Annotated in this window: 52 protein-coding genes, 1 pseudogene and 1 riboswitch (2 of these 54 cut by a window edge); of the genes and pseudogenes, 20 read left to right on the top strand and 33 right to left on the bottom strand. The window is 55.7% G+C overall.

What is annotated here, in order from left to right:
• On the bottom strand, positions 1–690 hold the 5' portion of the coding sequence (locus AC2FI9_RS05205; protein WP_496766279.1) for a molybdopterin-dependent oxidoreductase. It extends 2,061 nt beyond the left edge of the window; only the first 690 of its 2,751 coding nucleotides appear in the window; the start codon lies at positions 688–690; its stop codon lies beyond the left edge, outside the window.
• Positions 683–1,516 carry an FAD binding domain-containing protein gene (locus AC2FI9_RS05210; protein ID WP_496766281.1) on the bottom strand — a complete coding sequence of 278 codons (834 nt, stop codon included), beginning with the start codon at positions 1,514–1,516 and terminating at the stop codon, positions 683–685. Before AC2FI9_RS05210 ends, AC2FI9_RS05205 begins: the two co-directional genes overlap by 8 nt.
• A 378-nt stretch (positions 1,517–1,894) precedes the next feature.
• On the opposite strand from AC2FI9_RS05210, the gene AC2FI9_RS05215 reads away from it, so the two are divergent.
• The 5 genes from AC2FI9_RS05215 (at position 1,895) to AC2FI9_RS05235 (ending at position 6,922) form a co-directional block, all read left to right on the top strand.
• Positions 1,895–3,139 (top strand): branched-chain amino acid ABC transporter substrate-binding protein, encoded by a 1,245-nt coding sequence (locus AC2FI9_RS05215; protein ID WP_496766283.1) that lies wholly within the window; start codon positions 1,895–1,897, stop codon positions 3,137–3,139.
• Between the two features lie 81 nt (positions 3,140–3,220).
• The gene (locus AC2FI9_RS05220) at positions 3,221–4,177 is read left to right on the top strand and encodes a branched-chain amino acid ABC transporter permease (protein WP_496724831.1); all 957 of its coding nucleotides are present in this window, start codon (positions 3,221–3,223) and stop codon (positions 4,175–4,177) included.
• The gene (locus AC2FI9_RS05225; RefSeq protein WP_496724829.1) at positions 4,174–5,460 is read left to right on the top strand and encodes a branched-chain amino acid ABC transporter permease; all 1,287 of its coding nucleotides are present in this window, start codon (positions 4,174–4,176) and stop codon (positions 5,458–5,460) included. Before AC2FI9_RS05220 ends, AC2FI9_RS05225 begins: the two co-directional genes overlap by 4 nt.
• Positions 5,457–6,221, top strand: coding sequence for an ABC transporter ATP-binding protein (locus AC2FI9_RS05230; RefSeq protein WP_496766285.1), 765 nt, complete (start codon positions 5,457–5,459; stop codon positions 6,219–6,221). The genes AC2FI9_RS05225 and AC2FI9_RS05230 overlap by 4 nt, the downstream gene beginning before the upstream one ends.
• Positions 6,221–6,922 (top strand): ABC transporter ATP-binding protein, encoded by a 702-nt coding sequence (locus AC2FI9_RS05235; RefSeq protein WP_496724825.1) that lies wholly within the window; start codon positions 6,221–6,223, stop codon positions 6,920–6,922. The genes AC2FI9_RS05230 and AC2FI9_RS05235 overlap by 1 nt, the downstream gene beginning before the upstream one ends.
• 112 nt (positions 6,923–7,034) lie before the next feature.
• Here AC2FI9_RS05235 and AC2FI9_RS05240 read toward each other — a convergent pair whose 3' ends face one another.
• The gene (locus AC2FI9_RS05240) at positions 7,035–8,474 is read right to left on the bottom strand and encodes a coniferyl aldehyde dehydrogenase (protein WP_496766287.1); all 1,440 of its coding nucleotides are present in this window, start codon (positions 8,472–8,474) and stop codon (positions 7,035–7,037) included.
• A gap of 186 nt (positions 8,475–8,660) precedes the next feature.
• On the opposite strand from AC2FI9_RS05240, the gene AC2FI9_RS05245 reads away from it, so the two are divergent.
• Both AC2FI9_RS05245 and AC2FI9_RS05250 read left to right on the top strand, forming a co-directional pair.
• Positions 8,661–9,158 carry a flavin reductase family protein gene (locus AC2FI9_RS05245; RefSeq protein ID WP_109311127.1) on the top strand — a complete coding sequence of 166 codons (498 nt, stop codon included), beginning with the start codon at positions 8,661–8,663 and terminating at the stop codon, positions 9,156–9,158.
• A 108-nt stretch (positions 9,159–9,266) separates the two neighbouring features.
• Positions 9,267–10,817, top strand: a complete 1,551-nt coding sequence (locus AC2FI9_RS05250; RefSeq protein WP_496766289.1) for a class I adenylate-forming enzyme family protein — start codon at positions 9,267–9,269, stop codon at positions 10,815–10,817.
• A gap of 174 nt (positions 10,818–10,991) precedes the next feature.
• On the opposite strand, the gene AC2FI9_RS05255 is transcribed toward AC2FI9_RS05250, so the two are convergent.
• Positions 10,992–12,179, bottom strand: coding sequence for an aromatic ring-hydroxylating oxygenase subunit alpha (locus tag AC2FI9_RS05255; RefSeq protein WP_496766292.1), 1,188 nt, complete (start codon positions 12,177–12,179; stop codon positions 10,992–10,994).
• A 193-nt stretch (positions 12,180–12,372) separates the two neighbouring features.
• On the opposite strand from AC2FI9_RS05255, the gene AC2FI9_RS05260 reads away from it, so the two are divergent.
• Positions 12,373–12,951: a TetR/AcrR family transcriptional regulator gene (locus tag AC2FI9_RS05260; protein WP_496766294.1), complete on the top strand. Its 579-nt coding sequence runs from the start codon at positions 12,373–12,375 to the stop codon at positions 12,949–12,951.
• Positions 12,952–12,979: 28 nt separating this feature from the next.
• Here AC2FI9_RS05260 and AC2FI9_RS05265 read toward each other — a convergent pair whose 3' ends face one another.
• Together AC2FI9_RS05265 and AC2FI9_RS05270 are read right to left on the bottom strand one after the other, a co-directional pair.
• Entirely contained in the window at positions 12,980–13,891 is a 912-nt protein-coding gene (locus tag AC2FI9_RS05265; RefSeq protein WP_496766296.1) for a LysR family transcriptional regulator, read from the bottom strand.
• A 108-nt stretch (positions 13,892–13,999) separates the two neighbouring features.
• Entirely contained in the window at positions 14,000–15,178 is a 1,179-nt protein-coding gene (locus AC2FI9_RS05270) for a patatin-like phospholipase family protein (RefSeq protein ID WP_496766298.1), read from the bottom strand.
• A gap of 326 nt (positions 15,179–15,504) precedes the next feature.
• Between AC2FI9_RS05270 and AC2FI9_RS05275 the strand changes: the two genes are divergently transcribed.
• From AC2FI9_RS05275 to AC2FI9_RS05285, 3 genes are all read left to right on the top strand, one after another.
• On the top strand, positions 15,505–16,656 hold the full coding sequence (locus AC2FI9_RS05275; protein WP_496766301.1) for an aromatic ring-hydroxylating oxygenase subunit alpha: 1,152 nt from the start codon (positions 15,505–15,507) through the stop codon (positions 16,654–16,656).
• Positions 16,653–17,528: an ABC transporter six-transmembrane domain-containing protein gene (locus tag AC2FI9_RS05280; protein ID WP_496766303.1), complete on the top strand. Its 876-nt coding sequence runs from the start codon at positions 16,653–16,655 to the stop codon at positions 17,526–17,528. Before AC2FI9_RS05275 ends, AC2FI9_RS05280 begins: the two co-directional genes overlap by 4 nt.
• Positions 17,529–17,611: 83 nt before the next feature.
• Positions 17,612–18,673: a 2Fe-2S iron-sulfur cluster-binding protein gene (locus AC2FI9_RS05285; RefSeq protein ID WP_496766305.1), complete on the top strand. Its 1,062-nt coding sequence runs from the start codon at positions 17,612–17,614 to the stop codon at positions 18,671–18,673.
• Positions 18,674–18,699: 26 nt separating this feature from the next.
• Here the strand turns inward: AC2FI9_RS05285 and AC2FI9_RS05290 are convergent, their stop codons facing one another.
• The 7 genes from AC2FI9_RS05290 to AC2FI9_RS05320 form a co-directional block, all read right to left on the bottom strand.
• Positions 18,700–19,236, bottom strand: a complete 537-nt coding sequence (locus AC2FI9_RS05290; protein ID WP_496739095.1) for a TetR/AcrR family transcriptional regulator — start codon at positions 19,234–19,236, stop codon at positions 18,700–18,702.
• Between the two features lie 252 nt (positions 19,237–19,488).
• Positions 19,489–20,871 carry a DUF1501 domain-containing protein gene (locus tag AC2FI9_RS05295; protein WP_496766307.1) on the bottom strand — a complete coding sequence of 461 codons (1,383 nt, stop codon included), beginning with the start codon at positions 20,869–20,871 and terminating at the stop codon, positions 19,489–19,491.
• Between the two features lie 4 nt (positions 20,872–20,875).
• Positions 20,876–22,648 carry a DUF1800 family protein gene (locus AC2FI9_RS05300; protein WP_496766310.1) on the bottom strand — a complete coding sequence of 591 codons (1,773 nt, stop codon included), beginning with the start codon at positions 22,646–22,648 and terminating at the stop codon, positions 20,876–20,878.
• A gap of 166 nt (positions 22,649–22,814) precedes the next feature.
• Entirely contained in the window at positions 22,815–23,246 is a 432-nt protein-coding gene (locus AC2FI9_RS05305) for a DUF2141 domain-containing protein (RefSeq protein ID WP_496766312.1), read from the bottom strand.
• Positions 23,247–23,264: 18 nt separating this feature from the next.
• A complete protein-coding gene (locus AC2FI9_RS05310) occupies positions 23,265–23,537 on the bottom strand; it encodes a hypothetical protein (RefSeq protein ID WP_496766314.1) in 273 nt (90 codons plus the stop codon).
• A 170-nt stretch (positions 23,538–23,707) separates the two neighbouring features.
• On the bottom strand, positions 23,708–25,126 hold the full coding sequence (locus AC2FI9_RS05315) for an MFS transporter (protein ID WP_496766316.1): 1,419 nt from the start codon (positions 25,124–25,126) through the stop codon (positions 23,708–23,710).
• Positions 25,127–25,334: 208 nt separating this feature from the next.
• Positions 25,335–26,399, bottom strand: coding sequence for a hypothetical protein (locus AC2FI9_RS05320; protein WP_496766318.1), 1,065 nt, complete (start codon positions 26,397–26,399; stop codon positions 25,335–25,337).
• A gap of 748 nt (positions 26,400–27,147) precedes the next feature.
• Between AC2FI9_RS05320 and AC2FI9_RS05325 the strand changes: the two genes are divergently transcribed.
• A complete protein-coding gene (locus tag AC2FI9_RS05325; RefSeq protein ID WP_496766321.1) occupies positions 27,148–27,756 on the top strand; it encodes a TetR/AcrR family transcriptional regulator in 609 nt (202 codons plus the stop codon).
• A gap of 318 nt (positions 27,757–28,074) precedes the next feature.
• Here the strand turns inward: AC2FI9_RS05325 and AC2FI9_RS05330 are convergent, their stop codons facing one another.
• From AC2FI9_RS05330 to AC2FI9_RS05390, 13 genes are all read right to left on the bottom strand, one after another.
• Positions 28,075–30,462: a fatty acid cis/trans isomerase gene (locus AC2FI9_RS05330; RefSeq protein ID WP_496766323.1), complete on the bottom strand. Its 2,388-nt coding sequence runs from the start codon at positions 30,460–30,462 to the stop codon at positions 28,075–28,077.
• A 193-nt stretch (positions 30,463–30,655) separates the two neighbouring features.
• Positions 30,656–30,913, bottom strand: coding sequence for a hypothetical protein (locus AC2FI9_RS05335; RefSeq protein ID WP_108859619.1), 258 nt, complete (start codon positions 30,911–30,913; stop codon positions 30,656–30,658).
• 14 nt (positions 30,914–30,927) lie between these two features.
• Positions 30,928–31,629 (bottom strand): NapC/NirT family cytochrome c, encoded by a 702-nt coding sequence (locus AC2FI9_RS05340; RefSeq protein WP_058272027.1) that lies wholly within the window; start codon positions 31,627–31,629, stop codon positions 30,928–30,930.
• 29 nt (positions 31,630–31,658) lie between these two features.
• Positions 31,659–32,096, bottom strand: a complete 438-nt coding sequence (locus AC2FI9_RS05345; RefSeq protein ID WP_282119339.1) for a nitrate reductase cytochrome c-type subunit — start codon at positions 32,094–32,096, stop codon at positions 31,659–31,661.
• Between the two features lie 12 nt (positions 32,097–32,108).
• Positions 32,109–33,026: a quinol dehydrogenase ferredoxin subunit NapH gene (napH, locus tag AC2FI9_RS05350; RefSeq protein ID WP_496766325.1), complete on the bottom strand. Its 918-nt coding sequence runs from the start codon at positions 33,024–33,026 to the stop codon at positions 32,109–32,111.
• A complete protein-coding gene (napG, locus tag AC2FI9_RS05355) occupies positions 33,023–33,841 on the bottom strand; it encodes a ferredoxin-type protein NapG (RefSeq protein WP_496766327.1) in 819 nt (272 codons plus the stop codon). The genes napH and napG overlap by 4 nt, the downstream gene beginning before the upstream one ends.
• Before the next feature lie 27 nt (positions 33,842–33,868).
• The gene (napA, locus tag AC2FI9_RS05360; protein ID WP_496766329.1) at positions 33,869–36,361 is read right to left on the bottom strand and encodes a nitrate reductase catalytic subunit NapA; all 2,493 of its coding nucleotides are present in this window, start codon (positions 36,359–36,361) and stop codon (positions 33,869–33,871) included.
• Positions 36,358–36,651: a chaperone NapD gene (locus AC2FI9_RS05365; RefSeq protein WP_108859623.1), complete on the bottom strand. Its 294-nt coding sequence runs from the start codon at positions 36,649–36,651 to the stop codon at positions 36,358–36,360. Before AC2FI9_RS05365 ends, napA begins: the two co-directional genes overlap by 4 nt.
• Positions 36,648–37,211, bottom strand: a complete 564-nt coding sequence (locus AC2FI9_RS05370) for a ferredoxin-type protein NapF (RefSeq protein ID WP_496766331.1) — start codon at positions 37,209–37,211, stop codon at positions 36,648–36,650. The genes AC2FI9_RS05365 and AC2FI9_RS05370 overlap by 4 nt, the downstream gene beginning before the upstream one ends.
• A 101-nt stretch (positions 37,212–37,312) precedes the next feature.
• Entirely contained in the window at positions 37,313–38,326 is a 1,014-nt protein-coding gene (locus AC2FI9_RS05375) for a FecCD family ABC transporter permease (RefSeq protein ID WP_282119344.1), read from the bottom strand.
• Between the two features lies 1 nt (position 38,327).
• Positions 38,328–39,278, bottom strand: a complete 951-nt coding sequence (locus AC2FI9_RS05380) for an ABC transporter substrate-binding protein (protein ID WP_496766334.1) — start codon at positions 39,276–39,278, stop codon at positions 38,328–38,330.
• Positions 39,279–39,288: 10 nt separating this feature from the next.
• Entirely contained in the window at positions 39,289–40,074 is a 786-nt protein-coding gene (locus AC2FI9_RS05385; protein WP_496766336.1) for an ABC transporter ATP-binding protein, read from the bottom strand.
• Positions 40,071–40,427, bottom strand: a complete 357-nt coding sequence (locus tag AC2FI9_RS05390; RefSeq protein ID WP_496766338.1) for a DUF1636 family protein — start codon at positions 40,425–40,427, stop codon at positions 40,071–40,073. The genes AC2FI9_RS05385 and AC2FI9_RS05390 overlap by 4 nt, the downstream gene beginning before the upstream one ends.
• Positions 40,428–40,528: 101 nt before the next feature.
• Positions 40,529–40,734, bottom strand: a riboswitch (cobalamin riboswitch).
• Between the two features lie 192 nt (positions 40,735–40,926).
• Here AC2FI9_RS05390 and AC2FI9_RS05395 point away from each other — a divergent pair.
• Together AC2FI9_RS05395 and AC2FI9_RS05400 are read left to right on the top strand one after the other, a co-directional pair.
• Positions 40,927–42,321 carry a bifunctional enoyl-CoA hydratase/phosphate acetyltransferase gene (locus tag AC2FI9_RS05395; protein WP_496766340.1) on the top strand — a complete coding sequence of 465 codons (1,395 nt, stop codon included), beginning with the start codon at positions 40,927–40,929 and terminating at the stop codon, positions 42,319–42,321.
• Complete coding sequence (locus AC2FI9_RS05400) at positions 42,314–43,483, top strand: acetate/propionate family kinase (protein WP_496766342.1); 1,170 nt, start codon at positions 42,314–42,316, stop codon at positions 43,481–43,483. Before AC2FI9_RS05395 ends, AC2FI9_RS05400 begins: the two co-directional genes overlap by 8 nt.
• A 6-nt stretch (positions 43,484–43,489) precedes the next feature.
• Here AC2FI9_RS05400 and AC2FI9_RS05405 read toward each other — a convergent pair whose 3' ends face one another.
• From AC2FI9_RS05405 to AC2FI9_RS05435, 7 genes and pseudogenes are all read right to left on the bottom strand, one after another.
• Complete coding sequence (locus AC2FI9_RS05405) at positions 43,490–43,960, bottom strand: phage holin family protein (protein WP_496766344.1); 471 nt, start codon at positions 43,958–43,960, stop codon at positions 43,490–43,492.
• A gap of 10 nt (positions 43,961–43,970) precedes the next feature.
• A complete protein-coding gene (locus tag AC2FI9_RS05410) occupies positions 43,971–44,246 on the bottom strand; it encodes a hypothetical protein (protein WP_058272015.1) in 276 nt (91 codons plus the stop codon).
• Between the two features lie 166 nt (positions 44,247–44,412).
• On the bottom strand, positions 44,413–45,078 hold the full coding sequence (locus AC2FI9_RS05415; protein ID WP_496766347.1) for a D-lyxose/D-mannose family sugar isomerase: 666 nt from the start codon (positions 45,076–45,078) through the stop codon (positions 44,413–44,415).
• A 17-nt stretch (positions 45,079–45,095) separates the two neighbouring features.
• Positions 45,096–46,022, bottom strand: a complete 927-nt coding sequence (locus AC2FI9_RS05420; protein ID WP_496739074.1) for a carbohydrate kinase family protein — start codon at positions 46,020–46,022, stop codon at positions 45,096–45,098.
• A 37-nt stretch (positions 46,023–46,059) separates the two neighbouring features.
• The gene (locus AC2FI9_RS05425) at positions 46,060–47,061 is read right to left on the bottom strand and encodes a glucokinase (RefSeq protein WP_496766540.1); all 1,002 of its coding nucleotides are present in this window, start codon (positions 47,059–47,061) and stop codon (positions 46,060–46,062) included.
• Positions 47,062–47,079: 18 nt separating this feature from the next.
• Positions 47,080–48,384, bottom strand: a pseudogene (locus AC2FI9_RS05430) (GH1 family beta-glucosidase); the annotation flags it as partial.
• A 3-nt stretch (positions 48,385–48,387) separates the two neighbouring features.
• Positions 48,388–49,419, bottom strand: coding sequence for a LacI family DNA-binding transcriptional regulator (locus tag AC2FI9_RS05435; RefSeq protein WP_496724758.1), 1,032 nt, complete (start codon positions 49,417–49,419; stop codon positions 48,388–48,390).
• Between the two features lie 216 nt (positions 49,420–49,635).
• Here AC2FI9_RS05435 and AC2FI9_RS05440 point away from each other — a divergent pair, with 216 nt between their 5' ends.
• The 6 genes from AC2FI9_RS05440 to AC2FI9_RS05465 form a co-directional block, all read left to right on the top strand.
• Positions 49,636–50,904: an ABC transporter substrate-binding protein gene (locus tag AC2FI9_RS05440; protein ID WP_496766349.1), complete on the top strand. Its 1,269-nt coding sequence runs from the start codon at positions 49,636–49,638 to the stop codon at positions 50,902–50,904.
• Between the two features lie 66 nt (positions 50,905–50,970).
• Positions 50,971–51,978, top strand: a complete 1,008-nt coding sequence (locus AC2FI9_RS05445; protein WP_170418733.1) for a carbohydrate ABC transporter permease — start codon at positions 50,971–50,973, stop codon at positions 51,976–51,978.
• A 4-nt stretch (positions 51,979–51,982) separates the two neighbouring features.
• Positions 51,983–53,131, top strand: a complete 1,149-nt coding sequence (locus AC2FI9_RS05450; protein ID WP_496766351.1) for a carbohydrate ABC transporter permease — start codon at positions 51,983–51,985, stop codon at positions 53,129–53,131.
• Positions 53,132–53,140: 9 nt separating this feature from the next.
• Entirely contained in the window at positions 53,141–54,796 is a 1,656-nt protein-coding gene (locus AC2FI9_RS05455; protein WP_496766353.1) for an alpha-amylase family glycosyl hydrolase, read from the top strand.
• Between the two features lie 3 nt (positions 54,797–54,799).
• Positions 54,800–55,882 (top strand): ABC transporter ATP-binding protein, encoded by a 1,083-nt coding sequence (locus AC2FI9_RS05460; protein ID WP_496766355.1) that lies wholly within the window; start codon positions 54,800–54,802, stop codon positions 55,880–55,882.
• Positions 55,883–56,339: 457 nt separating this feature from the next.
• Positions 56,340–56,800, top strand: partial view of an extracellular solute-binding protein gene (locus AC2FI9_RS05465; protein ID WP_496766357.1) — the 5' end (the start) only. The gene runs 664 nt beyond the window's last position; the window shows 461 of its 1,125 coding nt (coding positions 1–461); it begins with the start codon at positions 56,340–56,342; its stop codon lies beyond the right edge, outside the window.

Raw genomic sequence — 56,800 nt, forward strand, 5'->3', positions numbered from 1 at the left:
GACTGCTTCGATCCCAGGGGTCTCGTTGGCCCAAGCGTCCAGATCGCCAAGCGTAAACCCGGCGCGGTGGTGAGGGGAACGGATGACATGGATTTCCAACGTACCTGCCGGGGCAACATCATCGCCAAAAAGCTCTGTGCCTGTGACCTTGTTGTGCCCATCCACGCGCCAGATAGCGTCGCCCGCATGTCCCAGTGTTGCTTCTGGCAAAGTAGGCGCACCAGCGGCAACAACGGCATCGATAATCTTGCGATACCCGGTACAGCGGCACAAAACGCCACCAAGGGCATCCTGGACCTGTTCATTGTTTGGCTCAGGTGTCTCGCGCAGCAAAGCGACGGCGGAGGTCATCATGCCGGGTGTGCAGATTCCGCACTGCGCCGCGCCGTGGTTCTGAAAGCTGTCTGCCAAACGTTTGGCAATCTGATCATCCTGCGTCAGCCCGGACACCGTTTCCACGGACCGCCCGGCAGCCTGTTGCGCCGGAACCAGACAGGCGCAGACCGGATCACCATCGACCAGTACAGTGCAAGCACCGCAGTCGCCGGCGTTGCATCCGATCTTGACGTCGCGTGCTGACAGCCGCTCGCGCAGCATTTCCGACAGGCGTTCACCCACGCGCGGCACCGCGCTGACAGGGTGGCCGTTCAAGGTGAATTCGGTCGTGAATTCATCAGCGCGTTTATCCATGGTGTTGTCCCGCTTCTGCGATTGCCCGGACACATTGTTCTGCCACCGCGTCCAGTCGGAATGCGGCGTCTCCACGGACGTCATCAATGGGGCTGAGCGGTGCCAAATGCTCTGATGAAACTTCAACCGTTTCAGGGGATTTCCCGATCAAATCGGTTTCGAGCTGTACCAGCCTTTGTGCCACGGCTGACGCAGCCCCCGCGGCGATGCGCGCATAGTTGATCCGGTGGTTTTTATCTAGGCCGATGATGACAGAAGTCATCGTGATCGAGATCACAAGGTATCGCCGCGCGCCGAGTTTTTCGAAATGTCCAACAGTCCCTTTGGGCGGATCGGGCAGGTAGATCGCGGTCACAATCTCATCGTCGGACAGCGCCGTTTTGCGCACGCCAGTGATGAACTCTGACAGCGGAACCTCGCGAAAGCCACGGGCCGAGCCAAGTTCAACGCTGGCCTCCAGCGTCAGCAGCGGTGGCACGCCGTCAGCGGCAGGCGAGGCATTGCACAGGTTCCCTGCAATCGTGGCGCTGTTCTGGATCTGCAGGCTACCGACTTCCCGCGCTGCCATTTGCAGGCCCCTAAATGCGACGGGCAGATTGGCCCGGGCAATGTCTGTCCAGCTTGTTGTGGCTCCGATTCTCCAACGGTCATCCACAAGTTGGATGCCCGAAAGACCATTGATGCGTGTGACGTCCAATATGTCGGTTTGCAGCTCATGACGCTGCCGGGATGGGAAAAAGTCAGTGCCGCCAGCGACAACCGTCAGATCATTGCTGGTCAGCAAGTCAAATGCATCATCGAGCGTGTTGGGAGAGAGATACCGCAAAGTGTCTATCCTGATGAGAAATTTCTCGTTAGTACACAAATGATATTACGCGAACAAAAAAAATGTCAACGATTTGTTTGGGCCAGTTCTGTTTATCATGAGCGCGGGTAGAAGATTGGATCACGGTTATTCAGTCGATTGAGCATTCCCCTTATTTTCAAAGCTAATTGAGGAGCAGTCACTCTAGGCGAGATGAAATTGGGCGATGTGACGGCGCAATGCCGATTTTGTTTCACGAATGTCCAGAAGTTCCAAATTCGGTCAGTAATTCGTTGACACACTAACAAACAGTCATGAATATAGTGATCGATCACTCACCCACGTGTGGATCTTACAACGGGCTGAAACCTACCGCCTGGTGTCAATAGGGAGGAAGAAATGAACAAGTTCAATTTGATGATGGCGACCGCACTTGCTGCTGGTCTTGTTGCAGGGGCCGCTGCGGCACAGGAAAAAGTACGAATCGCTTTCATTGATCCGCTATCCGGGCCATTTGCGACGACGGGCACACAAGGCCTGGCGATCTATCGCCACAGCGTCAAAGAGCTGGTGAACGAACCTGGCGGGCTGTTGGATGGGAATGCCGAATTCGAGATGGTGCCTTTCGACAATAAGATCAGCGCAAAGGAATCGCTCATCCAGTTGCAGGTTGCCATGGATCAGGGCATTCGCATCATCGCTCAGGGCGCATCATCCGGTGTGGCGAACGCGCTGACCGAAGCGGTTGCCAAGCACAATCGTCGCAACCCTGATGATCCGGTCATCTTCCTCAACCACTCGGCCGTTGACCCGGCGTTGACCAATGACAAGTGCCAGTTCTGGCATTTCCGCTTTGACGCCAATGCTGACATCAAAATGGACGCGTTGACCGATGACATTGCGGCCACCCCGGATATCAAAAAAGTCTATGTGATCGGTCAGGACTATTCGTTCGGTAAGGCTGTTGCTGCGGCCGCTCAGCGGTTCCTTCAGGAAAAGCGCCCCGATATTGAGATTGTCGGGAACGAGTTGCACCCGATCGGCAAAGTCAAAGACTTCACGCCCTACGCGCGCAAGATTGTTGGTTCGGGCGCAGATGCCGTGATCACCGGTAACTGGGGTGGCGATATGGTCGGCCTGGGCAAGGCGGTCATGGGTGCCGGTTTCGACAAGCCGATCTACACCTACTATGGCGCGACATCGGGCATCACCGCGGCCTTTGGTGAAGAAGGCGACGGAATCGTCAAGCTGGTTGGCGCAGGTCAGGTAAACCCCGCCCCAACACCAGAAGCGCAAGAGTTCATCGAAGCCTTCTATGTAAGCTTCCCGGATCTGGACTTCGGTCAGCCTCAGATGGCGAATGTTGCACCGATGCTGGCGGCCGCGATCAACGAAGTAGGCAACGCCACGGATATCAAGGCGATCGCCTACGCGCTGGAAGGTATGGAATACGACAGTATTGTCACTGGCAAGACCTTGATGCGTGAAAGCGATCACCAGACGATCCAGACAGTGACGGTGCAAGGGCAGACACCCGAGGCTGCGTTCGACTATGACAATTCTGGCCGTGGTATGGTCGCAGAAACTGTTGTCGAACTGGCGTCCAATGACTCGTCCACCACGTGCGAGATGAAGCGCCCATAACCCTCTAACCACTCTGGTGGTCCGTCCGAAATCCGGGCGGGCCGCTAGGCTACCACTCAATAAAATGCAGGGAGACACGTAATGGCGCTGTTCCTCGTGAACGTGTTGGATGGATTTGTGACTGGTTTGTTGCTGTTCATGCTATGCAGCGGTCTGACACTGATCTTTTCCATGATGGGCGTTCTGAACTTTGCTCATGCCAGTTTTTACATGCTGGGTGCTTATTTCGCCTATCAGATCAGCCTCGTCACCGGGTTCTGGGTCGGCTTGCTTGTCGCGCCATTGATTGTCGGATTGATCGGAGCTCTGATCGAGCGATACGGGTTAAGACGAGTTCACAAGTACGGGCATGTGCCGGAGCTTATCTTTACCTTTGGTCTTGCGCTGCTGATTGAAGAAACGATTCAATTCTTCTGGGGCAAGAGCCAGCTTCCCTTCTCGGAACCTGCCGCGCTGGATTTTGCAGCTTTCGCCATCGCTGGAAATGCCTTTCCTGCCTACAAGGTTTTCATGATCGCCGTTGCGATGGGGATATTCCTGACGCTGCTATACATTCTGACCAAGACCCGTATAGGCATGACCATTCAGGCCGCGCTCAGCTATCCCGAAACCGTCCAGAACCTGGGTCATAACGTACCGTTGGTCTTTATGTGCGTGTTTGGCGTAGGAACCGCGATGGCCGGGCTGGCCGGCGTCATCGCTGGTCCGGTTTTGGGCGTATTCCCTGGCATGGCGGTACAGCTTGGTTCAATCGTTTTCGTGACCATTGTGATCGGCGGTTTGGGCTCGCTTTGGGGCGCCTTGGTTGCATCCCTGATTATCGGCTGGCTTCAGACCTTTGCCACTGCCTATGACGTCACGGCCGAGCAGGTGCTGACCGCGATCGGCTTTACCAAGCCGGAGATGATCTGGGATCATCCACTGCAGGATCTGTGGACACTGACGCTGCCTCAGCTTGGTCCGATCTTACCGTACTTGTTGATGATCATCGTTCTTGTTCTGCGCCCGCAAGGTCTTATGGGGAACCGTGAATCATGAGTATCGCTAGTAAGACGCCTTTAACTGCGGGCACTACGCGGCTGATATCGCTATCGAACGTGATGCCCTGGGCTTTTGCCGCTTTGTTCCTGTTGTGCCTGCCGTTTGTGTTCCAGTCCAGTTCGGCGCTGACGATCATGAACCAGATGGCAATCACCATCGTCTTCGCGCTGAGCTACAACATGTTGCTGGGGCAGGGCGGCATGCTGTCCTTTGGTCATGCGGTCTATATGGGTCTTGGCGGGTTCTTCGCCATGCACGTGATGAACATGGTCGAGGACGGGCTGTGGTTGCCATTGCCGTTTCTGCCGATTGTCGGGGGTTTGTTCGGCATGGTCTTCGCCTTCCTGATCGGTAGTTTTTCGACCCGCCGGGCAGGCACTGTATTCGCCATGATCTCGCTTGGTGTCGGAGAGCTGATCGCCGCCTGTTCCGTCATCATCGTCGTGTTCTTTGGCGGCGAAGAAGGCATCTCGGGCGACCGGACCATGGGTCCGCCAGTGTTCGGTTATGAATTCCTTACACAGCAAGAGGTTTATTACCTTACGGTCGTGTGGCTTTTGGTGGCAGCGCTGCTGATGTATCTGTTCTCGCGCACGCCGATCGGGCGGATCGCCAACGCAGTGCGCGACAACGAAGAACGCGCCGAGTTTTTGGGGTATTCTCAGCGCAACGTTCGCTGGATTTCCTTCTGTGCTTCGGGTTTTTTTGCCGGTGTTGCCGGGTCGTTGTTCGCGATCAACTTTGAGATTTTGACCGAGGAAAACCTGAACCTTGCAACGTCAGGCTCAATCCTGCTGATCACCTTCATTGGTGGTGCAGGCTTCTTTGTCGGGCCGATCATCGGGGCGGTCGTGTTCACCCTGCTTCAAACGGTTCTTGGCCTGCATACCGAATTGTGGGCGCTGTATCTGGGCATATTATTCGTGGCCTGTGTGATGTTCTTCCCTTCGGGATTTGCCGGGTTGATCGCGATGCATCGACGCCCACTTGCCCTGGGTAAACTGAATTTGCTGATCAAGCCGTATCTCAAGGTGGCAATCCCTGCGATCACGAGTGTCTTGTCCCTGGCCGCCATTTTGGAAATCCTTTTCCACAAGCGCCACGGATACGGTGGCGATCACGAGATGCACCTCTATGGCATTGCCTTTGACAGTGGTGGCTATCAGGCCGTAGCGTTCGCAGTAATCATCGCCGCGATCTCGCTATTCCTTGTGTCCCGCGTTTTGCCAGAAATCCGTGAAGCCTGGGACAATGCCAACCATGCGGAGGATCGGGCATGAGCGCTCCTGCTATTGAGCTGAAAAACCTCGAAAAAAGCTTTGGTCTGGCCAAGATCATTCAGGGTGTGAACCTGCAGATCGCCAGGGGTGAACGCCACGCGGTTATTGGGCCAAACGGGGCCGGGAAATCGACCCTGTTCAACCTGATCACCGGGCGGTTCGCGCCGACCTCGGGTGGGGTGTTTCTGCACGGCGAAGATGTCACCGGATTGAAGCCCTTCGAGATCAACCGCCGTGGCCTCAGCCGATCTTTCCAGATCACCAACATTTTCCCCAACATGACCGTGTTCGAAAACATTCGTTGCGGGTTGTTGTGGACAATGGGGTATCGCTATTCGTTTTGGCACCTGATTGGTCGGCAGCAGGATGTGACTGAAAAGGCTGAGGGAATTCTGGCACAGATCAATCTGACCTCGCGCCGGAATGAACTGGCAGGCACGCTGGCTTATGCCGAGCAGCGCGCGCTTGAGATTGGGATCACGATCGCTGGTGGGGCCGATATCATTCTGCTGGACGAACCCTGCGCCGGGATGAGCCATTCAGAAACTGACCTGATCGTCGATCTGATACGCAACGTGACCGAGGATAAGACACTATTGATCGTCGAGCACGACATGGGCGTGATCTTCGATTTGGCCGACAAGATCTCGGTCCTTGTTTATGGCGAAGTGATCGAATCCGACACGCCGGACGTCGTGCGCGCATCGGTGAAAGTGAAAGAAGCCTATCTGGGCGCAAGTTTGGAAGAGGAGGCGGTGTAATGCTTCAGGTCACCGACTTGCACGCATATTACGGAAAAAGTCACATTCTTCAGGGGGTGAACCTTGAAGTGGGCGAGGGCGAAATCGTCTCGCTGCTGGGGCGCAACGGGGTTGGGCGGTCAACTACCTGCAAGGCGATCATGGGCGAGGTCGCGCCGCATGGGTCGATCAAGTTCCGTGGCCAGGAGATCGCTGGCCGCAAGAGCTTTGAGATTGCCAAGGCCGGGATTGGCTACGTGCCCGAAAACCGGGATATCTTTCCCGGTCTCACAACGCGCCAAAATCTGATACTGGGGCTGAAGCCGGGCCAAAAGGACGGCGATGGCCGCTGGTGTATCGAGGACATGTTTGAGATGTTTCCCAACTTGCGCAACCGTGCGGATGTGGATGCCTCGGTCATGTCGGGCGGCGAAAAGCAAATGCTGACCATCTGTCGCGCTTTGATGGGCAATCCCGATTTCATCATGATCGACGAACCGACCGAAGGTCTGGCCCCGAAGATTGTTGAGCAAGTGGGGGATCTGCTGCTGCAGATTGCCGAGCGTGGCGTCTCGATCCTGTTGGTCGAGCAAAAGCTGACTATCGCTTTGCGTGTGACCAACCGGGTTTACGTCATGGGTCACGGGCACATGGTTTACGAAGGCACCCCGCAGGCATTGCGCGAAAATGACGAAATCCGGAAGGAATGGCTGGAGGTCTGAGGCAGTGCCACAGGCACCTTGCCCATAGTAAGCCGCGCTGTCAGCAATACCGCAAAAGGATTGAAGGGAACTTCGTAAATGCGGAGTTTCCTTCTTTTGTTGGTGCACCAGATTATTTTTTCAGGAACGGTGCCATTGTTTTAAAGAACTTCTCGCCATAGGGCGGGCGAAGAGCCTTGAAGACACCATCCATGTTGATCTGCTTGAAAATAGCCTTTGCGTGGCTGAACCGTTTGAAGCCGTGCAGGCCGTGAAAAGCGCCCATGCCACTATTCCCGACGCCGCCAAAGGGTAGGGTGTTCTGGGTCGAATGCATGATGGTCTCGTTGATGCACGCTCCGCCGGAAATGGTGCTTTCCATCACCTGCTCCTGCTCGCCCGCGTCCTTGGCAAATACGTAAGCCGCTAGGGGGCGCGGACGGGTGTTGGCAAAGCTAATGGCCTGATCCAGCGAGTCGTAAGGCAGGATTGGCAGGATCGGCCCAAAGATTTCATCCTGCATGACGTCCAGCGCCGGATCGGCGTCGACGATCAGTGTCGGAGGCAGAATTTTCTCGTTTGTGGCTGAGAGATCTTCATTGGCGGGATTGACCTGAACGACCCTCGCCCCTGCCGAGCGTGCTTGCTCCACAAGGCCCTTGAGCCGATCGAATTGGCGGTCGGTCACAATATGGGTGACATCCGGGTTGCCGGACAGAGTCGGGAAGGCCTCGGCAAGTTTTGCCGCAAGCTGGGTGGCGAATTCTTCCATCTTTGCGCATGGGACCAAGACATAGTCCGGTGCCAGGCAAACCTGACCCGCATTGAATCCTTTGCCCGCCGCAATCCGGGCGACCGCAAGGTTCATATCTGCGCTGGGGGCGATGATGGCGGGGTTCTTGCCTCCAAGTTCCAGCGTTGTCGGCACCATATGTTCAGCTGCTGCGCGAAGGACGTGCGGGCCAATGGTGCTGGCGCCGGTAAACAGCAAGTGGTCAAAAGGCAGGGCGGTGAACGCCTGCGCGACGTCAACGCCCCCGGTCACAACCACGGCTTCGTGCGGGGCGAAGTTTGCCTCTATCAGCGACTTCAAAAGGTCGGATGTGCGGGATGTGAACTCTGACGGCTTCAGCATGACCGAGTTGCCTGCCGCAAAGGCTTCGGCCATTGGGCCGATGGCCAGATAGATCGGAAAGTTCCAGGGGCTGACAATCCCAATGACACCCAGGGGTTGATAATGGATGCGACCGCGCGCGCCCAGCAAGCCCAACGGAAACTCGACTTTTGCCTTTTCAGGGCGCATCCAGCGATCAAGGTTGTCCCGCGCGAATTTTAACTGTTTTACCGTGCCAACGATGTCGGCTGCGATTGTTTCATGTTGTGACCGATTGCCAAAATCGGACGAGATCGCGTCAATCATGGCATCGCGATTATCCAGTACTAGGTCGATTAACCGCGTGATGCGATCCTTGCGTTCAGCCGCGTTTGGCACGCCATGTTCGGCCTGGTGGGCTTTTTGTGTCTCCAAAAGCGTCGCGAGGCTCTCGGCGGGGTTGGGGCTATGCTGGTTCAATACGCGTCTCCTGCGGTTGGCTTTGCGGTGTGCAACCGCCTTCCTGTTGGTCTGTGTGCCCGTTCTGTCCCCTTGGTCACAAGGGTCGGGTTTCGTTTCTTTGCCGCCGGGCTGCGAAGTCTGCGTTGACATTTATCCGGCGATGTGGAAGGTAAGTGATCGTTCACTAATTAGCAAGAGCGCAGTATGACCCTGACCACAGAAGACAGGTTCAAGACCGGCATGCAGTTGCTGGCGGCCTCAACGACCATCATCACTTCAGAATTCGAAGATTCGCGTGCTGGAATGGCGGCGACAGCGGTATGTTCGCTAACGGCCGATCCGCCAGCTTTGTTGGTTTGCATCAACCGAACAGCGCGAACATATGGCGTCGTGATGGACAGCCGAAAGTTTGCCGTAAACCTCATACCTGATGACATGACCGAGGTTGTCGGTGCCTTTTCGTCAAAAATGGACAAGGAACAACAGTTCCAGGCAGCCGGGACATGGATCAAAGGAGATCTGGGTCTGCCTGTTTTGAAAGAGTCCGTCGTGTCCTTTGAATGCGTGGTCGACAACTGGGCAAATACGAAGACACATGCGGTGTTCTTCGGTATGGTGAAAGAAGTTCACCTGAACCCGGAAAAGTCGGCGCTTATTTATGGGCGCAAGGGATTTCACAAACTCACACCGCTGGAAGGCTGATGTGGGGTCAAAGTGAATTTTCACCTGACTTCGCACGCCCTACGCCACCAAAAAACGACAATCACGTAACTTAAGAATTGCCGTGATGATGCCCGGGAGGAGACACCAATGCCGACGCTTGGACAGCTGATCGACCGAAACGCAGACCGCTTTGGAGATCAGGATGCTTATGTGGAATTGGACCGCCGTCGCAGTTGGCGCGAGTTGGGCCAGCGAACGGATGCGCTGGCGCATACGTTGCGGTCGCTGGATGTCCGCAAAGGTGATAGGGTCGGGGTGATCCTGCCCGACTGCATAGAGGTTGCGGAAACCATTGGCGCTTGCGCCAAGGCCGGTGCGATTCGAGTGGGTCTGAACTATCGCCTTGCCCCGCGCGAAATCGGCGCGCTGATTGACGACGCGGGCTTGGATGTTCTGATCGTGCAGGACACGAAAGTTGCAATCGCCCAAGACGCGTTGACCTTCAGCAAGCGCCAGCCGGTGCTGGTAGGGGTCGGTTCCCAACATGCGTTGGAGCGGGACTATGAAACCCTTATCGCATCAGCATCTGATCGCGGGGCCTTCACCCATACCCCGCATGAGCAATTGATGATCTGCTACACCACCGGTTCAACCGGTTTGCCGAAAGGTGCGATCTATCCTCACGCGTTGATGATCAAGTCGATGGGTGTAATCGCCCTGACGGAAGGTGCGGGTCCGGACGATGTCTGGTTGCACGCGATGCCGGCATCGGGCGTTCCGATCATTCACCTACTGCGTAACATGTTCCACGGCACCAAATGTGCCATTGTCGGCGAATGGGATGCTGAAACGGCGCTAAAGCTTATTGACCGTGAGCAGGCGACGATCTGCGTTCTGGTGCCAATGATGCTGAACGACCTGCTGTCTTCCGGCCTGATTACGCAATACAATTGCTCGTCGATCCGGCAGCTGGGGTATGGGTCTGCGCCAATTCCACCCGCGACAGTGCGCGATGCGCTCAAGGCTTTCGGGTGCAAGTTCTTGCAGATGTTTGGCACGACCGAGCTGATGGGCATGGGCATGATGTTGACCGCAACGGATCATGAGCGCGCTTTGAAAGACGGGCACAATTGTCTCGAAAGCGCGGGCCGGCCACTTTTCTACGTGGACGTCCGTGTCGTTGACGAGCAGGGCAATGACCTTCCCAGCGGTGAGGCAGGTGAGCTGCTGATTCACTCGCCTTACGTGATCCCGGGCTATTGGAATCAGGCGGTAGAGTATTCGGAAACCGTCCGCGATGGTTGGCTGCATACCGGGGATATCGCTGTTATCGATGCAGAGGGCTACGTCCATCTCAAGGACCGGGCAAAGTTCCGCATCAAGTCCGGCGGCTATAACGTGTTCCCGGTCGAGGTCGAAAACTGTCTGGCTGAACATGATGCAGTCGACGAAGTCAGTGTGTTCGGCCTGCCGGATCCGAAATGGGGGGATCGGATTCATGCCGTTGTCACCCTGAACTCTGATACGGCTGTTAGTGGCGCAGAACTGCGTGAGTACTGCCGGGGTAAGATTGCCAACTTCAAAATCCCGAAAGATATCGAGATTTGGGACGCATTGCCCAAAGGACCGACCGGCAAAATTCAAAAGCGCGAGATCATCGAGATTTGCAGTCGCGACGACCAAAGCGGTGCGGCATAAGCACCGTTCCTCACCGAATGCTCTTGGTCAGGGGATGAAAGCTCGAAAAACAGTGTGAGGTTTGATCGTTGAAATGCGATCAAGCCTCTTCGTTTCAATAGCCCACCTCAAATGAAGCAGGCCATCCGATTGGGCAAGTGACCCAGTGAAATCTCTGTCGCTTGCCGCGTGTACCTACGCTTCCATGTGGCGCAGAACCGATCTCTGAAAGTAGGTCAGCGGAGATTCAGCCCCAGGACCAGAGGCCATTTTGCCGACCGTGTATTTGGGCGACATCATCGCACGCTGCATTTTCTCGACGACATATACATCTTCAGTCTGGAAGTCCTGGGTTTCCAGCGGATGCACTTTCCAGTGCGAGCTTTTGATCATGCCGGATACCTTGTCATAGCCGGGGATATCTTTGACAGATCCGCGGCTCGACATCCATGATTTTGCGGCCCAGACATAAGCATGCAACCGTGTCACACCGGCGCTTACAGGCTCCATCACGGATATTGAGAAGGACCACGGGCTTGCCACGATCAGGGTCGTCGGGAACAACATGTAGACGCCGCCATAGCCTTCTTTCTCAGCATGCGGGATTTTCTTCGCGTTCCATTTGTCCATGCGCGTAGACACGAAATTCGGAACACGCGAACGCACGGTTTCATTCTCGGTCGAGTACCAAACCTGATTGTCACCATAAGGGTCCCAGATGTTCTTGTCCTGAGTTGGGCCGCCAAGGGTGTTCTTGTGCAGATAGGCCAGATGGTATCCGTCGATCGCATTCTCGAAGAACACTTTCCAGTTGCACTGCATTTCATAGGTTACAGGTTCACCGTAAGATATCAGTTCAGGGCTGGTGATGTCGTGCGGCCAGACGACATCTTCCAATCCGCTGAGCCAATCGGACAGGTCCTGATCGGGTTCGGGATTGGCAAAGACAATGCCCTTGAACACCGCGACCGAAGCTCTGTGCAGGCCGTTTTCTTTTTTGTTGATGTCCGGGAAACAGGCCTTCTGGTCAGGGATGCCACGCAGCGCGCCATCCAGGCCAAAAGTCCACGAGTGATAGGGGCACACGATCGTTTTGCCCGCATTTCCGCAGCCGCGGTCCAGCAATTCGGTTCCGCGATGGCGACAAACGTTGTGGAACGCCCGCAGTTCGCCGTCGTTTCCGCGGATTACGACCAGGGTAAAGTGCCCTGCCTTGGCCGTCATGTAATCGCCCGCATTGGCAACCTTTGACTCGACGCCAGCAAACACCCAGCTGCGCGAAAACAGTTTCTTGTTTTCCTGCGCCAGCCATTCATCTGATGTGTAGGCTTCAGAAGGCAATTCCTGGGTGGCGACCTCTGGCATTTGGTTCGGCTGTTGCATGAATGATCTCACAAATGGCTGCTAAGTTTTCATTATTGTCAAAGTTGACAGATAACCTTAAATGCGCCATATGTCAATGCAAAGTGATCGTTCACTAAAGTTAAAAAATTTGAAGAAATTGGCCGCAAGAACTGCGGTTCATCAAGATTTCATAGGCTCTTGTCCTGAGCCTGATGAAGGGATTGGAAATGCCATGCCGCGCCCGAGCTTAAAACCGCAACGGTCAGAAGAAATCCTTGATGCCTATATGACCTGCGTGGCCCGGTACGGGCTTGATGGTGCCACCCAAGAGCGTGTCGCGGCCGAGGCTGGTGTGAAGCGACCATTGTTACGGCACTACCTTGGCAATCGTGACCAGATGATTGCTGCGCTGAATCTGCATGTCGCAGACGCGTTCAACGAGCTGACATTGGAGCTGGACTGTCATCTTACACAGATAGAAACAGGCGATCAGCTCTTGGAAATCCTTTTTGCCGAAGATGAAGAGATCGACCCGCGGCTTGCTGCTGCGTGGCAGGGGTTATCCGCATCAGTCGGGGATCATCCCGAACTTGCCGAGCCGTTGCTGGAAGTCTTGGCACGTTTTGTGGCGGTTCTTGAGAAGTTCCTTGGTCGCGTGTCGCCCGACGCTACACCAGAACGGGTCAGGGCCGTGGCGCAGGGCATTTCAACGATCTTCCTGTCCCTCGATTCACTGGCCGCACTTGATGCGCCGTCAAATTGGCGTACTGAATTGAAGCGGGCGGCTTCATTGCTGACGGAAACTTTGTAATTGCCAAGTCGGGTCGCATTCGACACCGTCAGCGCGGCAGACCCTCTTCAGTTTGGGCCTGCGTTGACAGCCAGTGACGAAAGCTGCGCAGCGACGGATCGTCCGACTTGGTTTTTGGCCAAACAAGATAGTAGGCGCCCATCATCTCGACTGCGTCCGGAAAGGCTGCGATCAGTTTGCCTGTCGCGAGGTCCTGTTCGATCAAATAATTTGGCAGTAACGCAACGCCGAGACCGTGAACCGCCGCCTGATTGATCGTTGTGTATTGATCGTAAATCGTTCCGGGCAACGCGTCGGGATGGCTTGTCCCCATATGGCTGAACCATTCTTGCCAGGCATGGGGCCGGGTCTGGATGTGCAGCAATGGGAGTTTCAGCAGATCTCGCGGTGATGACGGCGCGCCTTTGGGCAGCAAGGATGGCGCGCAAACCGGCAATACACTTTCCACGCGCAGCAACAGCCGATCCGTGCCGGGCCAATCGGGTTCACCAAAATACAGCGCTGCGTCGAAGGGTTCAGAGGTAAAGCTAAACGGACGCAGGCGTGTCGACATGTTGATGGTTATTTCCGGATGCATGCGGGCAAATTCCGGCAATCTGGGCACCAACCACCGCATTCCGAACGTCGGCAAGATCGCAAGGTTCAAGGTGCCACCAATAGGAGCCATGTGCAGCTTTAACGAGGCCTGAGCGATCTGGTTCAGACCTTGCCGGACTTCAGCTACATATTCCTGCGCAACCGGGGTCAGCAGCAGGCGTTTGCGATCCCGACGGATCAGATCGACACCTAGCTGGGCTTCCAATGTTTGCAATTGACGGCTGACGGCACTTTGGGTCAGGGCAAGCTCATCAGCGACCGCAGAAGCCGAGCCTAAGCGATCCAGCGCTTCAAGGGCGCGGAGTGATGAGATTGAGGGGAAAAGGCGGCGTGGCGCTACCATCTATGCGGTCTGCTCATGAGTTACCCTGTTATCTTGCAGTTATTTGCGATTTGTTCAAACATCTTGTTGAATGTCTGCTTCAGTAGGTGTTCGGGCCTAAAATCCTCGTCACTGCCACTCCTGCGCATCATAGATCCACCCTTCCTTATGCCGTCCGGCCCAATAACCGATCGCAGACAGGTCGGTCATGTATTCGGGGTCGAAGGGTTCCTGCGGTTTTCTTTGAAATTCCTTGGGGATATAGGTGATGTTGGCTTGAAACCCGTCCCGGTTCGCGAGGGTCAGGATGCTTTCGATATTGCCAAGGCTTTGCGAACGGATCAGCATTTCGAACGCGCGGTTAGCCACAGCGGTTGCATTTCCGGGCAACGGATCGAAACTCGGTTCCAGCGTTTTATTGTGGATCAGCCAAATGCGGTTTTTTTGATTGCTCAGCCCTGCGTCCCGCAACAGCTGACGCATCTGCAAGTCATATGGGTAGGCAAAAATCTCGCGGGTTAGGCCGCCATCCACATGCAGTTCTTCGCGTTGTACTTCGCCATTGGTCACCTTGATTGTAACGGGTTGAAACACGACAGGTATCGAGGCCGAGGCCAGAATTACGTCCCGGATGAGATCCCGCGCGCCCGGCGTGTCGGTTTGGGCGATCGCCCCGATGTTCCACAGCACCGGACGTTCCGCATCGATGTTGGTGGTGCCGATCAAAAGCTGGCGGCCCAATCTGTGCTGCTCCGCGATCTCGCGGATCAGATCGTCGGTCAGTTCTAGCTTGATTGCCGCTTTCAGTGGCGTTGCTTTGGTCAGAAAACCGCGCCCAAAGACGGCACCCGAAACGTCCAATCGCACGACATCCCGGGTCGCGGTTTCGGTATAGAACCGCTTCAGGCGGCTGTCATAATCCGGACCGAGGAACGCAAAAGGCGCGATCAGCGCGCCAGTGGAGATTCCAGTGACCACATCAAAGGACGGGCGGTTGCCCTTGTCGGTCCAACCATTTATAACGCCGGCCCCAAAAGCGCCGTGCTGGCCTCCGCCCGATAGCGCAAGAATGTTCAGGCCTTGCCCCCTTGGAACCTGTGCTAGCGTCTTGTGCATTTCCGCATTGAGAGTTGCCAGACGGTCGCGGCTATCATCTTCGAAATACCGGCTGTCCGGGGTTGTGCCAACCGGCAGAAAGGTCTCGTAATTTTCGGACGTCGGTGTAAGTGCTGAACGATCATAGCTGCCGGCACAGGCGGTTAGCATCAGCAAGAGAACGAAATTGACGTAAATCTTGAGTGAGGGCATCGGTGAATTGTCCGTCTTGAAAGTGGTGCCGCTCTGTATAGTGCCAAACATATTTTGTTGAGTGCCAAATCTCCGCAGGTGCCTAAATCTGGTTGTATCGTTAGGTCTTGTGCGAAATGACACCGATCGAAACGGCAGACATTGCAATAATGCGCTTACTCGATTCGGCCGATCTCATTCTTTAAATTGTCACCATTGACAGTTGATTGCTGTTTGCCTATTTCGTTTCAAAGCACCGTAAGATCGGGCCTGTGTTAAACACTGTTGCTGAGGTCAAAACGTTTAGCTTGCCAACCGTGAAGACGACGGCCCTAGGAGGGGACAGCATGCCACAAATGTACCATGAGTTACCTGCAGAAGCTTATACATCGCAGCAGTGGTTTGACCGTGAACAGCGAGAGATATTCTCAAAAACATGGCGTTTTGCTGGCTTTATGGAAGATTTGCCCGAGCCAGGCCATTATCTTTCGGTTCAGGCGGGATTGAACAACTTGTTCATCGTCATGGGGAGGGATCGCAGGCTGCGGGCCTTCCACAATATCTGCAGACATCGGGGCACCCAATTGATCCGCGCTGTGGGAAAGACCCAAAAAGCGCTGACCTGCCCCTATCACGACTGGACCTATGATCTTGAGGGCAACCTGATCTCGGTCCCGGATGAGCATCGCGAATATAAGTCCGTCGACAAATCCTGCCTTGGCCTGAAACCTGCTTCGGTCGATATCTGGAAAGGTATGTTGTTTGTGCATCCCGACCCGAACGCAGGGTCGATCATGAAATGGTTCGGCGACGTGGACGATAAGGTCGGACCACACGTGCCAGAAGAGCTGGTGGAACACGAGGACACCTCGAACACCTACGAAATCAAGGCCAATTGGAAGATCGTCGTCGAAAATTACATCGACGTCTACCATCTGAGTCACCTGCATTCGAACACCCTACAAATGTATGACCACGCCAATGCGCAATATGGTTGGTGCGGGCCGCACTACATCTTTTGGGAGCCGCCGGTTGAAGAGTTCGTCAAAGATCAGAACAAAAAGCTTCAGATGCCGCGGGTCGTTCCCGAAGATCAGAATGGTGCATGGGTGCCGATGCTGTTTCCGGGGGTCGGAATTGGCGCGTCCGAGGACGTATGGAACGTCTTTATCATTACCCCGCTTGCTCCGGACAGGACGCGGATTCTGAACCGGACGCGTGTTGCCAATGCCTCGGGCTGGGAGTTTTCGAAACAGGCCACCCGGTCGGCGTCCTTCTGGAACAATTTTGGCATCAAAGGCAAATATGAAGGTGATGATGCGTATGATGAAAACGATCCGATGGCCTCGGGCGATTTCACGCAAGAGGACATCTATGCCTGTGAACAGCAACAGAAATCCCTGACCTCGCCTTATTTCGAAGTCGGTCCAGCCGCCGTTGGGGAAAGCCCCGTGGTTCAACACCAAAGGGTCGTTCGCGATTGGTTACAAGAAGAATGATCAACCCCGACGACCGGTTGTCGATTGCGACCTTGCTGCGGGTCTTCCGCACAAAAATCGCAACGACCTGGGGTCTGACCCTGGTTGAAACGGGGTTGTTTATCTTCCTTCCCCTGTTGATCGGCTATTCGATCGACGGCCTGTCGAATGGGGACTACACGTCGTTCATCCATTTCGGTGTTGCGATGGCAGCGCTGCTGGTTGTGTCGACGTTGCGGCGTGTTTACGACACGCGGGCCTATGGCACGATCCGCGTCGAATTGGGTAAGGCGCAGGCCAAACGGGATGCGGGGCGCGAGGTCTCGGTGCTAAATGCGCGGGTACTGATGGCCCGCGAGTTGGTTGATTTTCTGGAGAATGAGGCCCCTGAATCGATGGGTGCAGTCGTGCAGGTTCTGATCTCGGTTGGTATTCTGATGTCCTTTCACGGGGCACTTGCCACCGCCGCAGGGGCCGCTGCTGTGATTATCCTGATCATCTTTACCCTGTTTTCGCGTCGCTTCTTCCGCCTGAATGGGCTGTTGAACCACCAGTCAGAAAGACAGGTGACTGCGTTGCAAAGCATGGATCTGAAAAAGATCGGCCAGCACTTGTTCCGATTGCGCACGCATGAGGTTCGGTTGTCGGATTCCGAGGCACTTGTCTATGCTGCGATTTTTGCTGTCTTGCTCAGCATGCTGGCCTTCAACCTGTGGTTTGCGGCGATGCAAAGCGGGGCGACGGCAGGGCAGATCTTCTCGGTTGTTACCTATTCGTTCGAGTTTGTGCAATCGGTCGTGATTTTACCGATGGTCCTGCAAAGCCTCGCGCGCTTGTCCGAGATCACCGAGCGGATCAACGCACCGGCATCGAAACAGGGTGCCAATGCCTAATACGTTTAATTCAAACACCCGTCCCATATCGGGTATCATCACACATCCTGCCCTTTCGCACGGCACGAATTTCGGAGGCTCAAATGACCAGAGTTTTTCACCCGCTTGAGGTGCTTGAAACGCGTAGTGAGATCGGCGGGCAGGCCAAATCCGTCATGTTTGACGTGCCGCCACATCTGGCCAAAGACTTTGCCTGGCGTGCCGGTCAGCACCTGACCCTTCGCTTTTGGATCAAGGGTGAAGACGTGCGCAGAAGCTATTCGATCTCGTCTTCGCCCGTTTCAGGCGATCCGCTGCGTATCACCGTCAAACGGGTGAAAAAGGGGCTCGTCAGCAACCATATCAACGATACGGTTCAAAAGGGTGATGTGATCGACGTCATGCCGCCATTTGGTAGTTTTTGTCTGGATACAGACCCGGAGGAACGGCGCACACACTATTTCTTTGGGGCGGGCAGCGGTATCACCCCATTGTATTCCATGCTTAAGTCTGTGCTATTGGCCGAACCGTGGTCGGTTGCACATCTGGCCTATGGCAATGCGAATGCGGACAGTATCCTGTTCAAAGACAAGTTTGCCGAATACCAGCAGACGTTTCCGGAACGCCTGACGGTGCATCACCTTCTGTCCAAGCCTTCAATGTGGTCCAGTTTCGCCTATTGGCGCAGGGGTGTCATCGACAAGGATGCGATCGAGGCGCTGATCACAGAAAATCCGCCTTATGCCCAGAATGCCCAGTACTACATCTGTGGTCCCGGCGGGATGAACAAAGCGGTCAAAGACGCGCTTATGTCTTTGGATGTGCCCGCCAATCGGATTCACATGGAAAGCTACGGCGGCGCGCAAGAGACCGATGACAGTATCAAGGGCGTTGATGCTGTTGTGGACATAACGCTGAACGGTCAGCGACAATCGGTTCAGATGGCATCTGGTCAGACGATCTTACAGGCTGCCCAACAGGCGGGGTTGGAGCCGCCATATTCCTGCCAGTCTGGGGTCTGTGGGGCGTGCCGGTGTAAGGTGAAAAAGGGTTCGGTTCATATGCGGGCACGAACCGCTTTGGATGATAATGAGATCGCGAAAGGTGCCGTGCTGTCCTGCCAGGCGGTTGCCACGACAGACAAGCTTGCGGTTAGTTACGATTAACCCGGCCGTTGGCCAGGCAGTCGCCGTCAGGTTTTTTCTTCCAATGTTTCAGCCAATTTCAGCGCAGCGAAATAGGACGAATAACCCCATGTTTTCGGAGGTTTAAGCGGAATGAAAGCATCCGTGGTGATAAAAAGGTTTATGATTCCGTGCGCGACGATCTCGCAGGCTTGTTTGTCGGCTTTTGGGTGTGAGCCAAGAACGATATCTATCGCGACCTTGTAAAAGGCCTCCATCGATTCCAGCAACGGTTTGCGAAGTTCTGGATAAATCTCAATCGAGTTTACGAGCGCCTGATAACAAATGTTGATCCGCGGATCCATCTCACCGTCAGAGTTGAACAGGGCCTCGATTAGATTGCGGACATCGGGATTCTCGGCCAGCGCAACGCGCAATGTTTCGGTCTGTTTGCTGAACGTTTCGACGACATGCTCACCTAGCGCCAGAACCATTGCTTTGCGGTTGCCAAGATGATGGCGGATCAGTGGGCGCTTCAGCCCGGCTTGTGCCGCAATATGTTCAAGTGTGGCCCCTTCGACGCCGTAGCGAACGACGCACGACATAAATGCATCGAGGACTTCTTTTTTTCGTTGATCTTGTACAGAGGGGCGACCCATGCGATGACCCTTACGTAGGAACGGAATTTTAGAGATATTTTAGTTGAGATTGATTGTCAAGACTGACAGTCAATTTAATTCCAAAATATCTACCGCTCTTCAACGTTTTCTGAGCTATCGCCCGCCGTTCCAGCAGGCAACCTAACGCAAGCGATGTTCAAGCGTCCCGGTAGGGCGAAGTGTTTTGGGGCGGTGGGTCTAGGTGAAAAGCCCAAGCCTTTCTCCGCCTGCCACATCCGCAAATCTATTAAGATTTGGGAACAGAGTGTTCAATGCCGACGGTTGCACACCAAACCAAAGAGACAGGTCAGCATAAAGTTGATCGGTCGAGGTCGTTGGGATCAAAACGCCGTCGCCCACATCAAGCGCGTTTTCGCTGGCCAGGCCAAGTTCGGGGTAATCCCCCAGAATCTGCCCACCTTTGACAGCATTGCCCATAACCAGGGTATTGCCCCCCCAACCATGATCCGTACCGTTGCCATTCGACGTCAGCGTCCGGCCGAAATCTGATCCCGTGAAAGTCACAACACGATCCGCCAAGCCCATATCGTCAAGCGTTGCCTGAAACGCTCCCAACGCTTCGGACAATACGCGCAGCATACGGGCATGGTTCGCCAACAGTTCATCATGATGGTCCCAGCCAATATAGCGTACAAAGAACGTTTGCTGCTCGTGACCCAGCCGGTCCGAGGCGGCAATCGTCTTGGCGACCATGCGCAATTGTTGCGCGAGGTCCGAAGACGGGAAGGAGCGGGGTATCTTGATCCCACGGGTTGCGGATTTAAACGTCTCGTGTTTGGACTGCGCGTCGCGGGTCAGGTTCAGATATGTCTCGCGGAAGGGATCGCCGTTTTGATCGGCATTCATCATTCGGTTGAAACTGTCCAAAAGCAGGTCGTTGAGGGGACTTTTCTCTTCTTTCACGTATAGACCGACGCTGCCCTTGTTTGTGATTGAATATGGCAAGTCGATCGTGCCGTTCTGCGCAATGTTGTTTCCGGCCAAAGAGATGTTCATTCCGATCTCGTGCACCGATTTTGAGGGCTGTAGGTCATCAGCAAAGAACCCGAACCATCCGTCGTTCACACGCAGATCCGGGCGCGAGGTTTGCCAGTGTTTGAACTGGTCCGCGTGGCTCAGCAGTCCCAAGGGGAGTGCGGCCGAGCCGTCAAAGAACTGCTCTTTCCGGACCTGTTCGACCAAGGGCCCAACATTGGCGACAAAAGAGAGGCGCCTTTGATCGAACAGCTCGGCCATTTCGGGCATCGACGGGTGCAGGCCAAAGCTGCGGCCCAGCCGATCTTTGGGCGTATCCAAGTCCAGCAGCTCACCTCGCGAAAGGGCAAGATTGGCCCGCGTCTCCGAGTATTGGCCGTGCGCGATTTTGTCTTTTGGTACCAGCATGTTGAAGCTGTCATTGCCACCATCCAACATAACAAAAACAAGCGCCCTGCGGGCGGGCTTGATCATTCCCGTCCCAGCTTGCGCCAAACCGGGCAGGGCGGCACCCATCATTGCGCCAGTTGCGGCAACACCGGTCGAGGCCAAAAACTGCCGGCGCGTAAAGGATTTGATCAGCATGGGCTCAGGCCTCCTGCACGGTGAATTCTGGGGAAACGGCAATCATGAAGGCGATGGTCTGCACCACCCATTCGGGATTGTCCGCATACTGCACATAGGCCTGCTTGATCCGTTTGCGCACTTCGGCATCAGTCCGACCGGTCAATAGGACCGAAATCCGATCTATCAGCTCATCATGACGGCCTCGGTTCTGTGCGATTTTGATCTCTTCGCTCAGGTCGAAGCGCAGCGCGTTCTTGGAATTGGCCCATAGTGTATCGGGGTCAAATTCCATCACCATCATCTGTTCAGGGCCCGTGCCGATCTGAGTCGAGACCAGCGGCAAGTAGCCGCCAAAGAACCAATAGTAGATGTTGTTGACATAAGCGACCGAGGTCGCGGCCGTGTGCAGCTCGAACTCGGGCGCGCGAAGGCCCATCTTCTGCAATGCGCCATGCGGGGTGAAGTCGGGTTTGTAGAAATTGAACACCGTGGGCGCGGACAGCGGATGCATCTGCAGCGCCTCTTGAATGTCATCACCCAGCAGCCACAGCTTGCCGGTCTGGTTATGCGCTCCAAACGCAAGCAGAACCTGCGTGACGCGATGCAGGGGCGATTTTAGCTTTTGGGACTGAACTACTTTTGTCGGGGATTTGTATGCCGAAGGAAGACGTTTGGCGGCAACCTCATTGGTCAATGGGTAGGTCAGGATTGTGCGAACCGCGCTTTTCAGATCTCCGTTTGAGCCAAATGCCTGCGACACCGCTTCGACATAGGCGGGCGAGGGATTGGATGTGACCAGCCGGTTGATCAGATGGGTTGCGATGAACGGCGCGGTCGTAGGGTGGGCAACCAGTTGGTCGATGGTCGAACGAATTTCTTTCGGGCCGGACTGATCGCCGGGCAAGGTCAGACGACCGTTCAGCAGGGATTTTGCGCCGCGGTCGTGAAAGGCTTCTTCCACGATCATCGGTTTGGTCGCGTCAATGAAGGGCACTGTCTTATAGGCCTTTTCGACCCCATCATCGAACTGAACTGGATAACCATTATAGCTGTCTTCCCAGAACGACGTGTTCCACTCGTATTCATAGGCTGCGGGCAGCAAGCCGGTGAAGACCCGAGCCAGTTCCTTGATGTCGCGATTGTCATAGGTCGGGATCGGATCCCCACTGGCATCCAGTTTTTCCGTGCCATCGGGGTTCAGCTCGAACAAGCCAATCGAAAACAGCTGCATGATCTCACGCGCATAGTTTTCATCCGGATGGGTGTTCTTGGCCTCGTTCGCCTTTTGATTGGTCATATGCGACAGGTAGATACCCATCATCGGGTGCACCGACACATCGTACAGAAGGTCTGAATAACTGCCGAACGCGTGCTTATAGAGCAGGTCATAGTAATTCGCCATCCCGATGGCATCCAGCTCCAACGATGACGCGTCCGAGATGACTAGGATCTCGGACAGTGCCTGCGCAACACGCTGGCGCAGCAGATCGTCGCGTTGCGTCAGGGTGTGGTTCCACCAGGCCATGTGGAAATACCATTTATAGGGCAGGGCGGGGTTGTTGCCGTCGCCGTTGATCGCCCATTCGCCATGCGCGCGTTTTAGGCGCTTTCGGAAGCTCTTCCAAATCTTGCGAGTGGACTTTTCGAACGGCCCTTTGTTACCGATCGAGGCGTTCAGCTGATCATCCAACCAGCGTTCCGGGCCGGTCTTGCTAACCTGATGCAGTAACCTCTGATCGGCCCCAAGCGTGGCCTGCATCAAGAATCGACTGGTGTCTTCCAAGGATGACTTCATGGTGGATGGCGGTCCTTTAGATCTGACGACAGTAGCTGGGATTGGCATAAATTGTCATGTGAGACAAAATAAAACTTAGCCCCGCCGTTTCAACCCGAAGAATCCGATGTCCGCAAAAAAAATGCCCCGTTTCCGGGGCAGTTGGGGTTAAATTTGTAGGGTAGCTTTAGTTTGCGTAGTTCATTTTCAAACCAAGCGATGAGGTATTGCCATCGTATTCGATCGCCGCGTCTTCGAACGCCGGCAACGATCTGACGCCTGCGCCCTCGGAATAAGCCCAACCTTCTTGCGGGATCGGCCCTTTCATCTCGAACTGGCCGTTGTCGTTCTGGTCATGGTGTATCATGATCGCAAGCTGTCCGGGTTTCTGGTTCTCAAGCGTTCCGGAAACTGTGCTACCTGAGGCCGGGATCTTCGCGTAGCCCACGATTTTCGCCATCTGGCTTTGGTCAAATGCGGTCTTATCGTCAAAGGCCAGGACGTGGATGACGCCCCCGCGTCCGGCGTCGACACCAGTGATATCGATCTGTATGTCCCCGGCCGTAGCCTGAGAGGCCGCCAGAGCCATAAGGCCAGCGAAGAATGCAGTCTTGGTCATTGAGTTTCTCCTGAACAGTTAACCAATGTAAATTCCAAACAGGCGCCATGCGAGATCCTGCACGACGTAAAGCAGCCCGAAGGCGAACCACATGATCGTGATGGCGTAGAAAAGCGGCGGGTTTTCCCGGCTGTCGATTGTTTCAATCAAAAAGGCCTGGCCTGTCATGAAGGATGAGGCGGCCCACCACATGAACAGCAACCCCCAGATCGCGTAGACCTGAAACCATGTTGCCAACAGCAAACATAAGAAGATGATCCAGGAAAAGGGGTGAGATTTGAGGTATTGCATTGAACTTCTCTATCTATTTTCGGGGTTTGTGCCCGCATCAAAGTGGGCACGACGAAGGGATACCTATGCGTCACAAAACTGTGTGGCTTTGAAGGGGTTGTGTAACATTCTGGCTTGCCGCCATTGCAGATCAGTTGCAGTTCCGTCCACGCAGGCGACGCGCCAGCTTTTTAGTCATGGATTGCCTGAAGCTGGTCGAATTGCGCTTTATCCAACCGGTAGAACATCAGGGCAACAATCGAGGCCATGTATATGACGAGGCTAAGGCAGGCGTAGTTCCATCCCAGTGCACGGGTGACCTCGGGGGTCAGGTTCGATTGATCTGGCGCTTCCGGAAAGCCAACATATGCCAGAAACATTCCAGAGATCGCTAACCCGCCAGCCGTACCGGCTTTATAGGAGAAGGTAATGACTGATGTAATGATCCCTTCGTTCTGATACCCGTTCTGGCTGATACCCAATTCGACAACGTCCGCCGTCATCGACGTCAATAAGGACGTGGTCCAGACAATCAGGATGATTTGCAGAATGCCGTGGACGAAAAGCAACCAGATCAAAAGCTCGGTGCCGTTCGCAGGGAAAAACCCGATTTCACGCAGTACGTAAGGGGCGACACTTACAATAGCCGCGAGGATCGACAGGTAGATCGCGCTCGATTTTTTGTCGCCAGATCGTGTTATCGGCTTAAGGGTTACGGCCGCAATCACGGCGCCGATCAGGTTTGCCACCAGGATCAAAGCTATCTGATCATTGTTCAACTCCCAGAAGAACGAGGTCAGGTAGGTCCACAATGCTGCTCCGATTCCGGCGCCTACGAAAAAAACGGCTGTGCTAACAAAGATTGAGCGCAAAGCTGGCAGCTTGAACGCTGCGAAAAACTGTCTGAAAAATCCAGAGATGCTGTAGGTCGCCACATGCGAAATATCCAGCATTCTATTCTGCCATTTGCGCGTGCCTAATGCGGTGACAGTGATAGCCAGCGCTATAAGTATTGCACCGACAAGGCCTGCTTCCTGATAGCCGGCCTGGTTGAGGATGCCGTAAGGCATCGTGTCGGTCGGAACCAACCAGATCACATACATCGCGATGACCATGATCTGACCGGCAATCCAGGTGACCGAGACCTTGAGGCCAGACAACATGGTTCGTCCGCCATAGTCCTTGGTCAACTCTGGCACCATCGCGTTGTGTGGTACATCAAACAACGTCATTGCCGTCCGCAGAAGGATCGTTGTGATCAGTAGGAACCAAAACAGCTGGGTCTCTGAAGTCAGTGCTGCAGGTGGGTTCCAAATAAACCAGAACAGGAGTGCGACAGGTATGATCGCCGCGTAGATGAACGGGTGGCGCTTGCCAGCACGAGAACGCGTGTTATCTGACAAGTAACCGACAACAGGATCGGATACAGCGTCGAACATCAGAGCAATGAAAAGCGCAAAACCCACCGTCTCGGCCGGAAGGCCGATGACCAGATTGTAGTAGATAAGCAGGAAAAAGCTCAGCCCGTTCGACAAGATGCCGTTGGCTATGCCGCCTGCCCCATAAAACAGCTGCATGCCGACCGGCGGGCTTTCAGTACTGGTATTCATTTTTCCTCCGGATCTTCTTGCGGCAAGACGGTGAGTGATCGATCACTCAAATCAGATCACAAGGATCGTTTTTTGTCAAAGGTGTTAGACAATGGTACCTAACGACCGCGTCTGAGAAGCAAATGACCGCCGAAGCAACAGGCAATAAGCAGGGGCCATTCGCGTAGTGGAAAGCGAATCCCGACCGCGTTCGCAGTCGGGTGCTTGATCAGAAGTTATGCGACAGGCTCACACGTACAGCGGTGCCGGAAACATCCCGGATCTGTAGGCCCGCGTCAGGTTCGTTCACATCGCCAAGCGTGCCATACGTGACATCAACCAGAATTCGGGTCTGACCAATCGAGTGCACGGCACCAAGCGTGATACCTTTGCCGCCGCCTTCATAGTCAAAGCCAACAAAACCGCCTTCAGGTTCAGAGCGGGACAGAATGCCGTAGAAGTACCATTTCGGGTTCAGTAGGTAGCCGACGCCAATTTGGTAGTCGACCGAGTTTTCCGCAAATTCCGCAAGCGGACCGCCAAGAACCGGAGACTGTACGGCGACATCATCCCAGTTCCTCCAGCGGATCGATCCAAAGGCACCCCAAGGGCCCTTGATCGCACTTTGCACGTTCAGCGCGACTGTCTGAGGGGTGCTCAATTGCGTCGTCACGTCAGATGGCGAAAGGGGTTGCAGCTGTTCGACACCATCCAGATCGTGATCGATTTCCGAGTAGTATGTCAGGTCGGCGCGAAACGCGATCTCCGGGATCTCATACGCGGCACCCACAAGGAAACCGGGGTTGAAGTCACCCTCGGAATCCAGCGAGTAGCTGAGAGAGGGATTGATCAGCGCACCGCTGAAATCGTTAATCTTTTCGAACCGAACCCCGGCAAAGGCACTGAAGTTTTCATTGAACTTGTACCGCGCCATCAAGGCGACCTCGGTGCCGCGATACCTGACGTTGGTGCCAGCAGAAGGAGCGCCCGTACCGGTTGGGTACAGTAGTTTATAGTTGACCGAGTTGAAGCCGTGGATTGCGACTGCCCATTTGTCGCCTACGTCCTGTTTGTAGGCTAGGGACAGGCCGCTAATGCTCGGTGTGACGTTACCAGTTGGCTGTCCGAACTCAGTGCCTTCGGTTTTTGAATCGGCCCATCCTCCGGTGATCTCGACATATCGGCCCTGCTCAAAAAGGAACCGGTTTGCCGACGGAAACCCCTCGATTCCGCCAGCAAATGCTGGGCCTGAAATCAAGCCCGCGCCCAATGCCAATGTTGCGATTTTCTTCATTCTTCCCTCCCTTTCCTCGGCTTTGTTTCTTTAATTTTGCCGAGGGGATCTGATTTGACCGTGGCGCAAGGGCGCTTCGGCCTGTTGAAAGCGCCGTGGTTTGCGCATGGTCGTGCAGCCATCGAATGATGTGTCTTCAAATGATTGCGTTTCTGGCCTGTGGAACTGTTTGCGGTGCAGTAGGGAGGCGCGCAGCGTGTGGCCGTCGCAATTACATGAGATGCGGGAATGTGGTCTTCCGTCTGAATGCAACGCCGCGCCTCTGAAGCGGGCCGTTTTGCAGCAGGCAATACCAATTGGTTCGGCAAACAAGCCGATTGCGCGTTTTTTCATAGTCCCTGTCGTTTTTTTGCAGCCCAGTCTTAGGCCGGGTTTTTGGTCTGATTATTGCGTTGCGAGTAGCCCCGGGGTGACACCTCCTCGTTGCTTAGATGTTTTGATTGGCGCGTTCCTCTTGGGTCCGTGCCGCGTTACGGAACAACTGTTCTGCGCGAACCCTACCAACTACCATAATGTATCGTGGATTGGTCATGGAACTGCCCCTGTTGCTTGCCTGCTGGCTATTTGTTTGTCGGTTATGACAGTTATTTGTTGCACATAGCTGACATCTTTTCAATACGTTTGTATTGTACGTTTGAATTGGAATATTATTTCGTGGCAAACGTTGTATTTTCAGGGCTTTGATCCAATTCTCACAAACACTAGTGTTCCGCTCACACTTTTGCGGGATTTGCGCTAGGAAAGGCGGATGACGGAAAATTTGACAGAGAATCGGGCCAAACAGCGCGACAGAAACCGAGAACAGAAGCGACGTGAACTTGCCGAGAACGCGATTGCGACAATTGCGCGGGCTGGATACGCCAACACCACCTTGCGGGACATTGCGGCCTCGACCGGCGTATCACTAGGCAAAATACAGTATTATTTTCCCGAAAAAGAGGGGTTGCTGTTGTATTGCGTAGATCTGTCGGTCGACAAGTTCACGTCACAGCTGAACGAGATTCTGGATGCAGAACTCAACCCTCGCGAGGCACGCAGCGCATATATCGAGCTGTTTGCCTATTCGATCGTCAACTATGCGCACCTGCACAGGCTTTGGTATGACATCCGCAATCAGGCTATGTTCGATGGCCAGCTCAGGCCGCGAGTTGCTGACGTCGAGGCCCGGTTTGTCGCAATTTGTGATGAGCTCGGAAAGAAATTTGCTGTCGATGATGTGCGTGGTGTGGAAATTTATGTGATGCTGGACGGCGCCTATCGGTATTACATCCAGCAAAGCATAGCCGGGATGCCAATCACCGCTGAGGACATCGCGCAGCGCCTAAAACGCATTATTGGTTACCTGACGGGTGAATAGTAAGGTGCAGACCAATACTCCGCCATCTTGCTATTCGCTTGCCCGGGCGTATTTTCACTTTGATTTCGCTGGGGTTGCAGACAAGGTTTCCCGCCGATCACCTGGGGCAGACCGAGCTCTTGCATGCAATATATTGTCATGACAGAAAATAAAGCAAACGAGGCCGCATTGGCTTTTTAAACTGCTGCATCAACCGCGTTTGCTGTGCTTACTGCTACTTCAGTTTGGCCCGATGACGTGGCACAGGTATTAGCCTTTCTTTCTGCGTCGCGTTGACAGAGTGCGAATGACAAAGTTCCCCTGTTTCAATGGACAGACTTAGTTGTTTTCAGGATCGCTATCGGATCGAGGGTCCTTATACCGGTTCAGGTCCAGCACACCTGCCTGAATGGGATCGCTTGCCAGAAACATGGTCATCACCTGATCGCTGGTTTCCCAAAACCCAGGGCTTGTCCTGCGCAGGCCATAAGTGGCTACGAAATCGAGCCATTCGGCCTGCCACCGAACTGATTTGAGGTCGGTTGCAAAAGACGCCAGCTGGGCTTCCTGAAGTCGAAAGTAGAAATTTGGATAGCTTCCGATCACCCCCGGCAGGATGGTCAGCACGTCGGCTTGCGGATTCCTGCGATCTCTTTCTTCAAACAGGAACGCCACATTATAATGGGCCTTGTCGTGGAGCAACGAATAGAGAGACGTGGAACCATCTTCGTTGTCCACCAAAAGCAGAGAAACATCTGATAGATACCTGACCCAATCACCGGTTTGATCCGCGAGCGCCTGCAAGTCGTCCACAACTTCTGAATTGCCATTCGAACAATCAACGCCTTTGCATCTGTTGATCGTATCCTCGAGGGCCCAAAGACCGTTGCCGCGATTGAGAAGTTCCAGAAGGAATTCCTGCTTTGGCGTGTCCGTTCCAAAATCTATGCCAGTCGGAAAACTGTCATCGACACGACGCCGGTGCCAATAGGTGTGCAGCTCGGCCAAAGCTCCTTGGTACCAGGTTTTATGCATCCTTTGCCTGTCGCCGCGCGGCATGAAGTTCAGGAAAGTGTCCTCACTCTCCATCCGTAACTCATCCATGTATAACCGGGTTGAAAGCTGGTGCTCGAGGCGACCGAAGACATCAAAACCTGCGACCAAGTCGTAATAGATACGTTCGAACACCGGATAATCGATAACCCATGCGGTTTCGGGGATGCCGCCGTGGAACCCGGTCATGGCAGAGGCATTGTCGAAATGCCGGAACACGGTAATCAGCGCCTGGGGATTGGTGCCCTCACCATCCCAGATTGCGTCATATCCAAACCCGTTTTTGTGCGCCGCGCTGTTGCGATATCGGGCATCCCGGAACTCAAGATACTTAATCTGGTTTTCGTGGGACATCCCCTGAATGTCCCCCAAGAACCCTAAATCTGCAGAACCCACCGGCAATTCCAAAAAGGCCGCCCCGTCCGCCAAAAAGCTGGGGTCTGTGACGGACAGATCGGCATCCGGATCAAGGAAACTGACCCAGAACCGATCTTCAATCACGTCAACAGCGGTTTCGCCGTGACAGACCGGTCCGCGGATGAAGCTGCGCACATAAAACAATGCGTCGTCCAAGAGAAACTGATAACGGCTGCGGGCCGGTATGTTGGCAAAGGTGCTGAACGGGTTGCCGCCTTCGTCTTCTCCGTACGCAGGCAACTCGGTGACGGACCACGCCGGATCAAGGAATAGCTGCTTGTATCGCGCCAGACGATCCGGACCAAAACTATAGACCAGATGATCTTTGTGCACGATCGTTTCGTCGAATGCCTGCAGTCGATAATAGAACGGCCCTGCGCCGGGGCTATCGAAGGGACGGCGTGTCGCGATGATCTCAATCTTTGATCCTGGCGGGCTGGCGGACCGCACCAGCTGAAAAAACAGTCTTGGATTGTCGGACGGAAAATGGAGACGCGCCAGAAACAGATGTTCGTATATATATCTGCTCATCAATTGATGGCGCAGGTCGGGCGCGTTCAGAAAGGCCTCCCAATTTGTGATCTGATCCTGAATGTCCTGAGGGATTTGTGGTGTGGCCGATGGCACGGGCGCACCATTTTTAAGCCATGACATGAGGGTCTGGTATTCTTGTTCACTCAGTGGGGCCGTGGCGTAGGGCATTCCCGCCCTTGGGTTTGCCGTGCTGAAGGCGTCGAATTCCTGTGTTGTAGGGCAGGTCAGGGGGCGATCAATCGACAAACCAAGCTGGGTTGGGACAGGTGCGTTAGCCGTCAAACGAGCTTGCCTGCCGAGCTTAATGGAGCGCTCTAACACCGATCCACCCGCGCCGGTTACCTCGGATGGCGGAAGAACGGAAAAGAACCCAAGATCCCGCCACCCAGGAATTGTGTGCGCGTCGATGCCAAGCCGTGTTGGTTGCGCATCTTTTAGTCGTTCGGAGTGGTAGACCGCCTCTTTACTGGCGCCGCGCAAAAGGCCGGCAGGGGATGTCAGCTTGAGTTGGCAGGGCGCGTCGTAGCAGCCGTGGCACACCACACAGCGGTGGTTTAGGATATCCTGCACGTTGGCCCAGTTCGCATTTTCCAGCTTGTCGTCAATGGTCGCGCCGGGCGCTGCTGCATCTGACTGGGCCAAACCCTGATCAGCAAGCAAAAATGCAATCGAAGCCGCTAAAACACGGGTGATAAAACACCAATCTTGTAATGTTCGCAGCATAGATGCCCCCGTCTGAATGGTTTGATTTTATTGACCATCACGCAAAGCCCATAGGCCCTAACAGGTTTATACTACTGAATTGATTTCGTTTGTCGCGTTTCCTGAACTTTTACGTTGAGGCAACGCTGGGTTGTTTGCCGCAGTTTCACATGCGGCAAAGTAGATTTATTGGGAGCTTAGTTCGCCAATAATGTCAGACCGTTGCGCCCTTGATGCGTATGGCCGATCCCACGCTACCGGCGCAAAGGCCAATGCCAATAGCAATCAACAGCTCGAATGTATCGACCGCGGCAAATGAACCATGGGCGAAAACGAAGGTCGCCAACACCCCGACAATGCCCCCCATCAATGCACCCAGCCAAACGCGGCGAGTCATCATTCCAAGGGCCAGCCCAAGGATACCCGGCAGACTGATGACGTTGGCCCCGATTGTTCCCAGAATTTCCAGCATGTCGCGTCCCTTTTTCAGTCTGCCCGAGTACTCAGGAATGATTTGATGTCATCGCCGTCAGCTGCGGCCTGTTGTTGCAACGAACCCTGCGCTTTGCTGGCCAGAGTTTCGGTCACTTCCTGATACCGCTCCTGATAGCCGGGCGGCAGGCTATGGGCGATGCCCTGGTGGCAATCGATACAGGTCATGTTTTCATCAATGGCGCGTTGGTGCTCAGAGGCAGCGCGCGTTTCCTGCAACGTGAAATCCATATAGTCGAAGTTGTGGCAATTCCGGCATTCGCGACTGTCGGAGGCCTTCATCTTCTTCCAGACGGCGGTCGCCATACTCAGACGATGCTCTTCGTATTTCTCGGGTGTACTGATCGTGCCTGCCAGCTCGTGATAGACGTCCTTGACCGCCATGATCTTGGCTTTGATCTTGTGATTCCACTCATGTGGCACATGGCAATCGGAACAGATAGCCCGCACACCGGAGTGGTTGTTGTAGTGGATCGTCTCGCGATACTCGCCCAGATTAGTCTCCATCGTATGGCATGAGGTACAGAACTCCTCGGTATTCGTCAGCTCAAGCGTCCAGTGAAACCCGCCCCAGAACAGGATTCCAGCCAGAAAACCCGCAAGGATCAGAAAACCCGAGCTAAAGGCAACCGCCGGGGTCCAGATCCAGTTCCAGATGCGGCCAATCCACCCGCGTTTTTCAGGAGAGTCTGCCATGTTGGTGCTCCTTTCATTCTTGCGTTGGATTAATTGCCCGAGGACGGTTGAAAGACGTTGTCAACCAATGGCGGCGCGTCTGCTTGCGGCACGTGGCATTGGTTGCAGAAATAACGGGTGCCTGCGATGTGATCCAACTCGTTGCCGTCGCGATCCAGATAGTGTGTCATCGACAATGTCGGGGCGTTGCGTTCGCCGGCTTTGGTCCAGTCGTGGCAGGACAAGCACTGATTTGTGCGCGTGTCGATCTGGTATTGCTCGACCGAGTGCGGGATCAGTGGCGGTTGTTGGCGATAGTTGCGCTGCATGCGCCCTTCGACGTTCTTGTGGATCTGTTCCAGAGGGATCAGTTCATCCACATCGGCACCCCGCAGGGATTCTACCTGAGCTGATTGCGCAAGGGCGAATCCGCCCAAGAGCAAAACGGGGATAAGGGCTATAAGGCCTGTTCGGGTTGGCTTGTTCATCTTGGCACTCCCTCAGATAGGTCTGGCTGCGCGCGGATCGGGCGCGGGAACTGGATCGGTAGGTGCGGCGACCTTGTCGTCGAACCGGTGAGTAAATTTGAAAACGTCGACGGCGCATACGTCGATGCAACGACCGCAGGTGGTGCAGTCAGGGGAAAGGATCAGTGGTGTGGAACCCGACTTACCCTTCAGCGCAGGAGATATGACCTGATTTTCTGGGCAAACGGCATAGCAATCCATGCAATCATCGCAGGCTGCCCGGTTCGCAGCGCTAACTCGCAGCAGGCCTTTCGCGCCAATCAGGCCGTAAAATGCGCCAACCGGACAGATGTGACCGCACCAGCCGTGGCGCGAAACGAACAGGTCGAACACGAAGATGGCAATGATCATGGCCCAGACGAACCCCGCGCCGAAAATCAGACCGCGATGCAGCATGGTGATCGGGTTGACCAGCTCCCAAGCGATCACGCCTGTCATGCCCGAGACGATTAGGACGGTGGCCAATATCCAAAGGCGGGTGTTGCGCTTGGGCTGCCAGCCTTTCGGCAGGTCCAAACGTCTGTGCAACCAGTTGGCCGCATCGGTGACTGGGTTGATCGGACAAACCCACGAACAATAGACGCGCCCACCAATCAGAGCGTAGGCGACCAGAACGATTACACCCCCGATCAGGGCCGTCCATTCCGGCCAGTGTCCGGCGATCGCGCTTTGCAGTAGGATAAATGGGTCGGTCAGCGGCAGCACGCCCAGCGTCAAAGAACCCGCGAGCGTGCCGTGCACGATCCAGATGCCGAACCACGGCCCCAGAAGAAACACAGTCAAAAAGAACAGCTGGCTTGCGCGGCGCAGCAGCAGGTATTTGTGGGCGCGCACCCAACCTTTTTCCTCGATGGCCTCCATTCCGGCCGGCATATGTGTGCGTGCACTCATTGTCCGACCCCCGGCAAATCGTATGCAGGTGCGAACCCGCCCGGTGCGGCAAGGTTGTCGGTGCCCGGTCCGGGCAGTCGGTCCGGCAGATCGATGAGGCCTTCAACAAGGGGACCGCCTTTGGCCTCTTTCTCTTCCCAGCCTTTGCGGTAGTGATCGGCACTGCTGCCGCGGGCCAAACGCGCAGGCAGGACCTTGATCGCGGCCTCGGGCAGAACACAGCTTTTCTCGCACATGCCGCAGCCTGTGCAGTGGTCCGCATGAACTGTCGGGATGAACAGTGCGTGGTGGCCTGAACGTTCGTTATGGGCCGTTTCCAGCGTGATTGCCTCATCAATAACGGGGCAGACGCGATAGCAGACATCGCAGCGCAGACCGAGGAAGTTCAGGCAGTTCTCCTGATCGACAAGGACGGCAACACCCATTTTGGCATCATCAATATTGTCGAGGGCCGGATCCAATGCACCGGTGGGGCAGGCGGCCACGCAAGGGATGTCGTCACACATTTCACAAGGCACGTCCCGCGCTGTGAAATAGGGAGTCCCGGTAGCAACCGCATCCACGCCCAATTCTGCCAGTTTCAATGTGTCGTAAGGGCAATCCCGCACGCAAAGCCCGCAGCGAATGCATGCAGACAGAAACGCCTCTTCTGGTAGCGAGCCGGGGGGGCGCAACGCTTCGGCCGGTAACGCGCGGGTATCGCGGGCGAGCCAGGCCAACATTGACCCGGCGACCACGCAGCCACCCGACGCACGCGCCGCATCCTGCAGGAAGCGACGCCGTTGCGGCGAAAGAGGTTTACCTTCAAAGGGCATGGGGACGGCCTTTGCCTCGCTTGTCCGTTACGCGCGCTCGACCTTACAGGCGCATTTTTTGTAGTCGGTCTCTTTCGACAGCGGGCAGGTTGCGTCCAGCGTCAGCTTGTTGGTCAGCTGATGCTCGTCGAACCATGGCATAAAGACCAATCCGCGTGGCACCTTATTGCGGCCGCGCGTTTCAACCCGGCTGGTCACCTCGCCCCTGCGGGTGGAGAGTACGATCTCTTGCCCACGGCGCAGACCGCGATCCTTGGCGTCCTCCGGGTGCATGTAGACAACGGCTGACGGAAACGCGCGATGCAGTTCGGGCACGCGGCGGGTCATCGAACCCGAATGCCAGTGTTCCAACACACGGCCGGTGGACAGCCACAGATCGAATTCCTCATCCGGTTCCTCGGCGGCGGGCTCATAAGGGGCAAAGATGATCTTGGCCTTGCCGTCCTCGTAGCCGTAGAACTTAACGTCTGCGCCTTCCGGCACATACGGGTCATACCCTTCGCGGAAGCGATAGAGTGTTTCCTTGCCGTCAACGACAGGCCAGCGCATGCCACGGGCCTCGTGATACATCTCGAACGGAGCAAGGTCGTGCGCATGGCCACGTCCGAAATCGGCATATTCTTCGAACAGACCTTTCTGAACGTAGAATCCGAAATGCTCGGCGTCGTCGTTGTGGAACCCTTCCGCCGTTTCCGACAGCGGGAACTGGTCGACCTTACCGTTGGCATACAGCACGTCATACATGGTCTTGCCGCGATGCTCGGGCATCTTGGCTAGCAGTTCTTCGCCCCAGACCTCTTCGATGGTAAAGCGTTTCGCGAATTCCATCAGCTGCCACAGGTCCGACTTGGCCTCACCCGGTGCCTGCACCTGCTGGCGCCAGAATTGCGTACGGCGCTCGGCGTTTCCATAGGCGCCTTCTTTCTCAACCCACATGGCCGTGGGAAGGATCAAGTCGGCCGAAACTGCGGTGACAGTTGGGTAAGGATCCGAGACTGTGATGAAGTTTTCCGGGTTACGGTAACCAGGATAGCCTTCTTCGTTGATGTTGGGCGCGGCTTGCATGTTGTTGTTGCACTGGACCCAATAGGCATTCAGTTCGCCGTCCTTCAGTTTGCGGTGCTGCAACACGGCGTGGAAGCCGGGCTTGGGAGGAATAGTGCCCTCGGGGATGTTCCAGGCGGTTTCGCAGATTTCGCGGTGCTTATCATTCGTAACAACCATGTCCGCCGGCAGACGGTGGGCAAAGGTCCCCACCTCACGCGCCGTGCCACAGGCCGACGGTTGACCCGTCAGCGAGAAGGGAGAGTTGCCGGGTTCGGAAATCTTGCCCACCAGCAAGTGCACGTTATACATCAGCGAATTCACCCAGGACCCACGGGTGTGCTGGTTGAAGCCCATGGTCCACAAGCTCATCACTTTACGGTTGGGGTCAGCGTATTGCTGGGCCAGTTTTTCCAGCTTGTCTGCGGGGACACCCGACAGTTCAGAGGTGTATTCCAGCGTGTAGGGCGCGACGGCTTCGGCGTATTCTTCGAAGCTGATCGGTTCCATTTTGCCCGAGTTCGGATTTTCGGCTTCTTGCTGCAGCGCGTTGCTGTCGCGCAAGCCATAGCCGATATCGGTGGCGGTTTTGGTGATGTTAACGTGTTTCTTCACGAAGTCTTCGTTTACCGCGCCATTTTGAATGATGTAGTTGGCGATGTAGTTCAGGATCGCCAAATCGGTTTGCGGTTCAAAAACAATGCCGTTGTCCGCCAGTTCGAACGAGCGGTGTTCAAAAGTGGACAGCACATGCACCTCACATCCCGGCTTGGTCAGGCGCGTGTCTGTCAGGCGCGACCACAGGATCGGGTGCATCTCAGCCATGTTCGAGCCCCACAGCACGAAGGTGTCCGCGTGCTCAAAGTCGTCATAACACCCCATCGGCTCATCAATGCCGAAGGTTCGCATAAAACCTACGACGGCCGAGGCCATGCAGTGCCGGGCGTTGGGGTCGATGTTGTTGGACCGGAACCCGGCTTTCATAAGTTTGGAAGCCGCATAGCCTTCCCAAACCGTCCATTGACCGGATCCGAACATGCCAACGCTGGTTGGGCCTTTCTTGGCCAGCGCTTCTTTCCATTTTGCGGCCATAACATCGAAGGCTTCGTCCCAGCTGACTGGTTCGAACTCGCCGTTTTTGTCGTATTCGCCGTTGGTCTTGCGCAGCAAAGGCGTGGTCAGTCGATCCTTGCCGTACATAATCTTGGACAGGAAATAGCCTTTGATACAGTTTAATCCTCGGTTCACGGGCGCGTCGGGGTCGCCTTGCGTCGCAACGACGCGACCTTCTTTGGTGCCAACCAGAACAGAGCAGCCTGTACCACAGAACCGACAGGCCGCCTTGTCCCAGCGGATGTCCGGCGCTCCGGCCTGGGCATTGGCTTGACCGACCGCCAGCGGAATACCAGCGGCAGACGCCGTTGCTGCGGCCGCTGAGGCCTTGAGAAAAGTCCGACGGGATTCAGAATGTGTCATTGCGTGGGCCTCCGGCTGGGGGTTGGGCTTGGAGCATCGGGCTGCGGATGGGCGTCCGCGGGATCCTCGAAATGGTGATAAGTCAGTGTCAGTGAGATGACGCCCGGGATCTGGTGCAGATCCATGATGATCTCGGACGCAAGGCGTGATGGCGTGTCTTCGACGACGACAACAAATCGCCCATCTTCTGTTTCGGCGTGAATTTCGACACCCGGTGTGTCCTTCATCACCCGCGCTGCTGCGCTTGTGTGATCAGGTGCGACATGGGCAAGACAACCGCAGATGTTCATTGAGTAGTTTCCATTTGTGGTTGAGATTGGCGTTCAAGCGCAATGGCATCGGCGGGACATAAACTTGGGCAAATCCCGCATCCAGTGCATGTATCAAGGTCAAGCACGGGCTCTGCGCGGCCAGCGGTCATCAGTTTGAAACGGATGGCGCCCTGATCGCAGTTGTCCTGGCAGATGCGGCAACTGACGCCGTTCATGGATAGGCAGGTGTCCGCTGTCAGCGCGGCGCGCCATGGCCAATCTGGCAGACGGTCAATCGATAACGCTTCGGTTGGACAAATCCGGGCGCAGTCACCGCAGAAGGTGCAGGGATTGTCAGTTGGCTTGAACAGGGGGGATCCGTCTGTCCCGATGACGATCGCATCTTCGGGGCAAGTATCTGCGCAATCACCACATTTGCTGCATGTTTCAACAAAGCACAGCTCAACCGAGCCCGGAGGTCTGGCGATATTGCCGTCCTCTGGTCTAATTTTGGCGCTTAGAAACGCGCGTCGGCTGGTCAATTGTTGCATTGCATGCGACCTGGCTACACTCGATTCCTGTAATCGAGTGTATCGCATACCGTGATCTGTGGGGTTCTTTTTTGATTTAGGTCATTTTGCCCGATTATTATTAGTCATTTGGGAAACTTTAACTTTTGCACCTATGCGACCTTTGGCGATCAGCGCCGAGGTCGAGCGGTTCGTATCAACAGAAGAAAGACAAAAACCGATCCCAGCGATGTCGTGACAATACCAACAGGCAGCTCCTGCGGGGCAAGCAAGAGACGGCTCAGGATATCCGAACCTGTCAGCAAAGCTGCTCCGACAATGGCAGCCGTTGGTACAAGCTGACTGTGCAATGGTCCTGCGATACCGCGTGCGATGTGCGGAACCATCAAGCCGACAAACCCGATCACGCCCGCGACGGACACAAACACAGCAGTCGCAAGAGCGGCCACGAAGAACATCCGGAACCGCAAGCCCTGAACGGGCACACCCAGGGTGGCGGCGGTCAAATCACCGGTCAGCAACGCATCAAGCCAGCGGCTGCGGTACATCGCATAGGCGAGGATCAATGCTAAACCTGCGCAGACCAGAGGGAATGTCTCCCACCGGGCAAGACCCAAACCCCCAAGCATCCAAAAGATAACAGAATGCGCCGCACGGCTGTCGCCCGCGAAAATCAGATAATTGGTAATAGCTGAAAACAAAAACGAAACCGCAAGCCCCGCGAGGATCAGTTTTTCGGGCGCGCTTGTGCGCAGCCCATGAACCAAAGCCAGCACAATGCCTGATGCGACAAGCCCTCCGAAAAACGCGGCCAGTGGCAGGGTCCAAAAGCCCAGAACATCTCCGGTTACTGTAATGACAAAGACAGCTCCCGCCGCAGCGCCAGAGGACAGGCCGAACAGAAACGGGTCCGCCAGATCGTTGCGTGTGGTGGTTTGCAGGACAACGCCGACGATGCCCAACCCGGCACCGATCACGGCGGCAAACAGCGCGCGTGGTAAGCGCAGGTCAAACACGATGCGGTGGAGCGGAGACATTTCCCCTTCCACCATTCCCGTGCCCAACAAGACACCGGCCAGTGCGTCAGAGGCCGGGATGGATGTGGTCCCGTAGACCGTCGAGGTTAGCAAAAGGGCGGCCAATACAGCCGCCCCCAGCAAGAGTGTAAGGCCAAGTCGGCCCATATCAGTTCAGGCCCGGGTGCATGGCTTTGGCCATTTTCGAAATTGCTTCGATATTTGCCGGTCCGGGTGTCAGTTCCTCGTAGCGCAGACCAATCCAGCGTTCGTTCTTGACCGCATCCGTCTGAGACATCACGGGATGGTCCTGCAGGAACTTGAAGGTATCTGCGGCGCCGTTTCCAGTTTGATAATCAAGTAAAACCAGGAATTCCGGGTTCGAAGCGGCAACAGCCTCCCACGAGGAACGTCCCCAGCTGGTGTCCATATCATGGGTGACGTTCTCGCCGCCAGCGGCAGCAATCATCGCGTCGGGAATGGCAAATTTACCAGCCGTAAACGGGGCATCGGCGGGGCCGTCCAGCAGGAAAACGCGGGGTTTCGGCAGGTCGGCTGTCTGTGTCTCGATCGCGGACAGTTCTTCTTTCCAGCCGGAAACAAGCTCTTCTGCCTTGTCCTCAACGCGCATGACTTTGCCCAAGCGAAGGACGTCGGTGAACAGCAAATCCATGCTGGCTTCGGGGCGATCCTTATCCAGATGTACGCAGCTTTCCGTCAGGATCATCGTTTTGATGCCAAACGGCGCAAGCGTGTCGGGGGTCACGTCACCGCCCGGCTTCATGCCATAGTACCAGCCAGCAAAGAAAAGGTCGGGTTCGACAGCGACCAGATTTTCAACTGTCGGGTACTTAGGCGCAAGTTCCGGGATGTCGCCGCGCAGGGTGTCAAACTCGGGGCTGGTTTTGTACCAGCCGGTGATGCCCGTCAGGCCAACGATCTTGTCCTGCAAACCCAGCGCAAAGGCCATGTCGGTCATGTTCATGTCGTGCACGACCAGCCGCTCGGGCTGAGTTTCAAACACCATCGGCTCGCCACAATTGTCGACAGTGATCTCGTGCGCTGTTACGGCACTTGCAAGGCCGCTGATCAGTGCTGCGCACCAGAGAGTTTTGTTCATGTTGTTTTTCCTAGTTTGAGGTAGTGGTTCTTCGGATATCCAGTGCCGGGATCATGCGGCCTTCGTGCTGAAAGCTAAGAAAATCGACACCAAACGTTTCACGGACCCTTTCGGGTGTCAGCACTTCGTGCACCGGGCCGAAACCGGTCAGGCGCGTGGATTTCATCAACGCGACATGGGTCGCGAATTCGGGGATCATGACCAGATCATGGACGATCATGACGACCGTAATGCCCAGCTCGGCCACCAACGACAGCATGCGTCCCTTGGCGTCCGGGTCCAGATGGTTCGTCGGCTCATCCAAAAACAGCAGTGAGGGGTTCTGCGCCAGCGCCCTTGCGATATGAGCACGCTGGCGTTCCCCGCCAGATAGCACGGCCATCCGTTTGTCTGCGAGGGCGACGAGTCCGGTCAGTTTCAGGATGCGGTCCAATTCCAAGGCGTGCTCAGCGGCAGATCGGTCGGCACGGATCGGGATTTGCCCGAGGGCCACGTAGTCGCGCAGAAACAAACGCCCGTCCGGCGATTCCTGCTGACTGACTACGGCGATCATTCGGGCGCGGTCCATCGCCGAAAGCTGCCGAAGACTGCGCCCCTTTACCAAAACGTCCCCCAGCACAATCTCTTCACCGCCGCACAAAAGATTCAGCAACGTTGTCTTGCCCGCACCGTTTGGGCCCGCAATTGCCAGGGTTGCCCCTTCATTCAGTTCGAAATTGACGTTTTGCAGCAGTACGTCGCCGTTCAGGGCGTAATACTCCAGCCCGCGCGCCTCAAGGAAAGCTCCGCAGGTCATGCGCTTGTCTCCAGCTTTAGCCGTGGCAGGCGCGCCAGGATCTTATCAAGAAGGGCAGGCGGGCGCTGCGATGCGTTGGTCCAACCGTCACCGCTGCGATGGTATTGACGTGCAAATTCGGCCAAAGCATCCAAGTCCTCAGCCGATTGGATGTCACCGAAAAGGTACTGCGCTTTGTCGAATGCCTGAAACCCGACGGTTGTGGGCCGACCGCAACCGGCCATGCAGGAAACGCTGCGGATGCCAAAACTGGATGGAAGCTTGCTTGCAAGCGCAGCGCGCAATGAATCCGCCCGGTCAGAGCCCTCGCAGGTCTCGCAAATCAGAAGGAAATGATCAGGACTGATCGACATGGCCCACTCCGCCTGTTGCCAAGCGCGGACAGAAGGTGCCAATCATGTCATCACGTCTTAGACGTGTCATAAAGCCTCCTTCCAGGACGCCCCGCCCCGGGTTGGTTGAACATCGGATGGTAGGTCTCCTGACTTGCGGGTCGTGGCTTGGCCATCCTTCCCGACCCATTTGGGGTCAGTGGGTATTTGGCGTCGCTCACCGCTTACAGTTGCGGGGGCAGTCACGGACTTGGCGCTTGTTGGCAACCTCACCGTATTCCCTTTTCATCCCTTGGCGAACCACAGGGAACCATCGCGGTGATGCTTGCCCGAGTTCCGATTTTGGGTCAAGCGATAATACTCAGCGCCCCACGCACAGAGGTCATTTGTCATTTGCCAACGATCTGACTACGCTGCGTCGCAGAAATGTAGGGGCAAAGGTGGATATGTTCTGGTTTCGGGGGGCGAACATCCAATGTTTGAAACGACGAACGCACATTCAAAAACAAAGCCAGGCGAGATGAAAATTCAAGAAAGCCGAACCTATTCTCAACTGAAGGTAGGCGACAAGGCGCAGGTCACCCGATTGTGCACCGTGGACGACTTGTACGCGTTTGCCTCGGCTTCGGGCGACCACAACCCGCTGAACCTGGCAGCCTATGACGGTGATGGAGATGGGCGCCCCGAGGCTGTCGCGCCCGCTTTGTGGCCTGCTGGTCTGGTGGCCGCAGTCATTGGGAACATCTTGCCGGGGGCCGGTACGCAAACACGTCGGGCGGATCTGAGTTTTCATGCTTCGGTTTTGGCGGGCGAAGAACTGACTGCCTTTGTGGCTGTTACAGAAAAGCGTGAAGACGGCGACCTGACCTGTTCCGCCGAAGTGCGCCGGGTCGGGGATAACGCATTGATCCTAAGCGGCACCGTACAGGTCACGCCACCGTCGCGGCATTTGACCTTCGACTCGGTCGAGGTACCGGGACTGATCGTTCAGCGTCACCGGCACTTCGACGCTTTGTTGGAAAAGGCACGTCCTCTGGACCCGATGGCCACAGCGATCGTCGCCCCGGAAGAGCCGAATTCGCTAGGCGGGGCATTGCTCGCGTTGGAAAACGGCATCATTACTCCGATTTTGGTGGGCGACCCGGACAAAATCACCGCCGCTGCCGCCCAGCTTGGGGCCGATTTGTCCGGAGTTGAAATCATTGAAGCGCGAGACCACGAAGTGGCCGCCCAACGCGCGGTCGGACTGGTCGTTGAAGGTAAGGCCCGGATGCTGATGAAAGGTCACTTGCACACAGATGTCCTTCTACGCGCCGTTCTTCGCCGCGAAAACGGCCTGAGGACCGGGCGACGCTTGTCGCATGTGTTCGTCATGGACGTGCCGGGCATGTCCCGGCCCATCATGGTTACTGATGCGGCGGTGAATATTGCACCGGATCTCGAAACCAAGGCCGATATTGTTCAGAACGCCATCCATCTTGCGCATTCTATTGGCATCGAGATGCCCAAGGTTGGCGTCTTGTCGGCGGTTGAGACCATCAACCCGCATTTACCGTCGTCTGTCGATGCGGCGCTGTTGTCGAAAATGGCCGAGCGTGGACAAATCACCGGCGGGCTGGTCGATGGCCCTCTGGCAATGGACAATGCGGTTGATCTGAACGCCGCGCGGACAAAAGGCATCACCTCACCGGTCGCGGGGGTCGCAGACATTCTGGTTGTTCCGAATATCGAAGCCGGCAACATGGTAGCCAAGCAGCTGACATATATCTCTCATGCCGAGGCTGCCGGCGTCGTGATAGGTGCTGCGGCACCGATTATCCTGACATCTCGGGCAGATGACGATGCTTCGCGGCTGGCGTCTTGTGCTGTCGCGGCGCTGCATGCAATTGCGAATGAAGGCAAAATCCATGGCTGAACATGTTTTGGCACTGAATGCCGGGTCGTCCTCGTTGAAATTCGCGTTGTACGAACTGGTCGAGGATCGACGCCCCAGTATGCGCTGGCGCGGTCAGATCGAGCGGTTGGGGGATGCCCCACGCCTGTTGGCCCAATCGGCGGGGGGGCGATCTGTCGATCGCCAGCTGTCTGGGGCTAAAACACATGACGAGGCCATCAATGCGTTTCTTGAACTTACCCGCGAATACCTGCCGGACACTCACGTCCGGGCCGTGGGCCACCGCGTCGTTCACGGCGGGCCAGTCTATTCGGAACCTGTCGTGGTGGACGAGCACGTCTTTGATACGCTAAGCGGTTTCATTCCCTTCGCACCTTTGCACCAACCCTACAGCCTTGCGGGTATCAAGGCGGCCGCGGCAGCCTTTCCGGGTACCACCCAGATTGCGTGCTTCGATACCGCGTTTCACCGGACGCATCCTTGGGTGAATGATACTTTCGCCCTTCCGCAACGTTTTTACGAGAAGGGTGTGCGCAGATACGGGTTTCACGGGCTGAGCTACGACTATGTCTCGCAAAAGCTTAAAGAAATTGCGCCGGGTTTGTACGACGGTCGTGTCGTTATTGCGCATCTGGGAAATGGCGCGTCGATGTGTGCGGTGTCGGGCGGTCGGGCCGTGGCCTCGACCATGGGGTTTTCGGCGCTCGACGGTCTGCCCATGGGCACCCGCAGCGGGCAATTGGACCCGGGGGTCGTGCTTTACATGATGCAGCAAGAAGGGATGGAGGCAGACGAAATCGCCGAGCTTCTTTATCGAAAGTCTGGCTTGCTTGGTCTGTCCGGCATGTCCTCAGACATGCGCACCCTGTTGGCTGCTGACACTCCGGATGCGCGCAAAGCGATTGAGTATTACGTCTTCCGCATCCGTCGGGAACTGGGTGCCTTGTCTGCTGCGCTGGAAGGCATCGACGCTTTGGTATTTACCGGAGGTATCGGTGAAAATGCCGCCCGTATCCGACAGATGGTCTGCGAAGGGATGCGCTGGATCGGGATTGATATGGACCCGAACCGAAATGCAGACAACGCCACGGTTCTGTCCACTGATTTCAGCCGGGTGCGTATTCTGGCCATTCCCACAAACGAAGAGATGGTGATCGCGCGTGCAGCGGCCAGAATGGCATAATCGCTACTAATCCGATTTGTTTTTTCCACGCCGCGCGTATCTGAGTAGGACGCCAAGAACCGTGCTGATAATGTCAGGCGACAGCATCCCGATCGGATCGCGTTTGAGACCGACAATCATGTTGCGCGCTTCGGTGACATTGTCCCGGACTTCATCCTCAATGTCGTGCAGCGCCATATCCCGCAACTCGACGGCCGCTGAGGTATCAGTTTCGGCCGTCATGGAATTTGCGACCAATGCGAGGATTACGGCCAGAACAAAGTTCACCCCGGCCACTATGATTGCCGCCAGAGACTTTGACATGGTCTCGGACAGCCAAAAGAACCCGGCGACGTTTAGCATGATAACCGCCAGCCCAACGGCCAACCCGGCAGCGGCATAAAAACCCGTGCGCTTTGCCGCGACGGCCAGTTGCCGTTGTGCAATCAACCGTTCAGCGCGCAGGATGATCGAAATGTTGCGTGAAATGCGATTCATGTTCGGGCTCCTACCGGGAACGGCCTAGAAGATAGCCAAGCGTGAAAATCCCAAGGGCGAATAGGATCGGCCTTTTATGTGGAAACTCCTCAAGCTCTGTCATGACTTCTTCTAATTGCGTTGACCACTCATCCAGGCTTTCGACAATTCCGTCCGTCATCGATTTGTGTGGATCAGCTTGTTTGCCGCTGTTCGAATCTGAGATGCCTTCTGGTGCGCTGGATTGTTCGGCCAGTTGACGCCGCAACTCTGCGACTTCGGCTTCTAGCTGTGCTTTGGTTACCATCACTTGGGTCCTTCGATGGTCGCGCAAAAATCAGGCTCGCGACTTTTTCCTTTGTCGAGGGCCATGTTAATTCGATTTTTTGAATTCGGGAAAGGGTGTTATCCCGATGCAGCGATCAGCACCCGGCCCCGGATGTGATCAAGCCTGCGCACGCGCTATCCGTTTATCAATAGTCCGATACCAGCAAGAAATCGGGCTTTGTGTTTTCTTCAATCGTTGCAAAGCGCGGAATGGGATCCTCGAATACATTATCGGTCCGGTCATCGTTGACAGTTGACACCTCGCCAATCAGGCAGTCGCCCTGTTCCGCCCAGAATGCGTGCCAGATTCCCGGCATCAGGGTTACGCTCTGACCGGGTTTCAGCCGCAGCAACTCACCAGGTTGGATGATGACAGGGCAGTTGTCACTGGGAACAACCACCGGGTTATCTCGGTCGATACCGCCTTCAGGGTCCGAGGCATAAATCTCCATGACCAGATCGCCGCCGCCCCGGTTGATGATGTCTTCGGCCTTGATGATGTGGCGATGCATCGGGGAGAGTTGTTTGTCCCGAGAAACCAAAAGCTTCTCTGCATAAAGCATCCCGCGACCTTTTTTCAGATCCTGCACATCGCCATTGCGCAGGGTAAATAGGAACAGGCCGAGCTCATCAAACCGGCCTTGACCATAGTCGGTAATATCCCATCCGAGGCCGCGGTCACGGATGCCTTGTGCCTGAGCGCTGCGCATTTGTTCCGGCGACCAGTTGGCAAAGGGGGGCAGGACGGCCCCGAACGAGCGAATGAAGGTCTCGGCTTTGGTCTTGATGTCGTTGATATCTGATCTTTTCATCTCGGTCCCTCAGGGGGTCAAAGTTCATGCGCCCAGGGCGGGTTTGCGCCAGCGCGGGAAACGGTGATGGCGGCGACGTCTGCACCTTTGGCTAACGCCGCGCGCAAGTCGTCCTGGCCCAACGTCCGCAGATTGGACTTGGTCAATCGACCTGTTCGGTCCAATTCAGCAAGGACTCCGGCGTTGAACGTGTCACCGGCACCCACCGTATCGACCACCTCGACCGCTTTGACTGGCACCGAGGTTTCGGACCCGTCCGCCAGATATCCCGAGGCCCCATCACTGCCGCGCGTTACGATAACCACGGAAGGACCTGTTTGCAGCAGCAAAGGTACTTTCTCCGCCAGTGTTTCAGGTCCCGGAACGATCCAGTCCAGATCCTCATCCGAGACTTTGACGATGTCAGATTGTGCAATCATACGGTTTAGCCGGGTGCGATACCGCGTTTGATCCTTGATAAATCCCGGCCGGATATTTGGATCCAGCATGACCGCTCGGTCCGCTCCGTGACGCTCAAGCAGGGCTGCATAAGCATCAGCGCAGGGTTCGCACGCCAGGCTAATCCCGCCAAAATACAGCGCCGATGCAGCAGGCAATTGTTTTGGCATATCCTCAGGGGTCAACATGCGCCCGGCCGAGTTTTCGTCGACAAAGTTGTAGCTGGCATGGCCATCTTCCAGCTGGACAAACGCCAATGTCGTTGGGCGATCCGATCGGATCACATGGCTGGCGTCTACATGGCTGGTTTGCAGCGCGTCCGCCAGTTGCTGTCCGAACATATCCGACGATAGCCCGGTCAAAAGACCCGCTGGCGCGCCTAGCCGACCCAGCGCTACGGCTGTGTTGAACACTGCGCCGCCGGAGTGGGGCACGAATCCGCGCGACCCAGAAACGGTTGGCTCGGCGATCATGTCTATCAGGGCTTCACCGCAGCACAGAATCATGCCGTGGTCCTTTCTGTAACAGGGTCAGGCGGCCAGTTTACCGCGCGAGCGCACTTTTACAGAAATTGTTAGCGCCAACAATGCCAAATTCATCCTGCTCGGACACATACAGGTTCATTGAACGCCGCAAGTCACTGAACCGCCCGCCGGCGTTAAAGGCATCCCGGAACGCATCCTTGAACAGCCACCGGTTTTTCTCGGCGACGCCACCCACAAGGAAAACACCTCCTGTCGGCATGTAGGCGACAGCCAGATCGCCCATAATAGCCCCAAGGTGGGTTTTGAACATATGCGCAGATTTGACCGCAATCGGGTCGGATTCCGCCAGCGCGTCCTGCAGTATATCCTTGGCGTTGCGCCTTGGAGCATCGGACTGTCCAGCGGCCATGCTGGCGGCTTGGTACAGAATGGGAAGGCCGGTTCCGCTGAGGAACATTTCCGCTTCGAGCACTAGGCTGTCATCAAAGAAGCATTCGGGCGCGATATGGCGTGCCGCTTTGAAGACTTCGACCTCATCCTCGTGGCGTGGGGACAGTCCGACATGGCCACCTTCGCCCGACGCGGTATGGTATCGCCCTTGGGAATAGAGCAATGCGCCTACGCCTAGGCCAGTGCCGGGGCCCACAACCAGCCGGGTTCCGACCGGCGGTGTCTCAGCCCCTTGCAGGACCTCGACATGGTCACCGGTGATTTCGGCGACCGACCAGGCGGCCGCGGTGAAGTCATTGATAACAAAGGTGTGTTGCGCGCCTGTTGCCTTGCAGATGTCGCTTTCGGACAAATCAAGATGCGCATTTGTCAGGCGGATTGTCCCGTCTTTGACCGGACCTGCTCCGGCCGCAACGACGGCGCGTGGATCGGTACCAATCTCGTCGCGCAGGCTGTGAAACGCATCCAGAAGCTCTGGCAACGACCCGGTTGGGTGTTTGCGGAGGTCCATCAGCTCTCCGTTCGAGATGACACCTAGTCTTGTGTTTGTGCCACCGATGTCCGCGACAAGGTTCCAGTGTTCGTGCATGGTTCCGGCAGGCTGTGCCATCGGCAGAGAAACAGGCCCACCGGACAAGGCCGATTTCAGCGCGTTGTACGAGGCTTTTGGCGTCCGCTCGAGCGTATTGAAATCTACATCAACCAACCCGAACCGCTTTTCATAGCCAAAGGACCACTCGTAGTTATCCAACAAGGACCAGATGAAATAGCCCCTGACTGGAACGCCGTCGTCCAGCGCGTTTTGAACGGCACCAAGGTGTTTGTTGAGGTAGTCAATACGGTCGTCATCTTGCTGGCGTTTCGGGCTCGCCATGCCGTTTTCGGTGACATAAATTGGCAAGTCGCCGGTATAATCGCGCACCGTACGGGTCAGAAAGCGCGTCAGGGCATCGGGTTCAATCTCCCACCCCATCTGGGTTTTGGGCAGCGGGCCGGGTACTTCTTCCAGGCTTGGCCATGCGGTATCGGCAGGCGCGATCAGTTTGCGGGTATAGTAGTTCAGACCGCACCAATCGACGGGTGCACCAATGGTGTCAAAGTCGTCTTGCCAGCCGGATGGAAGATGAGGTTCCAACCCGTCCAGAACATTTTGCGGATAGGCTTTTTTGAACACACCACCTAGGAAAAACCGGTTGTAAATCCCGTCATAAAGGTCGGCCGCCTTGCGTGCAGCGGGGCTGTCATCGGCAGGTTCGGCCCATTCCAGATTGAACACAGCGCCCAGGTTTGACATGCCCAGACCACGCATCGCTTCGATGGCGCGGCCATGAGCCAGCAGAACATGGTGCATCGCGCGAGCCGTGGCGCGGATGTCGCGCATTCCGGGCGCGTGATGCCCTTCAAAATGGCTCAGCCAGCTGACGCACCACGGCTCATTGATCGGCGCAACACTGTACATACGGTCGCCAATGCGGCCCATGATGACCTCGGTGAAATCGGCGAACCAATTTGCGATATCCCGGTTGCGCCAGCCGCCCAGATCTGCAAGCGGAGAGGGCAATTCCCAATGATACAGGGTCGCACAGGGGCGAATGCCGCGTTCCAGCAGCGCGTCGGCGAGCCGGTCGTAAAAATCCAGACCTGCCTGATTTACCGGGCCACGCCCTTCAGGCAAAACGCGCGCCCAGCTTGTCGAGAACCGGTAGCAATCAAAACCCGCGTCCCGCACCAGATCGAAATCCTGTGGAAAACGGTTCAGGTGGTCACAGGCCAGATCTCCATTCTCGTTTCGCACAACGTTTCCGGGTGAAGCGGCAAAACTATCCCAATGTGTTTTCCCCGCACCGCCCTGTGCGTGGCCTTCGATTTGATAGGCAGAGGTTGCGACACCAAAGAGAAAGTCTTTGGGGAAGTCCGAACGAGTGTATTTCATTTTTCAGAACCTGTTGGGAGCGGGGCCGGTCGAGCCGCCAACTACCAGTTCGGCCTCCAGCAATCTAGTTTTTACCGGGTCTTCCGGAGATTTGATGCGTTCGATCAGCATTTCAGCGGCTATTTCTCCGGCTCGACGCACGGATGACCGTGTGGCCGTGAAAATTGGCACATCCTGACCGTTTTTCAGATAAGAAAGATCGTCGTCATGGGCGATGACTGATACGTCCTTGCCCATCTTCAACCCCGCCTCGTTGAGAGCACGGCGCACACCGATCGCGGAAATCATGGATGCGGTCAGGATGGCCGTAGGTGGGTCATCCAGGCGAAGCATATCGCGGGATTCATGGTGGCCATAAACCTCGGTCATCTCGGCGCTGCGCATCAATTCCGGGTCGGGGGACAGACCTGCCTCATGCAGGGCCTCAAGATATCCGTCGCGGCGACGTTGAGCGAAATCCATATCCTCAAGCCCGTTGATCAGGGCAATGCGACGATGCCCAAGGTCGATCAGAAACCGGGTGGCGCGCAGGAACGAACTTTTGTTGTTCACGTCGATCCAGTCATAAGGCACGTCCACCCCGGTTGACCTGCCATGAACAATAAAGGGCACGCCCATTCTGGTCAGGACCTCGATCCGGTGCTCGTTGACTTTGGGGCCTTGCAAAACAATTCCATCAACCGCGCCGCGTTGAAAAAGACTGCGATAGGCTTCCTCGATCGAGGTGTCATCGGCGTTGGTGAACATCATGTCATATCCATGATCCGAATACTTGCGTGCAGCACCGGCGACAAAATCACCAAAAATCGGGTTTACCATTTCATGCTGGGATGAGGAGGGAATCACGTGCCCAATCACCATCGAGCGGCCTGTTGCCAATCCCTTGGCCCGGCTGTTCGGCCGGTAGCCATGCTTGGCAGCGGCGGCTTGGACGCGCAGGCGCGTGTCCTCGTTCACCTCGGGGTAGCCATTCAGCGCGCGGCTGACAGTGGTTTGAGATAAACCAAGGATTTCTGAGAGCTGCTTTAGATTCATCTTCGCCTCAAAGCGCCTTCAAATTTGATCATTTGCAAAATTGCAGGCGCTTCCCGCCCGACTGTCACATCTTGCTGACACTGCCCTGAATATTAATAATATGGGCATCAGTAAACAGATTATTGACAAAATTTGAATGTTAGCGGATAAAGTGCGTCATCCAAAGCGCTTTGAAAAAGAGTCTCAAAAGCGCGAGCAAAGTTGGGAGGAAACTTCATGAAACACTCGCTTTACGCAGGCGCGGCCACGTTCGCCCTGATGGCGGGCGCGGCGCATGCCGACAAGGTCACCGTGTTCGGCCCGTGGCTGGGGCCTGATCAGGAAAATGTCGAAAAGGTTTTGGACGGCTTTGCCGCAGCGACTGGGCATGAGTACAGCTATGTGGGCTCGGACAGCTTTGAGCAGCAGATCAGAATTGATGCCGAAGCCGGATCGGCGCCCAACGTAGCAGTGTTTCCCCAACCCGGTCTGGCATCAGATATGGCCAAGGCGGGATTCCTGACGCCCCTGAGTGAAGGAACTGCGGATTGGATTCGCGACAACTATGCGGCCGGCCAATCCTGGGTGGATCTGGGAACCTATCAGGGCCCGGACGGGCAGGACCATCTGTATGGGTTTTTCTACAAGGTCGACGTGAAATCGCTGGTTTGGTTTGTGCCGGAGAACTTCGAAGACGCCGGCTATGAAATCCCGACCACAATGGAAGAGCTGAAGGCGCTGACCGATCAGATCGTTGCAGATGGCGAAACGCCATGGTGCATCGGGCTGGGGTCCGGCGGAGCGACCGGTTGGCCAGCGACTGACTGGGTTGAAGACATGATGCTGCGCACGTTGCCGCCCGAAGATTATGACGCCTGGGTCGCCAACGAATTAAAGTTTAACGATCCTAAGGTTGTTGCCGCGATTGAAGAATTCGGAGCGTTTGCGCGCAACGATGATTACGTGGCCGGTGGAGCAGGTGCGGTTGCAACGACTGACTTCCGTGACAGCCCGAAGGGAATGTTCAGCTCACCTCCGCAGTGCTACATGCACCGTCAGGCTTCATTCATTCCCGCTTTCTTCCCTGAAGGCACGGTTGTGGGCGAAGATGCCGATTTCTTCTACTTCCCGGCCTATGAAGGCAAGGATCTTGGCAGCCCGGTCCTTGGGGCCGGCACAGTTTGGGCGATCACCAATGACGGCCCCGGCGCGCATGCGCTGATGAAATACCTGGAAACACCCGAGGCGCACGAAGCCTGGATGGCTCTGACCGGGTTCCTGACGCCGCACAAAGGCGTCGATACTTCGGTCTTCTCAGACCCTACGCTGAAGAAGATGAATGACATTCTTCTGGGGGCCACCACCTTCCGGTTTGACGGTTCCGACCTGATGCCGGGCGGCGTGGGTGCAGGCACCTTCTGGACTGGAATGGTCGACTATACGGGCGGAACACCTGCCCAGGACGTCGCCGACGAAATCCAGTCCTCGTGGGACGCGCTGGACTAAAGCGTCTGAGATTGGGCAACCCGCTCTGCCGGGTTGCCCGAACCTATCGTCGCAAGGGAGAGCGGCATGCACCCGGCATTTCAAGGCCTGCTGACCATCGCCATCGGCGTGTCAGGTTGCGTGGGCTATTTCTATCTATCCAATCAGTTTCTGGACAGAGTTCTTTTCCCGCCTCGGGGGCCGAATGCTGGCCGCAATATCAACCGCGCGAACATGATCCGGCCTTGGTTGTTTCTATTCCCAGCGCTGGCTGCTTTGGGCTTGTATCTGGCCTATCCGGTTGTCGAAACCCTGCGCCTGTCACTGACGGACCGCGTCCCAGGCGGCGGCTACAAATGGGTCGGGCTGGACAACTATATCCAGATGGCCAAGGAACCCAAGTTTTGGGAAGCAATGCGCAACAACATGTTCTGGTTGATCATTGTGCCTGCAATGTCGACGGCCTTTGGCCTGTTGGTGGCACAGCTGACTGACCGCATTCGTTGGGGGAATCTGGCCAAGTCGCTGATCTTTATGCCTATGGCGATCTCGTTTGTTGGGGCATCGGTTATCTGGAAGCTGGTCTATGACACACGTCCGGCCGAACAAGATCAGATCGGAATGCTGAATGCGCTGTATATTTTCTTTGGCGGGACCGAGCCGCAGACGTGGCTTACGATACCGTTCTGGAACAGCTTTTTGCTGATGGTTGTCCTGATCTGGATTCAGACTGGTTTTGCAATGGTCATCCTGTCGGCCGCCTTGCGTGGTATCCCCGAAGAAACGATTGAAGCCGCAATTTTGGATGGCGCCAATCCGTTCCAGATCTTTTTTCGGATCAAAGTGCCGCAGATCAAAACTACTATCCTTGTCGTCTGGACCACGATCACCATTACTGTCCTCAAGGTCTTTGACATCGTCTTCGCCATGACCAACGGCCAATGGGAGACGCAGGTTCTTGCCAACTACATGTACGACAAGCTGTTCCGAGCGAATGACTGGGGCGTCGGGTCCGCTTCGGCCATGGTTATTATGCTCCTGGTGGCTCCGATTCTCGTCTGGAATGTGCGCAACGCACGGAAAGAGATGGAGTAGGGCAATGAGCGATATTGCAGGAACCAAACCCGCCCTTCGCTGGGTCGTCCATGCCTCGGTTCTCTTTCTGGTGGTGCTGTGGGTGGTACCCACGCTTGGCTTGCTGATTTCATCTTTCCGCACGGCGGACCAGATCGCAACCAGTGGTTGGTGGCGGTCGCTGTTCCCGTCCGAACAAAACCTGACCCTTCGCAGCGCGGCCCCGGATACCCAGGTACTCGAAAACGGGCTGTACGTGATCGAAGGCAATCTGTTTGACGAAGGGACGAAGGCGACAATCTCAAAATGGGGGATCAGCTCTCGCGCGATCGATGCCTTTGCCCCCGGCGAAACAGCTGTGCTGCGAAAGGGCGGCACAATCACCGTAGATGCTGCAGGGAATTACCGCATGGAGAACCCGGACGAGTTCACCGGCAGCCGCGGATCGCGTGTTTTTGTAACTGCAGAATTGCCGCCTGAGTTTACCTTAGACAATTATCACAAGGTTCTTCTGGCAGAAGACAGCACCGACAGTATGGGACACGCATTTTTCAACACGTTGACCGTGACGATACCGGCAACGATCATTCCGATTCTCGTGGCGGCTTTTGCAGCCTACGCGCTGGCCTGGATGGATTTCCCCGGGCGCGCGTTGCTTATTGCGGCTGTCGTTGGTCTGTTGGTTGTCCCGCTGCAACTGGCCCTGATCCCGTTGCTGAAATTCCACCTGAATATTGGGATTGGCAAAGGGTATTTGGGGGTTTGGATGGCACACACCGGGTTCGGGTTGCCGCTGGCGATTTATCTTTTGCGTAACTACATGGCGGGTCTGCCCCGCGATCTGATCGAAAACGCGCGGGTCGATGGCGCGACCGAGTTTCAGATCTTTACCAAGTTGATCTTGCCGCTCAGCTTTCCAGCGCTGGCGTCTTTTGCGATCTTCCAGTTTCTCTGGACGTGGAATGACTTGCTGGTAGCTAAGGTGTTCCTGATCGACGCATCCGGACAGACCACCGTCATGACCAACCGCATCGTCGAGCTTTTAGGCACGCGCGGCGGGAATTGGGAAATCCTTGCCACAGCGGCCTTTGTTTCGATCATCGTCCCGCTGATTGTTTTCTTCGCAATGCAAAAATATCTGGTCCGCGGTCTGTTGGCCGGGTCCGTTAAGTAGAGGCGTCTGATGAACGTGCAGAACACCGTGAAACTCGAAACAGCAACCAAAGCAGCCGCCGAATGGTGGCGGGGCGGAGTGATATACCAGATCTATCCACGCAGTTTTCAGGACAGCAACGGCGATGGAATTGGAGATCTCAAGGGTATCACCCAAAGGCTTGGTTACATCGCTTCGCTTGGCGTCGACGCAATCTGGATCTCGCCCTTCTTCAAATCACCGATGAAGGACTTCGGTTACGACGTCAGCGACTATCGTGATGTTGATCCGATGTTCGGAACCATGGAGGACTTTAAGGAACTCTTGGATCAGGCGCATTCAGTTGGGCTGAAGGTGATGATTGACCTCGTGCTGTCGCACACGTCGGATCAGCACCCATGGTTTAAGGAAAGCCGGTCCAGTCGCGAAAATGCCAAGTCCGACTGGTATGTTTGGGCTGATCCCAAGCCCGACGGCACTCCGCCAAACAACTGGCTGTCAATTTTTGGTGGGTCCGCATGGCAGTGGGATTCCCGGCGCTTGCAGTACTATCTGCACAATTTCCTGACGTCGCAGCCGGATCTGAACTTCCATTGCTCGGACGTGCAGGATGCATTGCTGGATGTGGCGCGGTTCTGGCTGGACTTGGGCGTGGATGGTTTCCGTCTGGACACGATCAACTTCTATTTCCACGACAAACAACTGCGCGACAACCCTGGCCTGCCGATGGATCAGCGCAATGCCTCGATCGCGCCCATGGTGAACCCCTATAACCATCAGGATCACCTTCATTCCAAAAGCCAGCCGGAAAACATCGCCTTCCTCGAGCGGTTGCGCGCACTAACGGACGAATACGAAGGCCGTGCTTGTTTGGGCGAGGTTGGCGACGCGCAGCGCGGTCTTGAGATCATGGGTGAGTATACCAGTGGCGATAAGCGCATGCATATGTGTTATGCTTTTGAGTTTCTTGAAAAACGCGCTTTGACCGCCGCATACGCCAAACAGGTGTTTGATCAGTTGGAAGAAAAGGCTGGCGATGCATGGCCTTGCTGGGCGTTCTCAAACCATGATGTTCAGCGTCACGCGTCGCGGTGGGGGCTGGACGACGCAGCCATCCGTCAACATGCAGTGCTGATGATGTGCCTGCGTGGGTCAGCATGCTTGTACCAAGGCGAAGAACTTGGCCTGCCCGAGGCGGATGTTCCATTTGAACATCTGCAGGACCCTTACGGCATAGAATTCTGGCCGGAGTTCAAGGGCCGTGATGGTTGCCGCACTCCGATGGTTTGGGCTGCGCAGGACGAACAGTCCGGGTTCAGTACTGGAGCCCCCTGGTTGCCCGTCAGCCAAACGCAGGCCGAGCGTGCGGTTGACCGGTTAGAGCAAGAGCCAAATTCGACGTTGCACCACTATCGCCGTGCCATCGCGTTGCGCCACGCGCATTCCGCATTGATGTCTGGCCAGCAGCGCGAGATGGCGCAGTCTGGACCGATCCTGACCTTCTTGCGTGAGGACAATGCCCAACAGATATTCTGCGCGTTCAATTTGGGATCTGACAGCGCGGAAATCACACTGCCCGACGATAACTGGCAAGCAATCGGGCAAGAGTTGGGCGGTGTCGGAGGGGCGGGGACCATCACCCTCGGTGCGGCCCAATTCTGTTTGATGGCTCGGGTACAGGGGTAAGTTATGTCTGAACTCAATCTCACGGATGTTGCCAAAACGTATGGCAATGTTGATGTCTTAAAGAACATTAACCTCGACATCGAACGCGGTGAATTGATTGTATTTGTCGGGCCTTCGGGTTGCGGTAAATCCACGTTGCTGCGTATGATTGCGGGGCTAGAAAAGATCACTGGCGGAACGCTTGAGATCGAAGGCCAGGTGATGAACGATGTGCCGCCCGCGCAGCGGGGCATTGCGATGGTTTTTCAAAGCTATGCCCTGTATCCGCACATGACGGTACGCGAAAATATGGCTTTTGCATTGAAAATTGCCAAAATGCCGTCAACCGAGGTCGACGCGGCGGTTGATCGCGCCGCCCGTATCCTTCAGCTGGAACCGTTTCTGGATCGGCTTCCAAAGGCACTTTCTGGTGGCCAGCGGCAACGGGTTGCAATCGGTCGGGCGATCGTGCGCGATCCAAAGGTCTATCTGTTCGATGAACCGCTTTCCAATCTTGACGCAGCGCTGCGCGTCGCGACCCGCATTGAAATCGCGCGTCTGAAAGAGGCAATGCCCGACAGCACGATGGTCTATGTCACCCACGATCAGGTCGAGGCGATGACATTGGCCAGCCGGATTGTCGTCCTGGCCAACAAGGGGATCGCGCAGGTCGGCACCCCTCTCGAACTGTATGAAACGCCTGACAATGAGTTTGTCGCGCAATTTATTGGCTCACCTGCGATGAACCTGTTGCCGGGGGTCATCACCCAGACTGGTGAGCGCACCGTCGTAAAACTGGATGGTGGTGAGACCGCGGTGACCAGCATCCCAACCGATGCGGCTGACGAGGGTAAACAGGTAAATATCGGAGTGCGTCCCGAAGACTTTCACCCCGTTGAAAGCAATCCGATTATGGAAGGGATTGTGGACTTTACCGAAGCACTTGGCGAGGTCACGCTGTTGTATTTTGCCGCCAAGGACGGGGAGGACCCCACAATCGCAAAACTGCCGGGGGTCCAAAAAAACATGCGGGGCCAAACCGTTGCCGTTTCGGCAGATCCGGGCAAGGTTCACTTGTTTCACCAGGGCCTGTCCATGAGGAAGTGACCGCGAGCGGCGCATGATGATCGAAAGGTGCGGCACAGTACGCGAATGCCGCTTACTGCACAGTTTGGAACGTTGTCTGTGCCCCGCAGTGGTAAGTCCCGAGGTCTGTGTGCGTTTCCAAATGCATGCAGTTTATGACTGTTTTTGACGTGAGTTCTTTCGGTCGGGCATGGCAAATACCTCTTTTCCTCTTTTGAATTGCGGCCCAAAGCCTAGTCCCGAGCTTGACGGGCAGCCGTGTCAATTTCTTACGAAACATTGCCAAAATAAGCTGCTCCGGTCTCAAAATGTGACTGCGATCCCAGGGGGTAACTAACCATATTTGCTAGATTAAATCGCAATCTGGACATACGAAATTGCCAATCCGTCACTTTTGGCCTGACAATGCCCCCGCAAAGTTCTAGCGTGGCAATCATAATAACAAAACAACACAGTCCAATAACGGGAGAACCATAATATGGCTGAACGGAAAACCCTTTCCAGACGCTCGATTCTGAAAGGCGCGGGTGCGGCTGCCCTTGCTGCGCCGCTTTACAGCAAAAGCGCTCTGGCATCTTCGGGTGAAATCAACATTCTGATGTGGTCGGACTATCTGCCGCCCGCATTCCTGCAAGAGTTTGAAACTCTGACCGGAATCAAGGTGAACTATACCGGTATCGGGTCGAACGAAGAAATCATCAACAAGATGAAGGCCACCAAGGGCCAAGGCTTTGACATCGTATCGCCGACGAACAACCGCTCGTTGCAGTGGGGGCCGCTGGAACTGTTGCAGCCCTTCGACATGAACAAGGTTCCGATTGATCTGGTGAACCCTGCGATGGCGCAGATCGGCACTGACGCCTGGAACTTTGCTGACAGCGGCGTGCACTGGCTGCCGCATATCTGGGGTACAGAAGGTATTGCCTACCGCACCGACCT

Source organism: Ruegeria sp. CDSA246 (genome assembly GCF_059611225.1).

What these genes read in the sequence shown, in the direction of transcription:
- AC2FI9_RS05370 (WP_496766331.1), bottom strand. Translation starts at nt 37,211, where the DNA reads ATGCGATACACTCGATTACAGGAATCGAGTGTAGCCAGGTCGCATGCA.
- AC2FI9_RS05305 (WP_496766312.1), bottom strand. Translation starts at nt 23,246, where the DNA reads ATGACCAAGACTGCATTCTTCGCTGGCCTTATGGCTCTGGCGGCCTCT.
- AC2FI9_RS05425 (WP_496766540.1), bottom strand. Translation starts at nt 47,061, where the DNA reads ATGGCACAGCCTGCCGGAACCATGCACGAACACTGGAACCTTGTCGCG.
- AC2FI9_RS05285 (WP_496766305.1), top strand. Translation starts at nt 17,612, where the DNA reads ATGACCAGAGTTTTTCACCCGCTTGAGGTGCTTGAAACGCGTAGTGAG.
- AC2FI9_RS05345 (WP_282119339.1), bottom strand. Translation starts at nt 32,096, where the DNA reads ATGAACAAGCCAACCCGAACAGGCCTTATAGCCCTTATCCCCGTTTTG.
- AC2FI9_RS05310 (WP_496766314.1), bottom strand. Translation starts at nt 23,537, where the DNA reads ATGCAATACCTCAAATCTCACCCCTTTTCCTGGATCATCTTCTTATGT.
- AC2FI9_RS05455 (WP_496766353.1), top strand. Translation starts at nt 53,141, where the DNA reads ATGAACGTGCAGAACACCGTGAAACTCGAAACAGCAACCAAAGCAGCC.
- AC2FI9_RS05300 (WP_496766310.1), bottom strand. Translation starts at nt 22,648, where the DNA reads ATGAAGTCATCCTTGGAAGACACCAGTCGATTCTTGATGCAGGCCACG.
- AC2FI9_RS05405 (WP_496766344.1), bottom strand. Translation starts at nt 43,960, where the DNA reads ATGAATCGCATTTCACGCAACATTTCGATCATCCTGCGCGCTGAACGG.
- AC2FI9_RS05335 (WP_108859619.1), bottom strand. Translation starts at nt 30,913, where the DNA reads ATGCTGGAAATTCTGGGAACAATCGGGGCCAACGTCATCAGTCTGCCG.
- AC2FI9_RS05245 (WP_109311127.1), top strand. Translation starts at nt 8,661, where the DNA reads ATGACCCTGACCACAGAAGACAGGTTCAAGACCGGCATGCAGTTGCTG.
- AC2FI9_RS05255 (WP_496766292.1), bottom strand. Translation starts at nt 12,179, where the DNA reads ATGCAACAGCCGAACCAAATGCCAGAGGTCGCCACCCAGGAATTGCCT.
- AC2FI9_RS05235 (WP_496724825.1), top strand. Translation starts at nt 6,221, where the DNA reads ATGCTTCAGGTCACCGACTTGCACGCATATTACGGAAAAAGTCACATT.
- napG (WP_496766327.1), bottom strand. Translation starts at nt 33,841, where the DNA reads ATGCCCTTTGAAGGTAAACCTCTTTCGCCGCAACGGCGTCGCTTCCTG.
- AC2FI9_RS05260 (WP_496766294.1), top strand. Translation starts at nt 12,373, where the DNA reads ATGCCGCGCCCGAGCTTAAAACCGCAACGGTCAGAAGAAATCCTTGAT.
- AC2FI9_RS05365 (WP_108859623.1), bottom strand. Translation starts at nt 36,651, where the DNA reads ATGAACATCTGCGGTTGTCTTGCCCATGTCGCACCTGATCACACAAGC.
- AC2FI9_RS05415 (WP_496766347.1), bottom strand. Translation starts at nt 45,078, where the DNA reads ATGAAAAGATCAGATATCAACGACATCAAGACCAAAGCCGAGACCTTC.
- AC2FI9_RS05330 (WP_496766323.1), bottom strand. Translation starts at nt 30,462, where the DNA reads ATGCTGCGAACATTACAAGATTGGTGTTTTATCACCCGTGTTTTAGCG.
- AC2FI9_RS05385 (WP_496766336.1), bottom strand. Translation starts at nt 40,074, where the DNA reads ATGACCTGCGGAGCTTTCCTTGAGGCGCGCGGGCTGGAGTATTACGCC.
- AC2FI9_RS05450 (WP_496766351.1), top strand. Translation starts at nt 51,983, where the DNA reads ATGAGCGATATTGCAGGAACCAAACCCGCCCTTCGCTGGGTCGTCCAT.
- AC2FI9_RS05325 (WP_496766321.1), top strand. Translation starts at nt 27,148, where the DNA reads ATGACGGAAAATTTGACAGAGAATCGGGCCAAACAGCGCGACAGAAAC.
- AC2FI9_RS05265 (WP_496766296.1), bottom strand. Translation starts at nt 13,891, where the DNA reads ATGGTAGCGCCACGCCGCCTTTTCCCCTCAATCTCATCACTCCGCGCC.
- AC2FI9_RS05290 (WP_496739095.1), bottom strand. Translation starts at nt 19,236, where the DNA reads ATGTCGTGCGTCGTTCGCTACGGCGTCGAAGGGGCCACACTTGAACAT.
- AC2FI9_RS05280 (WP_496766303.1), top strand. Translation starts at nt 16,653, where the DNA reads ATGATCAACCCCGACGACCGGTTGTCGATTGCGACCTTGCTGCGGGTC.
- AC2FI9_RS05395 (WP_496766340.1), top strand. Translation starts at nt 40,927, where the DNA reads ATGAAAATTCAAGAAAGCCGAACCTATTCTCAACTGAAGGTAGGCGAC.
- AC2FI9_RS05230 (WP_496766285.1), top strand. Translation starts at nt 5,457, where the DNA reads ATGAGCGCTCCTGCTATTGAGCTGAAAAACCTCGAAAAAAGCTTTGGT.
- AC2FI9_RS05225 (WP_496724829.1), top strand. Translation starts at nt 4,174, where the DNA reads ATGAGTATCGCTAGTAAGACGCCTTTAACTGCGGGCACTACGCGGCTG.
- AC2FI9_RS05275 (WP_496766301.1), top strand. Translation starts at nt 15,505, where the DNA reads ATGCCACAAATGTACCATGAGTTACCTGCAGAAGCTTATACATCGCAG.
- AC2FI9_RS05220 (WP_496724831.1), top strand. Translation starts at nt 3,221, where the DNA reads ATGGCGCTGTTCCTCGTGAACGTGTTGGATGGATTTGTGACTGGTTTG.
- AC2FI9_RS05320 (WP_496766318.1), bottom strand. Translation starts at nt 26,399, where the DNA reads ATGAAGAAAATCGCAACATTGGCATTGGGCGCGGGCTTGATTTCAGGC.
- AC2FI9_RS05250 (WP_496766289.1), top strand. Translation starts at nt 9,267, where the DNA reads ATGCCGACGCTTGGACAGCTGATCGACCGAAACGCAGACCGCTTTGGA.
- AC2FI9_RS05420 (WP_496739074.1), bottom strand. Translation starts at nt 46,022, where the DNA reads ATGATTCTGTGCTGCGGTGAAGCCCTGATAGACATGATCGCCGAGCCA.
- AC2FI9_RS05435 (WP_496724758.1), bottom strand. Translation starts at nt 49,419, where the DNA reads ATGAATCTAAAGCAGCTCTCAGAAATCCTTGGTTTATCTCAAACCACT.
- AC2FI9_RS05440 (WP_496766349.1), top strand. Translation starts at nt 49,636, where the DNA reads ATGAAACACTCGCTTTACGCAGGCGCGGCCACGTTCGCCCTGATGGCG.
- AC2FI9_RS05315 (WP_496766316.1), bottom strand. Translation starts at nt 25,126, where the DNA reads ATGAATACCAGTACTGAAAGCCCGCCGGTCGGCATGCAGCTGTTTTAT.
- AC2FI9_RS05340 (WP_058272027.1), bottom strand. Translation starts at nt 31,629, where the DNA reads ATGGCAGACTCTCCTGAAAAACGCGGGTGGATTGGCCGCATCTGGAAC.
- AC2FI9_RS05375 (WP_282119344.1), bottom strand. Translation starts at nt 38,326, where the DNA reads ATGGGCCGACTTGGCCTTACACTCTTGCTGGGGGCGGCTGTATTGGCC.
- AC2FI9_RS05270 (WP_496766298.1), bottom strand. Translation starts at nt 15,178, where the DNA reads ATGCCCTCACTCAAGATTTACGTCAATTTCGTTCTCTTGCTGATGCTA.
- AC2FI9_RS05295 (WP_496766307.1), bottom strand. Translation starts at nt 20,871, where the DNA reads ATGCTGATCAAATCCTTTACGCGCCGGCAGTTTTTGGCCTCGACCGGT.
- AC2FI9_RS05445 (WP_170418733.1), top strand. Translation starts at nt 50,971, where the DNA reads ATGCACCCGGCATTTCAAGGCCTGCTGACCATCGCCATCGGCGTGTCA.
- AC2FI9_RS05215 (WP_496766283.1), top strand. Translation starts at nt 1,895, where the DNA reads ATGAACAAGTTCAATTTGATGATGGCGACCGCACTTGCTGCTGGTCTT.
- AC2FI9_RS05390 (WP_496766338.1), bottom strand. Translation starts at nt 40,427, where the DNA reads ATGTCGATCAGTCCTGATCATTTCCTTCTGATTTGCGAGACCTGCGAG.
- AC2FI9_RS05380 (WP_496766334.1), bottom strand. Translation starts at nt 39,278, where the DNA reads ATGAACAAAACTCTCTGGTGCGCAGCACTGATCAGCGGCCTTGCAAGT.
- AC2FI9_RS05410 (WP_058272015.1), bottom strand. Translation starts at nt 44,246, where the DNA reads ATGGTAACCAAAGCACAGCTAGAAGCCGAAGTCGCAGAGTTGCGGCGT.
- napA (WP_496766329.1), bottom strand. Translation starts at nt 36,361, where the DNA reads ATGACACATTCTGAATCCCGTCGGACTTTTCTCAAGGCCTCAGCGGCC.
- AC2FI9_RS05460 (WP_496766355.1), top strand. Translation starts at nt 54,800, where the DNA reads ATGTCTGAACTCAATCTCACGGATGTTGCCAAAACGTATGGCAATGTT.
- napH (WP_496766325.1), bottom strand. Translation starts at nt 33,026, where the DNA reads ATGAGTGCACGCACACATATGCCGGCCGGAATGGAGGCCATCGAGGAA.
- AC2FI9_RS05400 (WP_496766342.1), top strand. Translation starts at nt 42,314, where the DNA reads ATGGCTGAACATGTTTTGGCACTGAATGCCGGGTCGTCCTCGTTGAAA.